At 46.0% G+C, this 45,041-nt stretch carries 38 protein-coding genes and 2 pseudogenes; 22 read left to right on the forward strand and 18 right to left on the reverse strand.

The window, feature by feature from the left end; translation table 11 throughout:
• Positions 1–107: 107 nt before the first annotated feature.
• From QZW82_RS27035 to QZW82_RS27045, 3 genes are all read right to left on the reverse strand, one after another.
• Positions 108–1,079, reverse strand: coding sequence for a PQQ-binding-like beta-propeller repeat protein (locus QZW82_RS27035; RefSeq protein WP_293155663.1), 972 nt, complete (start codon positions 1,077–1,079; stop codon positions 108–110).
• A gap of 365 nt (positions 1,080–1,444) precedes the next feature.
• Complete coding sequence (gene crtA / locus QZW82_RS27040; RefSeq protein WP_293155666.1) at positions 1,445–2,281, reverse strand: cyanoexosortase A; 837 nt, start codon at positions 2,279–2,281, stop codon at positions 1,445–1,447.
• Between the two features lie 160 nt (positions 2,282–2,441).
• The gene (locus QZW82_RS27045; protein ID WP_293155669.1) at positions 2,442–3,107 is read right to left on the reverse strand and encodes a PEP-CTERM sorting domain-containing protein; all 666 of its coding nucleotides are present in this window, start codon (positions 3,105–3,107) and stop codon (positions 2,442–2,444) included.
• Between the two features lie 549 nt (positions 3,108–3,656).
• Between QZW82_RS27045 and QZW82_RS27050 the strand changes: the two genes are divergently transcribed.
• From QZW82_RS27050 to QZW82_RS27085, 8 genes are all read left to right on the forward strand, one after another.
• Positions 3,657–5,771, forward strand: coding sequence for a thioredoxin domain-containing protein (locus tag QZW82_RS27050; protein ID WP_293155672.1), 2,115 nt, complete (start codon positions 3,657–3,659; stop codon positions 5,769–5,771).
• Positions 5,772–6,213: 442 nt separating this feature from the next.
• Complete coding sequence (locus tag QZW82_RS27055) at positions 6,214–7,410, forward strand: glycosyltransferase (RefSeq protein WP_293155675.1); 1,197 nt, start codon at positions 6,214–6,216, stop codon at positions 7,408–7,410.
• A 195-nt stretch (positions 7,411–7,605) separates the two neighbouring features.
• Positions 7,606–8,922: a glycosyltransferase gene (locus QZW82_RS27060; RefSeq protein WP_293155678.1), complete on the forward strand. Its 1,317-nt coding sequence runs from the start codon at positions 7,606–7,608 to the stop codon at positions 8,920–8,922.
• A 217-nt stretch (positions 8,923–9,139) separates the two neighbouring features.
• Positions 9,140–9,316: a hypothetical protein gene (locus QZW82_RS27065; RefSeq protein ID WP_293155681.1), complete on the forward strand. Its 177-nt coding sequence runs from the start codon at positions 9,140–9,142 to the stop codon at positions 9,314–9,316.
• Positions 9,307–10,551: a glycosyltransferase gene (locus QZW82_RS27070; protein ID WP_293155684.1), complete on the forward strand. Its 1,245-nt coding sequence runs from the start codon at positions 9,307–9,309 to the stop codon at positions 10,549–10,551. Before QZW82_RS27065 ends, QZW82_RS27070 begins: the two co-directional genes overlap by 10 nt.
• Positions 10,548–11,339 carry an ABC transporter permease gene (locus tag QZW82_RS27075; RefSeq protein ID WP_293155687.1) on the forward strand — a complete coding sequence of 264 codons (792 nt, stop codon included), beginning with the start codon at positions 10,548–10,550 and terminating at the stop codon, positions 11,337–11,339. Before QZW82_RS27070 ends, QZW82_RS27075 begins: the two co-directional genes overlap by 4 nt.
• Positions 11,340–13,412: a Wzt carbohydrate-binding domain-containing protein gene (locus QZW82_RS27080; protein ID WP_293155690.1), complete on the forward strand. Its 2,073-nt coding sequence runs from the start codon at positions 11,340–11,342 to the stop codon at positions 13,410–13,412. It begins immediately after the preceding gene.
• A gap of 129 nt (positions 13,413–13,541) precedes the next feature.
• On the forward strand, positions 13,542–16,013 hold the full coding sequence (locus QZW82_RS27085) for a sulfotransferase (RefSeq protein WP_293155693.1): 2,472 nt from the start codon (positions 13,542–13,544) through the stop codon (positions 16,011–16,013).
• Between the two features lie 529 nt (positions 16,014–16,542).
• On the opposite strand, the gene QZW82_RS27090 is transcribed toward QZW82_RS27085, so the two are convergent.
• Genes QZW82_RS27090 through QZW82_RS27100 form a run of 3 tightly spaced genes read right to left on the reverse strand, consistent with a single transcriptional unit; the run spans position 16,543 to position 18,459 of the window.
• Complete coding sequence (locus QZW82_RS27090) at positions 16,543–17,769, reverse strand: NAD(P)/FAD-dependent oxidoreductase (protein WP_293155696.1); 1,227 nt, start codon at positions 17,767–17,769, stop codon at positions 16,543–16,545.
• Between the two features lie 7 nt (positions 17,770–17,776).
• Entirely contained in the window at positions 17,777–18,145 is a 369-nt protein-coding gene (locus QZW82_RS27095) for an aspartyl protease (protein ID WP_293155699.1), read from the reverse strand.
• Complete coding sequence (locus tag QZW82_RS27100; RefSeq protein WP_293155702.1) at positions 18,142–18,459, reverse strand: hypothetical protein; 318 nt, start codon at positions 18,457–18,459, stop codon at positions 18,142–18,144. The genes QZW82_RS27095 and QZW82_RS27100 overlap by 4 nt, the downstream gene beginning before the upstream one ends.
• A gap of 262 nt (positions 18,460–18,721) precedes the next feature.
• Between QZW82_RS27100 and QZW82_RS27105 the strand changes: the two genes are divergently transcribed.
• Entirely contained in the window at positions 18,722–19,489 is a 768-nt protein-coding gene (locus QZW82_RS27105) for a calcium-binding protein (RefSeq protein WP_293155705.1), read from the forward strand.
• Positions 19,490–19,645: 156 nt separating this feature from the next.
• On the opposite strand, the gene dxs is transcribed toward QZW82_RS27105, so the two are convergent.
• The 3 genes from dxs to QZW82_RS27120 form a co-directional block, all read right to left on the reverse strand.
• Positions 19,646–21,553, reverse strand: coding sequence for a 1-deoxy-D-xylulose-5-phosphate synthase (dxs, locus tag QZW82_RS27110; protein ID WP_293155708.1), 1,908 nt, complete (start codon positions 21,551–21,553; stop codon positions 19,646–19,648).
• Positions 21,554–21,792: 239 nt separating this feature from the next.
• Complete coding sequence (locus QZW82_RS27115; protein ID WP_293155711.1) at positions 21,793–22,032, reverse strand: DUF4926 domain-containing protein; 240 nt, start codon at positions 22,030–22,032, stop codon at positions 21,793–21,795.
• A gap of 291 nt (positions 22,033–22,323) precedes the next feature.
• Positions 22,324–22,533, reverse strand: coding sequence for a hypothetical protein (locus tag QZW82_RS27120; protein WP_293155714.1), 210 nt, complete (start codon positions 22,531–22,533; stop codon positions 22,324–22,326).
• Between the two features lie 133 nt (positions 22,534–22,666).
• On the opposite strand from QZW82_RS27120, the gene QZW82_RS27125 reads away from it, so the two are divergent.
• From QZW82_RS27125 to QZW82_RS27145, 5 genes are all read left to right on the forward strand, one after another.
• Positions 22,667–22,879, forward strand: coding sequence for a helix-turn-helix transcriptional regulator (locus tag QZW82_RS27125; RefSeq protein WP_293155717.1), 213 nt, complete (start codon positions 22,667–22,669; stop codon positions 22,877–22,879).
• Between the two features lie 17 nt (positions 22,880–22,896).
• Positions 22,897–23,109 carry a helix-turn-helix transcriptional regulator gene (locus tag QZW82_RS27130; protein ID WP_293155770.1) on the forward strand — a complete coding sequence of 71 codons (213 nt, stop codon included), beginning with the start codon at positions 22,897–22,899 and terminating at the stop codon, positions 23,107–23,109.
• A 418-nt stretch (positions 23,110–23,527) separates the two neighbouring features.
• Positions 23,528–23,668 (forward strand): hypothetical protein, encoded by a 141-nt coding sequence (locus QZW82_RS27135; protein WP_293155720.1) that lies wholly within the window; start codon positions 23,528–23,530, stop codon positions 23,666–23,668.
• A gap of 212 nt (positions 23,669–23,880) precedes the next feature.
• Complete coding sequence (locus QZW82_RS27140) at positions 23,881–25,515, forward strand: MBL fold metallo-hydrolase (RefSeq protein ID WP_293155722.1); 1,635 nt, start codon at positions 23,881–23,883, stop codon at positions 25,513–25,515.
• Positions 25,505–25,786: a hypothetical protein gene (locus tag QZW82_RS27145; RefSeq protein ID WP_293155725.1), complete on the forward strand. Its 282-nt coding sequence runs from the start codon at positions 25,505–25,507 to the stop codon at positions 25,784–25,786. Before QZW82_RS27140 ends, QZW82_RS27145 begins: the two co-directional genes overlap by 11 nt.
• A gap of 7 nt (positions 25,787–25,793) precedes the next feature.
• On the opposite strand, the gene QZW82_RS27150 is transcribed toward QZW82_RS27145, so the two are convergent.
• Positions 25,794–26,105 (reverse strand): DUF6679 family protein, encoded by a 312-nt coding sequence (locus tag QZW82_RS27150; RefSeq protein WP_006633466.1) that lies wholly within the window; start codon positions 26,103–26,105, stop codon positions 25,794–25,796.
• A 966-nt stretch (positions 26,106–27,071) separates the two neighbouring features.
• Complete coding sequence (gene tatA, locus QZW82_RS27155; RefSeq protein WP_293155728.1) at positions 27,072–27,275, reverse strand: twin-arginine translocase TatA/TatE family subunit; 204 nt, start codon at positions 27,273–27,275, stop codon at positions 27,072–27,074.
• Between the two features lie 301 nt (positions 27,276–27,576).
• On the opposite strand from tatA, the gene QZW82_RS27160 reads away from it, so the two are divergent.
• Positions 27,577–28,314, forward strand: coding sequence for a phycocyanobilin:ferredoxin oxidoreductase (locus tag QZW82_RS27160; protein ID WP_293155731.1), 738 nt, complete (start codon positions 27,577–27,579; stop codon positions 28,312–28,314).
• 252 nt (positions 28,315–28,566) lie between these two features.
• On the opposite strand, the gene QZW82_RS27165 is transcribed toward QZW82_RS27160, so the two are convergent.
• A complete protein-coding gene (locus QZW82_RS27165; RefSeq protein ID WP_293155734.1) occupies positions 28,567–29,478 on the reverse strand; it encodes a hypothetical protein in 912 nt (303 codons plus the stop codon).
• Between the two features lie 529 nt (positions 29,479–30,007).
• Between QZW82_RS27165 and dnaX the strand changes: the two genes are divergently transcribed.
• The gene (gene dnaX, locus QZW82_RS27170; protein WP_293155737.1) at positions 30,008–32,866 is read left to right on the forward strand and encodes a DNA polymerase III subunit gamma/tau; all 2,859 of its coding nucleotides are present in this window, start codon (positions 30,008–30,010) and stop codon (positions 32,864–32,866) included.
• Between the two features lie 105 nt (positions 32,867–32,971).
• On the opposite strand, the gene QZW82_RS27175 is transcribed toward dnaX, so the two are convergent.
• Positions 32,972–33,730 carry a GNAT family N-acetyltransferase gene (locus tag QZW82_RS27175; RefSeq protein WP_293155741.1) on the reverse strand — a complete coding sequence of 253 codons (759 nt, stop codon included), beginning with the start codon at positions 33,728–33,730 and terminating at the stop codon, positions 32,972–32,974.
• A 97-nt stretch (positions 33,731–33,827) separates the two neighbouring features.
• Between QZW82_RS27175 and QZW82_RS27180 the strand changes: the two are divergent.
• A pseudogene (locus QZW82_RS27180) lies at positions 33,828–34,098 on the forward strand (RNA-guided endonuclease TnpB family protein); the annotation flags it as partial.
• Between the two features lie 129 nt (positions 34,099–34,227).
• Here QZW82_RS27180 and clpX read toward each other — a convergent pair.
• The 5 genes from clpX to QZW82_RS27205 all read right to left on the reverse strand — a co-directional run bounded on the left by clpX (position 34,228) and on the right by QZW82_RS27205 (position 39,699).
• A complete protein-coding gene (clpX, locus tag QZW82_RS27185; RefSeq protein WP_293155744.1) occupies positions 34,228–35,571 on the reverse strand; it encodes an ATP-dependent protease ATP-binding subunit ClpX in 1,344 nt (447 codons plus the stop codon).
• 9 nt (positions 35,572–35,580) lie between these two features.
• Entirely contained in the window at positions 35,581–36,270 is a 690-nt protein-coding gene (clpP, locus tag QZW82_RS27190) for an ATP-dependent Clp endopeptidase proteolytic subunit ClpP (RefSeq protein WP_293155747.1), read from the reverse strand.
• Between the two features lie 952 nt (positions 36,271–37,222).
• Entirely contained in the window at positions 37,223–38,644 is a 1,422-nt protein-coding gene (gene tig / locus QZW82_RS27195) for a trigger factor (protein WP_293155749.1), read from the reverse strand.
• Between the two features lie 372 nt (positions 38,645–39,016).
• Positions 39,017–39,289, reverse strand: a complete 273-nt coding sequence (locus QZW82_RS27200) for a hypothetical protein (RefSeq protein WP_293155752.1) — start codon at positions 39,287–39,289, stop codon at positions 39,017–39,019.
• A gap of 203 nt (positions 39,290–39,492) precedes the next feature.
• Entirely contained in the window at positions 39,493–39,699 is a 207-nt protein-coding gene (locus QZW82_RS27205; protein WP_293155754.1) for a hypothetical protein, read from the reverse strand.
• A 426-nt stretch (positions 39,700–40,125) separates the two neighbouring features.
• Between QZW82_RS27205 and QZW82_RS27210 the strand changes: the two genes are divergently transcribed.
• The 5 genes and pseudogenes from QZW82_RS27210 to QZW82_RS27230 form a co-directional block, all read left to right on the forward strand.
• On the forward strand, positions 40,126–41,172 hold the full coding sequence (locus QZW82_RS27210; protein ID WP_293155757.1) for an aspartate-semialdehyde dehydrogenase: 1,047 nt from the start codon (positions 40,126–40,128) through the stop codon (positions 41,170–41,172).
• A 239-nt stretch (positions 41,173–41,411) separates the two neighbouring features.
• Complete coding sequence (gene dapA, locus QZW82_RS27215) at positions 41,412–42,305, forward strand: 4-hydroxy-tetrahydrodipicolinate synthase (protein WP_293155761.1); 894 nt, start codon at positions 41,412–41,414, stop codon at positions 42,303–42,305.
• Between the two features lie 310 nt (positions 42,306–42,615).
• Positions 42,616–44,502, forward strand: coding sequence for a ribonuclease J (locus tag QZW82_RS27220; protein ID WP_293155764.1), 1,887 nt, complete (start codon positions 42,616–42,618; stop codon positions 44,500–44,502).
• Positions 44,503–44,636: 134 nt separating this feature from the next.
• Complete coding sequence (locus QZW82_RS27225) at positions 44,637–44,786, forward strand: hypothetical protein (protein ID WP_293155767.1); 150 nt, start codon at positions 44,637–44,639, stop codon at positions 44,784–44,786.
• Positions 44,787–44,953: 167 nt separating this feature from the next.
• Positions 44,954–45,041, forward strand: a pseudogene (locus QZW82_RS27230) (IS1 family transposase); the annotation flags it as partial.

Below are 45,041 nucleotides of genomic sequence, written 5' to 3' on the forward strand. Positions count from 1 at the left end.
TCCATTGAAAAACTAGAATCACTGTTACATAAACTTTTAAATGAAGGAGGACTAATTATGAAATGGAACCGAAAAATCAAAAATAAAGGTAACTTAGTTAATGCAGTTTAGATGTCGAACAGCTTATAGAAATCCCATACTATCTTTTTTGTTTTAATACTTATCCCATAAATATGTCCAGAACCCGCAGCTATAAACAGTCTATCTTTGAGCCGAGAAGGTGATGATTCTGCCACCAAGTTACCGCCGTGCTTGCTGATATCTCCTGGCGCATAAAGCTGCACTTCTGACAAGATCTGCGGTTGCTTAATTCCTTGTTTAACTTTCGCTTTGCTGACCGAACTATTGATAAAATAGCCGATCGCATTTTCCCCCGCATTGAACAACAGGCCATCGCCCAGATACAAAGCACTGCTATCGTTATCCTGACTGTAGCTCGGCGTTCTCCGGATGTCCAACTTCCACAGTTCCTTACCAGTTCTAAAAGATATTGCCCTAAAACTCGGGACAACATTTTTGCCACCACCGCCGCTGCGGCTGCCTTGCAAAATCACAATTCTGTTTTCAGCGTTGGCTGTTTTGTCGATATAAATTGTTGAACTTCCTTTAATTATATCATCAAATTCATAGCGCCAAACTTCCTTATTCGTCGCCATGTCTATTTTGTGCAAATAGTGGTCGAAAGAACCTATAATTAAATAAGTTTTATCCCGATCTCTGGTAATAGTTGGCTGTCCTGTCCAACCGGCACCACTCCAAACTTGAGATTGCCTTCCCAGAAAAGTCCGGCCGCTTCCTAGCTCAAACTTGTTGATTAACTTCAAGCCTTTGGGGACACCTCTACCGTAAAACCTGCGCTGGTCATTTCCTAAAAAAGTCGGCACGAATAATTCTACTTCGGGAATTACTTTTTTAGTCGGAACTTTCTTACTATTGCTGTTTAATGCCGCTTGGTTCGATGGTTCGGCTTGGTTTGAGGGTTCAGCTTGGCACTGTTTGAGAATAGCGGGAGGAAATGCGGCAGTCAGTAAAAATTTTCCGAGCCGTTGATTGAACGTTCTTCGAGATGATAAACTCATTGTAGCTCTCAATAATCAATCATCATATTAAAACACGATCGAGGCGGTCGGTCTGAATAAATTTAACGAGAGTGCGTCTAAATAAAATGTCTAAATAAATTTGTAAATATTGCCCCGTGTCTGCCATCCCGTCTTTCAGGCGCAGATGAGTGTTAAATAACGAATAATTAATAAGACATAACTTATTAATCAAAAAGTAAAGCTGGGATTTTTTTGCAAACATACATAAAATACTATCAAAATATAATCAAAATAAGAGCTTCAAAAAAAAATATATTAATTACCATAATTGGCTGTTGATAGATTCAAAAAAAATGAGGCATTCCTACTAATATTTTCGTGATATTATTTCACGTTTAAACTAATTAATTTGCCAAAAATTTACGAATTTTGCTATCTTTTTTCAAGAGAAATTGATAAAATATCCCAAACAAAATTACCGCAATCATCCCCACCACTAAAGAACCTTCACCATCATGCCAATATTTAAACAAATCTAGGCGCTTATGTGCAACTAACAATGCCATTGCAGCCACTCTAAAACCATTGACAATATAACCCAAAGCGATAGCTACACCTATTACCAAAGCTTTATTTTGTTTTGTAGGAAACATCACTAAACAAACTACAGATAAACCTAATAAGTAATTCATTGCCTCCATACCCGAACATCCCCCATATACAAAGACCCTTCCTGTCGGTAAAGCAACATAATTACCCTCACGCATTACATCAAAACCTAAATACCACAAAATAACATGAGCAAATTTAGTAGTAAGTGTGGCCATATTCTCCGATAAAGGTGATGTAATTACACTGGGAACTCCCTGGACAAATAGTATTAGCAATTCACGCCAATATTGTTTTAAATGTTTAAAACCTACCGCAATTAGGCTCAAACCTAAACCAGATAAAAAAGGTGCCAGTCTTAAAAAATAACTTGATTGACTGGAAACCATAGCACTTTTTAATAAAATAAAAGCTATTAATATGGTTCCAGCAACTATTGATATTGTGTCACTTTTTACCCCTCCTTGTTTTAGACTATCCTGCTTATCCCAAAGTAGGGAACCCACAGCCAACCAAAAAACTATACTCATATAAAAATGTGCTATATCCCCCATTTTCCAAAGGAGTGTCATGTTCAGTGTTATTAAACCTGTGGCAATAACGATTAGCAAAAAAAGTTTTCTTTTAAACATTTTGATATTAGTTATTAGTTAATAGATTAGATGGTGTGATTTAAATAATACCCAGATATTAGGAAAACTGGTTTCTTGATGAAACCAGATTTTTAGAGATATCTAGAAGTAATTATTTGGGGTCAACCCCTGATGCAAAACCCCTTAAAATGATGGCTGTCTATTCAGCTTTTTGAGCTTGAGCGCGTTGCTTTTTGAACATGGCGCCAAAACCAACTGCGGCTCCCGCAGCAAGCATGGTTAAAGGTTCGGGAGTATTTTCAGTGTTGGCACTGCTGCTGACGAAAGTATCGCTTGCACCATTGGGCAACGCTTGAACGTGCAAACCTAATTTTAAGGCACCGCTATTCAAGGCGGCAATTACATTATTATAATTACCACTAAAGCTCAATCCCAGAGCTTCGCCACCTTGGACGCCCCATTTATTACCAGCACCATTGTCACGTGAGAAGGCATAGTCTGTGGTGAAGCCATTACCACCTTGAGGGAGCTGATCGTTAGAAGCACCACCAGTAAAGGCTACGTCACCAGTGTTGCCAACGTTAGCTGTGGGAGCAGACAGATAGCCATTATCATCAAAGAAAACTTTACTAATAAACATAGTAGAGGCTGCGGCATTGCCCGAGTTGGCAATCTTAAAAAAAACTGATGATGCATTTCCTGTTACGTCAAAGGTAAAGCTATCTTTATAGGCGTCTCCCACTGTATCGCCACCCACGACATTACCAAAGGTGAAGGCGGAGGCAGGTGCAGCGGACAAAGCACTAAGAGCAGCGACACTGGCAACAGATACAATGGACTGAACAAATGTTAATGGAAATTTCATGATTAATACCTTATGTTTGCAAGTTTGCTGGACTTATGTTTGTTTCGTTCACATCTTCAATATAAGCCTAAAAACAGGTAGGCGCAATATGTTTTGATAAAGTTTTGATGAAGTTTTTGAGGAATGAAGATGCTCCTGGAATTTACCGAAATTTGTGAATTCATTGACCGTACTTAGGTGTTTTCTCTTACGCACGTAGATTTTGATTTTAGCAGCAGCAACGGCTGGAATCAGCGAAGAACACAGTGTAACCTATGTTGATTGAAGGCTATCCGACACGATCGACTCATTTTCAACCCAGATAACTTAAGCTATCAGACAATATCCTTGAGATAATACCGTTGCGGAAGTAAAAGTCGGTGAAACACAGATACCGAGATTGCTGCGCTGTTCGCTCCGGTCAGCAATGACACACAAAACTGTTAACCCAAGTATATTGAGTGATAATTTTAAAAGAGGGCGAATGAGAAGGATGCAACTACAACATCTGGCGCTAAACTGCTAGAGAAGTAACAAGCGCAGTCAGCACGAGTTAAATTATCTTTGATTATGGTCAACCGTCTTGCTCAATCCCAAAGCCTTTACCTGCGGAAACACGCCGAAAACCCGATCGACTGGTGGCCCTGGTGCGACGAAGCCTTAGAAACGGCCCTGCGCCAAAATAAACCGATTTTTTTGTCAATTGGCTACTCTAGTTGCCACTGGTGTACAGTGATGGAAGGAGAAGCATTTTCCGATCGCGCGATCGCCGAATACATGAATTCGCAGTTTGTACCGATAAAAGTCGATCGCGAAGAACGCCCGGACATCGACAGCATATATATGCAAGCTTTGCAAATGATGACCGGCCAAGGCGGTTGGCCGCTCAACGTTTTTCTCACTCCCGACGAGCGAGTTCCCTTCTACGGTGGCACTTATTTCCCCGTAACTCCGCGCTACGGACGCCCCGGATTTTTAGAAGTTTTGCAATCTATTCGCCGCTTTTACGACACAGAAAAGCGCAAATTGCAAGCCTTCAAAGGAGAAATTTTAGACAACCTCCACCAGTCGGCGCTGCTGTCAGTAGCAACCGCAGAATTAAATCGCGAAGTCTTCCAAAAAGGCTTAGAACTCAATACCGGAATTATTGCCGGCAGTAACCCCGGGCCCAGTTTTCCAATGATGCCCTATGCTGAGCTAGCACTGCGGGGAACGCGCTTTAATTTTGATGCAAAATACGATAGCAAACAAGTCTGCACTCAGCGCGGCTTAGACTTAGCCTTGGGCGGCATTTACGACCACGTAGGCGGGGGATTTCACCGCTATACGGTTGACGCGACTTGGACTGTGCCGCACTTTGAAAAAATGCTCTACGACAACGGTCAAATTGTAGAGTATTTAGCGAATTTGTGGAGCGCGGGAATTGAAGAACCGGCTTTTGAAGGTGCGATCGCGCGGACAGTAGAATGGTTGAAGAGAGAAATGACCGCGCCGAGCGGCTATTTCTACGCAGCACAGGATGCTGACAGTTTTACCGCCCCAACCTCCCCTTACCAAGGGGGGGCAACGGGGGGGTCTGAGCCGGAAGAAGGAGCGTTTTATGTTTGGACTTACACCGAACTACAAACCCTGTTAACTATCGAGGAATTTGCTGAAATTCAAGAAGCGTTTGATATTAGTCGCAGCGGCAATTTTGAAGGCAAAAATGTATTGCAGCGCCGACATCCGGGAAAACTCAATGCAACCGTAGAAACGGCATTAGCTAAACTTTTTGCTCTGCGCTACGGCAACTATCCAGATGCTGTGAAAACCTTTCCGCCCGCCCGCAACAATCAAGAAGCGAAAAACGACAGTTGGCCGGGGAGAATTCCCGCAGTTACTGACACTAAAATGATTGCGGCTTGGAATAGCTTAATGATTTCGGGTTTGGCGCGGGCGGCGGCTGTTTTTGGGAATTTTGAGTATTTGGAATTGGCTGTGAAAGCTGCTAATTTTATTTTAGACAATCAGTGGATTGACGGGCGGTTTCAGCGACTGAATTATGACGGACAATCTGCTGTGGCGGCGCAGTCAGAAGATTATGCTTTGTTTGTGAAAGCTTTGTTGGATTTGCATCAAGCGAGTTTGATGTTAGGAAACGGGGAATCTGTACAGCAATTGCCGAATTCTCAGTTTTGGCTGGAGAAAGCTGTGCGGGTGCAAGATGAGTTTGATGAGTTTTTGTGGAGCGTGGAATTGGGCGGGTATTACAATACTGCTAAGGATGCTAGCGGGGATTTGTTGGTGCGAGAACGCAGTTATACTGACAATGCTACTCCGGCGGCGAATGGAATTGCGATCGCCTCTTTGGTTCGTTTGGCGCTGTTGGATCAGAATTTAGAATATCTCGATCGCGCCGAACAAGCTTTGCAAGCTTTCAGCAGTATTGTCCGAGATAGTCCCCAAGCTTGTCCGAGTCTACTTTCGGCTTTGGATTGGTACCAGCATTCTACCCTAATTCGCACGTCGCCCGACCAGATTCCTGGATTGATTTCGCGGTATTATCCGACTGCTGTCTGTCAGATTGAGGCTGATTTACCTGAAGGTGTTATCGGGTTAGTTTGTGAGTGTTTGACTTGCAAAGAACCTGCGAAAAGCCAAGAGATGCTGTTAGCAGAAATTTTGCACAGTCAAACGCGAGTATAGAAGCAGAAGGACTGAAGTCCGAACTATCGAACCTGTATAGAAGCAGAAGGACTGAAGTCCTTACTACAAACCAGTTCGTAGTAAGGACTTTAGTCCTTTCAATGTTTGTTAGCCCTCGATAGCAGGGGCGATTAACACCTGCAATTGACATCAGCCCGGACGTGCGATCGCCTTCGAGGGTAAAAATTGTGTAGAATAAAAACTTGACATCAGCCGACGATCGAAAGTAAAAATAAATAACAGCAATCACCAAAATGAGGCTTTATGTTTGATTCGCGATCGGTGAGCGACAAGTATGACATTGATAAATTGCTATCTCCTACAACAATTTTGGCTAAAAGACATCCGGTAAAATACGGAGAATAGATGTTTTTTTTGAACCTTGTTCAGCAATCTAAAATTCACAATTCTGCAATCTAAAATCTAAAATCTAAAATCTAAAATGGCAACAGCTATTCTCGACCTGGAAATCTCCCAACTACCGCCAGAAATAGCGGTTGAGGAGCGTTACAGCAAAGCCTTGGTTTTAATTAGACTGCACGGAAAACCGATCGGTCAAGCGACTTTACCCGCAGTCGGAGGTCGCATTGAGGGTTCTCAATTGCGGGAAACACTGATGAATGCTGTGGGCGATCGCCTTTGGAAAGATTGGCTCTACGATACCCTGGAATGGGACGAACGCGGGCCGGTACAGGCAATGCCAACAGCCACTGTAGCGGTTTGCACGCGCGATCGCCCGGAAGATTTGCAGCGCTGTCTCGACGCGTTTATGCGGCTGCCCGACGACGGTCAGGAATACTTAGTAATTGACAACTGTCCCGCCACGGAGGCGAGCAGGGAACTGGTTGAAAACTATCCAAAAGTCCGCTATGTGCGCGAGGACGTACCGGGCTCCAGCGCTGCCCGCAACCGAGCTTTACGCGAAGCTAAACACGACTTTGTAGCGTTTACAGATGACGATGCCGTGCCAGATCCGAATTGGTTGCGATCGCTCTTGCAAAATTTTAGCGATCCGCGAGTTATGTGCGTCACGGGGCTGATTATGCCTTTAGAACTCGAAACCAAAGCACAAGAATGGTTCGAGCGCTACAGCCCCCACGGGCGGGGCTTCTATCGCCAAGTTTTTGATGGGGCACACTGCAACCCGCTGATTGTAGCTTCGGTGGGTGTGTCAGCGAGTATGGCTTTGCGGAAAAGCGCGATCGACTCGATAGGCCTGTTTGACGAAGCTTTGGGGGCGGGGACGCCGACTGTCGGGGGCGAAGACTGCGAACTGTTTGCCCGCATTTTGCGCGCTGGCTACCGCATCGTCTACGAACCGAGAGCCTTGAGTTGGCACCGCCACCGCCGCACCTGGGAAGAATTGGAAAAAACGCTGCACGGCTACGGCATCGGAGTCTATGCTTTTTGGACTCGGATGTTTTTTATCAACCGAGAATTTAGCGTACCTCTATTAGCTTGGGGATGGCTGCGGCACAAACAAATTCCTGAATTAGTTGCTTCTTTGCGCAAGCGACCCGAATCCGTTCCGAGCGATTTGCTGTTAGCTCAATTGCGCGGCTGTGCTAAGGGCCCGATGGCTTATTTTGCTTCTCGGAAGCAGTTTGAAAAAATCCCAGAAGAAGTCATTAGTCAGTAGTTAGTAGTCATTAGTTAATGTCAACTATAGCGGTTATCAGATGAGGTAAGTTGTTGGGCTTGGGCCCTGTGATTTTAGTGGAGAGGGCGGGCACGGGGGCGCCGCCCCTACAATAGGTCAACTATCATTAGTCACGAGTAAATCACAAATTACCAATTACCAATTACCAATTACCAATTACCAATCCAATCTAATATGAATAGAGAAAATCCAACTGTTAGTATAATTATTCCCAGTCACAATCGTAGTTCTTCGCTGCGGCGGGCTCTCGATGCTCTGCGATCGCAAACTTATCCGATCGACCTCATGGAAGTTACAGTCGTCGCAGATAACTGCATTGACGATACTTTGGCAATGCTACAAGACTACAAAGCTCCATTTAAACTGCACGCGATCGAGGTAAATTGCCGGAGTGCTTCAATTGCCCGCAATACAGGAGCATCGGCTGCTAGCGGACAATTGCTGCTGTTTCTGGATGACGATATCGAAGCCATGCCGCTACTGGTGGAAAGCCACGTTCGGACTCACCAAGAACGACCGGGCTCCGTGGTTATGGGCCCTTACCCGCCTAAGTTGCAAGGAAGCACTAGATATTTTGATGTGGAAGTGCGGGCTTGGTGGGAAGAAAAATTTTATCTGATGAGCCGCCACGATCGCCGATTCGAGTACGAAGATTTGGTTAGTGGGAATCTTTCTCTGGATGCACAACTGTTTGCTCGTCTAAATGGCTTCGATGCGGCTTTCGGGAACTGCGGCGGCGAAGATTACGAGTTTGGGGTGCGCTTGCTGAAAGCTGGTGTACCTTTTGTGATGGCGACTGAAGCTGTCGGCTATCATTACGAACACGAAACTAACAATCTCGATCGCTCTTTTCGCCGAGCTCGTCAAGAAGGGCGATCGGATGTTTTAATCGGTCAGCGACACCCGGAACTCAGACCCCTACTGCACATCAAAGACTACGAAATTCCTTATTCCTTGGCAGACAAAATTTTAACTAATGTCGCGTTTTCCTGGCCGGCGGCGGTGGATTTGCTGGCTGCGGGACTGAGAAAAGCTCTGGATGTTCTCGAAAACTTGGGGATGCGTACAACTTGGCGGTGGCTGCGCGGAAAATTGCGCGGTTATTGGTATTTTCGGGGGGTGATTGATGAGTTGAAAACTCGATCGGCAATTTCTAGTTTTATGCAGGGTGGGGCGGCCCGCGCCGATTTGAGCGATCGCGAAATAGAGATCGATTTGCAGCAAGGTTGGGAAGCAGCAGAAAGGTTGCTCGACGCTGAACGGCCCGATGGCATTTATCTCCGTTACGGTGAAATGCTTGTCGGTCACGTCACTCCCAAATTTGGTGTCGAGCCGCTGCGGGGCGTCCACCTGCGTTCAATTCTGGCTAATCTAGTGTCGGATCAATTGCTAATTGCGATCGCGGTTAACGGTATGCCCAAAACTGCTGAAACAAATCTCGAAAACCCTCTAATTGCTTTGGAAAAAAATTATGAGTTGGCAGTTGAATAATGCGTAATTGTTCATTGGTAATGGGGAATAAAAGGTTCCCAGGCACAGCGAAAGGAACCTAGATCCAGAGGCTCTGCCTCGGCACAGGATTATGAAGCAGAGCCTCCTAATCTCCGTTACCAGGCACAGCCTGGTAACGAGTAAATTCTTCCTTCTTCCTTCTTCTTACCAGAAAGAATTGGTTGAAATCCGGAACCGAGAGCGGGAGAAATTCAGATTGGACTATTCATTAATTCAATCCTCGGACTTAAGGATAGAGAGCGCTCTCTTTCGGTCAACTGTCAACTGTCAACTGTCAACTGTCAACTGTCAACTGTCAACTGTCAACTGTCAACTGTCAACTGTCAACTGTCAACTGTTGAACACTATTTTTAGGAGCAATTTATGGGAATAAAACTACTGAAAATCGAGTTTTTAGAACCGATAAATCCGATTCGCGGACTTGAGAAATACGAAAAAATCCGCCTCTTGGTATTCTATCGGGGAGTGCCTCTAAAATGGGTGGAAATATTAAACGATCCTTGGCAGGCAATTATTTCGGCAGAGCGGGTGCGATCGACAATTGTGGCACAAATAGGCAAGGAATTGGCAAAAGTAATTCTCCCAGAGCATTTGGGCTTGGAAAGAAAGCCAAATTATCCGCTGCCCCCAATTAGCGTGGTTATCTGCACGCGCGATCGCACAGACTTACTTAAAGGCGCTCTGGAAGCAATCCTTGCTGTGGACTATCCCGATCGCGAAATCATCGTTATAGACAACGCTCCTTCCAACACCAGCACCGCTGAATTCGTGGCGCGATTACCTGTACGCTACGTCAAGGAAGAACGGCCAGGATTGGATTGGGCGCGCAATCGCGGTATCGCTGAAGCCAGCCACGAGATTGTTGTTTTTACAGACGACGACGTGCGACCGGATGTCGGTTGGCTGCGAGGAATGGCTGCGGGTTTTGCTGACCCGGAAATTATGGCAGTTAGCGGTTTAGTGGCGCCAGCGGAACTCGAAACAGAGGCTCAAATTCAATTTGAATTCGACTATGGGGGAATGCTGCAATACACCCACTGTTTTAAAGTTGATGGTAGGCAGCTTTCGGCGAAGGGCTTGCTGTGGTCGAGCGCTTACGGAGTCGGCGCCAATATGGGTTTCCGGCGTCAAGTGTTCGCGGAAGTTGGGAATTTTGACCCAGCTTTGGATGTGGGGACTCCGACTCGGGGGGCTGGGGATATCGAGATGTTTCACCGGATTTTGGCGAAGGGATACTCGACTTTCTACGAACCCAGAGCTTTAGTGTGGCACGTACACAGGCGCAGCGGCGAGGCTTTGAGCCGGCAGCTAAGGGATAACGGACGCGGTTTTGGGGCTTATTTGTTGACGTGCGATCGCAACCGTACAGTCAGCCGCCTGGAAATTTTGCGTTTTGCTTGGTCTGAGTGGATTAGCGGGTGGATGCTGAAGCGTTTGAGGCATCCGGGCTGGTTTCCTCGCAAATTGATCGTGAGCGAGTTGATGGGAGCTCTGCAAAGTCCTTTTGCTTACAGGGAAGCGCAGTTGCAAGCCCAGCGGTTGGCCGCTCTCCCCGAGGAGGAATTGCAGGAAGTTGAACAGCCGATAATCGTTGGAGGTTTACAGTGATCAAAGCGGTAAAACTGGTAAATCGGCGCAAAATTGCTCATTTTTTCGATTTGCTGCGGGAGTTGGTCGATCGCGACATGAAACTACTCTACAAGCGATCGACCCTGGGGATTGCTTGGACTTTGATCAACCCGCTGTTGCAGTTGGCGGTTTTTTCCTTTGTATTTCGATCGGTAATTCCGGTAAATATTCCGCAGTTTTCTTCCTTTGCATTCAGCGGTTTGTTAATTTGGACTTGGACTCAGACAGCACTGTTTCAAGCAACCGGACTAATTACGGGAAATCTGGCTCTAATCAGACAGCCAAATTTTCCGACAGCTATTTTGCCTGTAGTGACAACTACCACCGGATTGATTCACTTTCTGCTGGCGCTGCCGGTGCTAATTATCTTTTTGGCAATGGACGGAATTCAGCCAACTTCAGCGCTGCTTTCCCTGCCACTTTTGATGATTATTCAATTCATTTTGACTGTGAGTTTAGCCTATCCCCTAGCAGCCATTAACGTTACGTTCCGAGACACCCAGCACACTTTGGGCGTGTTGTTGCAGATGCTTTTTTACCTAACTCCAATTTTCTACGACCTCAAAAGCGTACCCAAAGAATTTCAGCCTTTCTATCAGTTAAATCCGATGGTGCCGCTGATAGAAGCTTACCGGGCAATACTGCTCAAAGGCATCCAGCCGAACTGGCCAACCCTGCTAATTCTTAGCTTGGTTGTGGCTGCTCTTTTGCCGCTCGGACTAGGAATTTTTAGACGACAAAGCGATCGATTTGTGGAGGAATTGTAAATGCGTAACGCTATTGTAGTTAACGGTTTAGGTAAGCGTTTCAACCGCTACAGTGCCGATCGACCTCTGACAATTATGGAGGCTGCATTGTGGGGTTGGTGGCGGATGAAACCCCAGGCAAGTTTTTGGGCGCTGCGGGATGTCAGCTTTACAGTTGCGCCAGGGGAAATGCTGGGAATTCTCGGCAAAAATGGGGCGGGAAAATCCACGCTGCTGCAACTTGTTGGCGGTATCGGCCGCGCTGAGGAAGGCACGATTAAAGTTAACGGTAGAATTGGCGGTTTGTTAGATTTGGGTGCCGGTTTTCACTCGGATTTAACGGGCAGAGAAAATGTGTTTGTGGGCGCAGTGGTGGCCGGTTTGACTCGCCGGGAAGCGGCGCGCCGGTTTGACGAGATTGTTGAATTTGCGGAATTAGAACAGTTTATCGACAGCCCGCTGCGGACTTACAGCACGGGGATGCGAATGCGGTTGGCTTTTTCAGTGGCAATTCATACCAATCCGGAAGTCTTGTTAATTGATGAATATTTGTCGGTTGGAGACGTGGCTTTTCAAACTAAATGTTTGAAAAAGATAGATGAGTTTAAAAATCAAGGAGCAGCGATTGTTTTAATTTCTCACAGTGCGGCGCAAATTCAAAAAACTTGCGATCGGGGTATGTGGCTGCGGGATGGTAAAATCATGGCTTACGGAGAGACGGAAATCGTAGTCGGCCAGTATTTGTCGGAAATGCGATCGGAAACTGACAAGCGCACTCCCATGCGTCCTCCTCAAGTTACAAGTACGGGATCGGAATTGCGAGTTAATGAAAACCGTTTCGGTTCTTTGGACGTAGAAATTACGGATGTCAAAGTGTTGCCGGATGAAGAAATAGACAGCGGCGATACGATTACTATTGAAATTCATTATACGGTTCCGAAACCGATTGCTGCTGCTATTTTTGGGGTGACAATCAGTCGGGAAGACGGTCAAAGTTGTTTTGAGACTAATACTAATCAAATGGGGCGGTTGATACCGCTGGCGAAAGGTAAAGGCAAAATCCGGCTGCACGTAGACAGGCTGGATTTAGGAAACGGGCAGTATTACGTGAATCCTGGGGTTTACGAGAAGAATTGGGCCTACGCCTACGATTATCACTGGCACGTTTATCCGCTGTACGTGCGATCGACTGTACACCAAAAAACGATCCTTTGTCCGCCCTACCGCTGGGAGTTTGACGGCAAAATGGAGGTGCTGGATTTGCCAGAAACAACTGACAAAGTTCACGCTTTGAACAAAAATAATCCCAGCTACGCCAAGATTTCCACTCAGTTGAAAAATAAGCAGTCACCTGACTTTTTAATTCTGGGCGCTCAAAAGTGCAGCACCGAAGCTTTATACGGCTATCTAGAAAATCACTTGCAAAATATCAAAGAAGGTGCTAAGCAAGTACACTTTTTTGAATTGAATTTCGAGCGCGGTGTTGAGTGGTACAGCAAGCAGTTGACGCGGAGTGTCGCAGGTGACAAAGTGCTGCTGTGGGAGATGACTCCTTACTATATTTACCATCCGTTGGTGGCCGAGCGGGTTTACAAGTGTTTCCCGGATGTTAAGCTGATTGTGATGCTCCGCAACCCGGTACAAAGAGCGTGGATGCACTATCATTTAGAAGTGGCGATCGGCTGTGAAAAGCTGGATTTTGAAAAGGCGATCGCATCTGAACCAGACAGACTCAAAGGTGAGATCGAAAAAATCAAAGCCGATGAAGGTTATTACAGTTTCAACCACCAGCATTATTCCTACTTGTCGCGGGGAATCTATGTCGAACAACTCAAGAATTGGCTCGATTATTTCCCCAGGGAACAGTTGCTAATTCTCAAAAGCGAAGATTTTCAAAAAAATCCGGGAGATGTGTTTTCTCAGGTGTTAGAATTCTTGGATATCAAGGCTAGTGCTGTTAAAGAATATCATGCTAATAGTGCTGAGGATTACAGCAATATGCCTGCGGAAATAGAACAAGAATTAACAAATTATTTTAAGCATTACAATCAGGAGCTTTCTGACTTGTTGAAGGAAGATTTTAGTTGGAGTTAGGAAAAAAGTTTTTAACCACAGAGGGCGCAGAGAGCGCAGAGAGGAAGATGAATCATACCTCTTCTTTCTCTTCCTCTGTGTCCTCTGCGCTCTCTGCGGTTCACTTAAAAAAGATCGTAAAGTATAAAAATGAAACGAATATTTTTAGTAGGAGCTCCGAGAAGCGGTACGACAATTCTGCAAAGTTTATTAGCCGCCCATCCCGAAGTTATTTCTTTCCCTGAATCTAAGTTTTTTCACTATTTATTGTACGAGAAGTTTGTGGCAAAGTTGCCAAGTAGGATAGAAGCTTTTTTCAATGATGAGATTAATCGCCCTGAACTTTTGGAAGGTTTTGATGACAGTCAAAGTGTGGAAGCTAAAGTTAGTTGGTTTGTGAGAGTTTTGGATGGTTTGGCTGCGGAAGAAAACAAAAGCATTTGGTTGGAAAAAACGCCGGAACACATATATTTTATTGAGGATATAGAGCGCTTTTTGCCGGATGTTAAGTTTATACATATTTTGCGAAATAGTATGGATTGCATCGCTTCTATGTATGAAGCCACTCGAAATTTTAACGAATTGTGGGGTAGTGGTTGGGATTTAGAACGCTGTATCGAGCGATGGAAATATGCAGTATTAACTAGCCATAACTATCTGGATAAATCTAATCATATATTGGTTAGATATGAAGATTTTGTAGAAAACAAAAAATTAGTTTTAGAGGATATTTGTAATTTTATTGGAATTGAGTATGATGCTGAAATGCTGATTAATTATAAGGAAAAAGCAGCTAAGCTGAGTTTGAATTTACCTTGGCACCAAGGAATTGCCAGGGATATTCAAAGCACTAAGGTTCACAAATATCATCGAGTTTTTAAAGATAGTGAAATTAAAAATATTCTAACTCATATCGAGTGGGTAAATTCGAGAATTGCCTACAAGGTTACGGTGGAGGTGAGCGAATTAATTTCGGATATTAAGGTTCCACAAATATTCGATCGCCTGTGCTGTACAATCAAGTTAGCAGGTGTTGAACTCGAAGTTAGGGATTTGGAGCTTAATACTATACCAATCCTTTGGCTGCTCCTTCGACAATACAATAGCATGGCTGGGCTCTTATTTCTACGCAAGTCCCTTATTGAATTGCCCATCTGTGACGGGATTGTGACGGGTGCGGTGTTGGCAGATGCGATCGCAGCCCAGTTTGCTTGGCCAATACTTTCACGCTTCTTTCAACACAATCCAGAAACTCCCCAACTGGAATGGACGCTATTTTTACAAGAAATCTGGAATCGTCCGAATTGGGTTGAGGCTAATTTTTACAATCCCGAAACCGCCGATGAAGCAGTCACAATCACTCTCGATGGAGACTTGATTGCTGTGGAAGTTAGCGCAGAATTGCCTAACATCAAAGTTGAGCTTGCTGAAATTGACGTGCTGGTGACAGTAGGCGGTGTGGCGATCGCTATTGTAACCGTTACCGTGGAAAATAACTTTGTTTCTGCTCAAAAAGTGCGATCGACAATTACTCGACATATCGGTTTTGAGTTGTGCGTCGCCACCGTGCGAGAAGCTTTGTTGGGAAAACCATTAGATAATAAGCAATCGCTGCGCGAGCACTTAACCTCTGCTGCCCAACAAAGGTCGAATCTACCCGACTGGTTGAATGCAAAGGGTTCTAGGGGCATTTACCCCCAAGATGCGGTGATGTTTGGTAGGCGATACGGTGCCACAGGAACCAGTATCAGCCGTCGCGCCGCACTCCCTGCCCAGGCGCTGCGGGAATTAACGAAATCAGCAGCAATCGCAGGGGAAGTGATAATGCAAATTCCCCGAGAAAACGAGTTACCAAAGCAATTATTTTACGCACCCGAAATCATTTGGCAAAAATCGCCTCACCGACAAGTTTCTCACTCAGTGAAACCTCAAATATTTGACATTGATAGCATTACAGAAAAACTCTCGATTCTCGCCTACCGTCGCATTTCTCCCGATGCTATAAATGCAATTACTCCGCAGGTTTTTGAACAACAGTTGCAGTATCTGAAAGAAAATGGTTATTACAGTGCAACTTGGGAAGATTGGCAAAATGCAATACTAACTAAAACTCCTTTACCAGGTAAAGCTGTATTGATAACTTTTGACGGTGGCTATCTCGACTTTTTAACCTACGCTTTCCCTTTGCTAAAACGCCTTGACTTTACAGCCACTGTTTTTCTAGTAGCCGAGTCAATAGGAAAGACAAATAGTTGGGAAAAAGCCGAATTTGACCAAGTACAGTTAATGGAATGGCCGGAAATTAGACAATTGCGGGATGCAGGGATTGAATTTGGTTCCATGTCTGCCACTTATCAGCCTCTGACTTCATTGTCCCCCACAGAAATTGTGCGCGAAGCGGCGAAATCCCGCGCAACTTTGGAACGGGGATTAGGGAAAACTGTGAGAGTTTTTGCCTATCCCTACGGGAATGTCGATGAAATTGTAGCGCATTTAATCGGAGCAAGTGGGTATAGTTTCGGTGTATCATATAGATCGAGTACGAGCAATTTTTACGATTCTTTAATGTCGCTACCCCGCATTCAAGTAACAGCAGAAAATTTCTGGGAATTAGGTTTGTAGTGATGACTTTAGTCCGCAAGAAAACTGAAGTGCTCACTACAAATAATAGAAAAATTGGTTCGTAGTGAGGACTTTAGTCCGCATTCATCAAGGACTAAAGTCCTCACTCAGAAAAATTGGTTCGTAGTGAGGACTTTAGTCCGCATTCATCAAGGACTAAAGTCCTCACTCAGAAAAATTGGTTCGTAGTGAGGACTTTAGTCCGCATTTATCAAGGACTAAAGTCCTCACTCAGAAAAATTGGTTCGTAGTGAGGACTTTAGTCCGCATTTATCAAGGACTAAAGTCCTCACTCAGAAAAATTGGTTCGTAGTGAGGACTTTAGTCCGCATTCATCAAGGACTGAAGTCCTCACTACGAACCTAATTTATGATTGAAAAATTGGTTCGTAGTGAGGACTTTAGTCCGCATTTATCAAGGACTAAAGTCCTCACTCAGAAAAATTGGTTCGTAGTGAGGACTTTAGTCCGCATTCATCAAGGACTGAAGTCCTCACTACGAACCTAATTTATGATTGTTTAGATAATTGCTAGAAACTTTTTCTCAGCCGCTGCATCAATCCCTGAAATTTACGTCGCAAATAACCGCCAAATCCTCTGGAAATCTTCTCAAACTTATAATCAAATAAAATATCCATCACATCTTTAGTTTTCATGTACTTCAAATAAGAAATCATTTTATCCGTCAATTCATCATTCACATCATCAATATACTTTCTCACCGCCAACCTTTCCGAAATATTCCATTTCCGATGGAATTTGCGGTGCATTTGGGTCTCATAATCCCGAAAATCTGAGCTTTTCCCATCCAAATATTTTTCAATGTATTTCCCAGCTATTTCGGCGCCATCCATCCCGTGTCTGATACCCTCACCGCCCAGAAAATTTACTGTCGAGACAGTATCGCCGATCGCAATTATGTTATCCTTCCAATAAATATCCCGCAAACCAGGACTGTATTTCAGCGTCGAACCGTGCTTGTCAATAATTTTATAATTTTCCGACTTCAAATATTCATCAATCAGCAAATCAATATACTGTTTCAGCGGTGACAAATGCTTAACCGTTTTGGCATCTAAAAAAATGCGTCCCGCACCAACTTTCAGTCTATTTTGTTCCATGGGAAATATCCAAGAATAACCTTTCGGCATCCATTTATCACCCAAAAAGAAGATTAAATCATTGGCATATTTATTGTAAACTTCCGGTTCAACTTCAATTAAATATTCGATTCCGGTTCCCGACAAAAAATCAGGCTTATCATTTTCTTTGTCGTACATAATCGCCCTAGCAAAGCCAGTAGCATCAACCAAGACTTTCGTGGTAACTTTGATAAGTTTACTGTCAGATAACTGTTTAAATTCTACTGTGGTTTCGCCGTTGGCTTGGGAATGTCCGGTGTAGCGACAACCAAGCCAAACTTCACCGCCAAATCGCTCAACTTCGTCGGCTAAAAATGCTCTAAATTTAGCAAAGTTGAGCACAACTCCCAAACTTTCGGGAGATTCCCAAGTTTGACTAACTTTGCTAGTTTCAATAGTCAGTTTGTGCCAAAAACTGCCGATAACTGATTCGGGTAAATCGAATTGAGAGAGGGTTTCTAAAGGTGTGGCGGCGCTGGAAAAGTCATTTTTATTAAAATTGTCGTTTTGTTCTGCAAGCAAGACTTTGCGGCCGGATTTGGCTAGAATTCTTGCACAGTGGCCTCCTGCTGGGCCGGCTCCTACTATTACTATATCAAAATTTTTTAAATTCATCTTACTTTTAATTCGCTTCCAATGTCAAAATACCCGCCGAAATATCAACTATTAAACGCCGATTTTTCAGCCACTGGCGGCCGATTAAAATTTCCGGTACTCCCGCACCCACATGAACGGGAATGTCAAACTCTTGACCTTCAATACGCACTTTTCCTGCATAAATATCGAAATCAAATTCTCCCTTAGCTGTTTGCATTGTTTCTTTGTCTACATAAGTCCAATCAAGCCCTTCTAAATCCTGAATATCCATTGCTAACCAGCCAGAAAAACCTGTATCTAGCAGAGCATCAACAGGTAATTCTAAGCCGTTATCGGCAATCAATGAAATTTCAAAAAACAGCTCGTCATTATCGCCAAATATTCCTTCCATCATATCGTGCCACAAACTCCGGTTTCATTAATCCGAAATACGTGCGGGATAGCATTGGGATGTTTCTGACGACACATTTTTCCAGCAGCTAACGAATCTTGTTCGATAAAATGTTCTCCGCTGTCGGGTTCAACCGCCATGTACCAGTTGTAGTGGGTTTTAATCAATTCTGGTTTGAGGCGATCGAATATGGGTTGACACCGCTGGCGAAATGCGGCTCTTTCGGCGTACCATTGGGCTATTTCTTCTGGAGAAAGTATGCGTTTTGCGTGCAATCTTTTCCGGGGTACTCTGCGAGTTGGGTTGAGATAAGTCATTGTTGATTCTCCCTTATCGTGAAACTTTCATTCAATCATATCATAAACTGGTTAACTGGTTCCTAGGCTCTGCCTGGGAACCAATGTCTAGAGGCTCTGCCTCGTTTTGGAAGTGGGGAAAATTCGAGGCAGAGCCTCTGGAGCTCCGTTACCAGGCTCTGCCTGGTAACGATTGATATCGCACGATCTCAGTCACTCTTGACGCTTCTTGGAGTTCGATGTTAGGGTGTGTTTCGTAAATTACATTTTTCGGATATCAATCGTGGCAAACACTTTGAACTTAACTAACAATTCTGATAATTTTACTATTAATCCTGGTTTGATGGCTCAGTTTCCTGGAGGTATTTTAGGCTTAGATGGCGATGATACGATCGTGGGTTCTATTGGGAATGATATCGCCAATGGCAATGTTGGTAAAGATATTTTATTTGGCAGAGATGGCAATGACAACTTGGAAGGCGGTAAAGGCGCAGATGATTTATATGGTGAAGGTGGCAGAGACACTTTGATTGGTGGTTCTGATGATGATTATCTTGCCGGTGGTGACGGAGATGATATTTTGTATGGTGGCAGAGGTGATGATTTATTGGATGGAGGTGCGGGTAACGATACTCTGAGTGGCGATCGAGGTTACACTTATTACAAAGGCGGAACGGGTAGTGATGTGTTTGTGCTGAGAACGGATGTTGTTGCAGAAGATCCCAGGCGTAACTCTAACCGTAGTTTTAGTGGTTCGGCATGGGATGGTATTCTAGACTTTGAAAGGTCGATCGATCGCATTGGCTTGACTGGCGGTTTAACTGAGGCAAATATTACACTTATTCCCTTTTCTTTCGCGCTATCGGATGTTATTTTCATTTCAGGGAGGTTTCCTCGAGAAGGCAAAATTTCAGCCGCCGATACAGATGTAGATAAAAACGGCCGTTATGACGGTACTACGATTCAAATTGCTGCCACAGGTCAAGTTTTAGCTAGAGTGCTGAGTGTGACACCATCTGACTTGCAGGGGCGTTTTGTTACACTCTCATAAAGTGGGCATTTCTTAACTCGTTTAACTGGTTCCTAGGCTCTGCCTGGGAACCAATGTCTAGAGGCTCTGCCTCGTTTTGGAAGTAGGGAAAATTCGAGGCAGAGCCTCCGGATCAGCGTTCCCAGGCAGAGCCTAGGAACGAGTGAACGAGTGAAATTAGACGCTAACTGGTGACTGTTTGCGGCTGAATGTTGCTAAAATACGATCGCACATTTGCGACGGATTCAATCCCAAAGTGGCAAAGGATTGTTCCGGCGTTGCATGATCCACCAATGTATCGGGTACGCCCAGCCGCATCAGTGGTACGAGAATATTGTTATCCATCAAAGCTTCGGCTACTGCTGAACCAAAACCACCCATTAAACAACCTTCTTCCATCGTGACAACTTTGCCAATTCGCTGTGCCAAAGGCAAGATTAATTCAGTGTCTAAAGGCTTGACAAAACGTGCATTAATCACAGTTGCTTCAATGCCATGTTCGCTCAACATCTCGGCGGTTTGCATCGCCGGATAAACCATTGAACCGTAACCTAAGATTAGCACGTCATCGCCGTTGCGAAGGATTTCCGCTTTGCCGATCGGCAATTCTTCCCAACCTTCTTCCATCAGAGGCACGCCGTAACCGTTGCCGCGCGGGTAACGCATGGCGATCGGGCCTGTCGTGTGGTTGATGCCAGTGACTACCATCCGCTGCAATTCTGCCTCGTCTTTTGGCGCCATAATTGTCATATTTGGCAGACAGCGCAAGTATGAAATGTCGTACATTCCTTGGTGGGTTGGGCCGTCGGCGCCGACAATCCCGGCGCGATCCAAACAGAAGAACACTGGCAAGTTTTGGATGCAGACATCGTGAACTATTTGGTCGTATCCCCGCTGCAAAAATGTCGAGTAAATTGCGACAACCGGACGCATTCCTTCGCAGGCTAAACCTGCCGATAAAGTCACTGCGTGCTGTTCGGCAATCCCAACATCGATGTACTGTTTCGGTAGTTTTTCCTGAAGTTTGTCTAGGCAAGTTCCGGTTGCCATGGCAGCGGTGATGCCGACAATTTTGGGATTATTTTCTGCTAGCTTAACCAGGGCGTGGGCAAATACTTTTGCGTAGGCTGGTGGCTTGGGTTTGGTCGAGGGGATGCCTTTCCCCGTGGCTAAGTTAAAGGGATTTTGGGCGTGATATCCTACTTGGTCTTTTTCCGCGATCGCATATCCTTTGCCCTTCACCGTCACCACATGAACTAACACAGGGCCTTGGATGGTATGACCTTGTTTGAAAGTAGCAATTAACTCTTCCAAATTGTGTCCATCTACCGGGCCCATGTAGGTAAAGCCCAATTCTTCAATTACGGCTCCCACTTTCGATACGGCTAACCGTTTCATGCCTTCTTTGAGGCGTTCCATTTCTGGGGTAAAAGTTTCGCCAACAAAGGGAATTTGTTTGAATTGTTCCTCTAAGTTATCTTTGAGAAATTGCACCGGCTGCGAAAGTCGCATTTTGTTCAAATAGCGGGTAATTGCGCCGACATTGGGCGAGATTGACATCTCGTTGTCGTTGAGCACTACCATCACATTGGTTTTCGGCATATGGCCCGCGTGGTTGATCGCTTCTAGTGCCATGCCGCCAGTCAATGCGCCGTCGCCGATGACTGCTACAGTTTTAAAGTTTTCGCCCTTCAGGTCGCGCGCCATAGCCATTCCTAGAGCAGCGGAAATGCTCGTAGAAGCGTGACCAGCTCCAAAATGGTCAAATTTGCTCTCGCAGCGCTTGAGATAGCCTGCAACGCCGTCTTTTTGGCGCAGGGTGTGAAATTGGTTGTAGCGCCCGGTGATCAATTTGTGCGGATAAGCTTGATGGCCGACATCCCAGGTAACTTTGTCGCGATCGAGATCCAGGGTTTGGTAGAGTGCTAAGGTCAGTTCGACTACACCCAATCCTGGGCCGAGGTGTCCGCCGCTCGCTGCTACAGTTTCTAAATGCTTTTCTCGAATTTGTCGGGCAATTTGTTCGAGTTGATGAATCGACAGGCCGTGTAATTGGTTTGGATGAGTCAGTTCGCTGAGATGCATATTTTAAAATCCCGCTCCTAAGAATTAGGACGAATCCTTAACAGATAATAGTTTGAGCCTGCGGCGTTCGGTACGCGCAAACTTAGAATATTTTACCTGTTATTTGAGAAAAACTGTTAGGCGTAAGATTTTTATTATTTTTGACCTGGTAATTATAATAAGTAAATCGCAAACAGTCAATCTAAAAAATGCTTATCTTGTTAGTTGGCAACGGCTAATTATTAGCTGCACGGGGATTATTAGCGATTTAAAACTGGTTTTTGTAATGATGGCTGACTTTTTAACCATTGGGTTTCTGCAAGCGGACTGTGATGCAAAATCATTAACTGCGATTTTTTAAGGGATTCTAGCGCGTAGGTACAACCTTGCAAATCGCTAAACTCAACTTCAACAAATTCTGCATCGCATTCATCAACTACCGTTCCAACTTTACCTCGATATATTGTAATGCAATAATATCGAGCGGTTTGATTGTGCAATTAATTTTTAGATGCCTCTTTGGTCGATCGATCGCCTTTTAAGCGATCGCGAACAGGATTTACGCATTAAGACTCCTCGAAACCGGGTTTTTTACTTTATCTAGACGATCCAACGAAAAATTGTCGTAAAAAACCCGGTTTCTGACAAAAAGTACGATCGCAAACCAATGAAGACACCAAAGCCGATCGCCCTTCACAATTTATCGCTTGTCAATTGAAACACAAAAGGGCGATCGCACTTATCCGTTAAAACATTCGCTCTATCTGAGTCGATCCTCTTCGAGGGCTTCGCTAACGAACTTCTGGCAATTTCTCGGCCCCAGTCGTATCAAAGACGATCGCGTGTTTAGTCGCAGGTAACAACCGCCGTAAAATCTGGATGTATCCCTCTGCATCACCCCGCCGGTGGAATCGAGCAACCACCAATCGCTGCATATTTGGCAATTGCCGCACAATACACCAGGGATGAGAGTTTAATTTTGGCTTCGATGTTGGTATCATAGGAAAATCCTTCCCCGCCAAAAGCGGGGTGTGATAGAAAAAGCGATCGCCCTTAAGTTTTCGACGCTAAGAGGGCGGTCGTTTTGAATTATTTAGATGTTAAGGTTAAATCTAACCACTTGTCAAGGGCAAAATGGGGCGAGTTAGACTAAAAATTCGAGAGTTGGCAGAAGAAAAGGGCTGGACGCTCCAAGACGTGGCCGAGCGCTCTGGGGTCAATTACAATACGCTGAAAGGTTATGCTAGACGCGATGATGGGATGAGTATGGTTGATCTAAGCGCCGTTTGGAAAATCGCCCTGGCTTTTGATGTAATGATTGAAGATTTGGTCGAGTTTTTGGAATAGTAACGGCTATGGCGCTAATGGGATACGTGAGATTGCGGATTCGAGAACTAGCTGAGCAAAGAGGTTGGACGTTCAAAGAAGTTGCCGATCGATCCGAAGTCAATTACAACACCGTAAAAAGCTACGGGAGGCGCGATGCTTTGAACACGGCCGATATTTCTGCTGTCTACAAAATCGCCCGCGCTTTCGACGTGACAATGGAAGATTTAGTTGAGATTTTGGAAGATTGAGGGCTCAGAAATGGGGCGAGTCAGGCTGAAGATTCAAAAGTTGGCTCAAGAAAAGCGCCCGACACTGCAAGATGTGTCTCCTCGATCGGCACAAGGTTTGCTTAAAAAAATGTATCAAACTTTTACAAAGAAACCGATCGCACTCATAAAGCCACTATCTTCGTAACAAAAGCACTTTATCAGCATGAGTCTGGTTATCGAAGTTTGGATTATTCGACTCTACACCGCCCCCAACACCTGACAGATAAAGATTTGTAATGTTTTGTCAACATCTTTGGGCTGCTGAATTAAAATCTTCTCATAAAAAAGACGAGCTTTTAGCAGGCACAAATTATGAAAAAAGTTTAAAACTCAGCTTAAGAACTCGAGTTCGCTGCTCTGACAAAGTGCAATAACAATGTAACTAATGTAACTTTTGATGCAAGAACCACTAGCATTAACTTTGTTGAAGGCGACAGGTCAATTTCTGGCCGTGCCTTCAGAAAATCGCTTTCCTCGTCGATCGCATCAAATTTTAAATGCAATTACTTTGCTTGCACGACGGGAACCGCAGGTGTAAAGGAAAAATTTAAGTCCAAAGCTGACGCACCAGAACTTTGAGCGACGGTTTTTTGACCGACAACGAGGACAGAAACACAGTCTTTTCCTCCATCAAACCTGGTTTTTGCGTCCAACACTCAACTCGATCGAATGAATGCAGTCGCAGCCAACATTTAGTTAGATGTTGCGATACTGCAAGTTGCGCGCTTGTACAGGGAGCTAACGGCAGTGATGGATCTCGATTGTTTACCTTACGGCGCAGGCCACGCCCAGGAAGGGGTCTGTCTGCTAGTGCGAATGGGGCCGTACCGCATTTTACTCGACTGCGGTATAGAGGATGTCGCACCCCTGTCAGCGACAGTAGATCGATCGCCCCCAGCCGATTTCGTAGTGTGCACCCACGCCCACTCCGACCACGCCAGAGGTTTGCTAGCACTCCACCAGGCTTTCCCCCTGCTGCCAATTTACGCCAGCGAAGTCACAGCGCGACTGCTACCGCTTAACTGGCCGGCCCAGTCTCAGCAGCCAGAGTCCCGTTTCTGTGAAGCTCTACCCTGGCAGTCCCCGATCGAACTGCGCCGGGGACTGAGCGTGCAGTTGTTCCCGTCGGGCCATTTGCCCGGAGCGGCGACTGTACTCTTGACCTATGAAGCCCCCCATCGCACCTACACCCTGGTTTACACCGGTGACTTTTTTCTGTCCAATTGTCGTTTGGTGGAAGGTTTGCCGCTGGGAGAACTCCGGGGCATGAAGCCCGACGTGTTAATTGTGGAAGGTAGTTACGGCACGGCGCGCCACCCTCACCGCCGACAACTGGAAAATCAGTTAGCCGATCGCATCCACCGCGCGATCGCCGACGGATACTCGGTACTGCTACCGGCACCCGCCCTCGGTTTGGGTCAAGAACTGCTGATGCTGCTCCGCAGCCACCACTACTTCACCGGGCGCGACTTGGATATTTGGGTGGACGGCACTGTTGCCGACGGGTGCGACGCTTATCTGGAACTACTGCCCCATTTTCCCACCGCCGTTCAAAACTTTGCTCTCCACCAACCTTTGTTTTGGGACGAAAGGGTGAAACCCCGCGTGCGCCGGCTGTCTGCCGAACAGCGCTCCGAATTGGGGAAAACCCCGTGTATTTTAATTACTGACCAAATTGCTGATTTGGGTTTGTACGTTGCCGATCGCACAAATCCTTGGATTTTACTCGCACCTCAAAAACCCGGATATCCCGTCAGGGAATGGTTTGCCAACTGGCAGGAATCAGGAGTTCGGCTCATTGAAACTTACTTGCTAGCCGAACACTGCGACGGGCCGGGAACTACCCAGCTCATCCACAATTTGCGTCCGCAGCACGTAATTTTAGTGCACGGTTCCCCTGCATATTTGGCTGACTTAGCTAACTTGGACGAGCTGCGAAACCGCTACCAGTTGCACACTCCGGCGGTAGGGACTGTTGTCGAATTGCCGATCGGGGAAATGTTTTTGCAGCCCGCTATCCCCGAAACTAACTATGAGGGAGAACTCAGCGAATTGGGGACAGAGGTAGCAATTAGCTTGCCGAGTCCGATTACAGCCGATCCTCGGTGGGCAAATTTTGCCGATACAGGTTTGGTAGAAGCGCGCTGGCAAGGCGAAGAACTGGTACTGCGCGGCATCTCCCAGCGGGAACTGCTGTTTCAAGGCAACGCCGTTCAGGCAAACCTCGAATGCTGCGGCAATTGCCAGCACTACCGCGGCCAGCGCTGTTGGAACCAGTCCAGTGCTTTGTTTGGCTTTAAAGTCACTCCCGATGGTTTCTGTCCGGTGTTTGAAGCGATACCGGAGTCTGAATTTTTCCTAGATGAGGAATTAGATGCGGAATAAACCTATTGTTGTCATGGCGATCGACAGCTTAGGGCGCTTTCTGATGAGAGCGATCGCAGTATTTGTTGTTCGTTGGTTCTGCGTCTGTGACTGCTCTGGTGGCTCAGAGGCGAAAACGGGCGATCGAACTCAAATTTCCATCCAAATAGCTTATTTGGTGACAATCCAGCAGATTTTTCGGCAAAACCCGAGTTTTGCCCCATTCCTCGACAAAAAAGGGAGAAAAGTCGTTTTCTTTTCCCCCAACTATTCTTTGTGCCTCAAGCTCTAGATCAAAACTATTCTAAATTCGAGTCCGGGTAGTGATTGCGAATTTGCTCGGCTTCGGGACAATCGTCAGAAACTAGGGGTTCGCAGTTAGTTCTCGACACCGAAGCCAACTTCTGGGACACAGCTCCAATACTTTCTAGACGCACCATTTCTTCCCAGGAGCTAATTTCGTCTTCTTCGTCGGTTTCGTAGCGCAGCGTGACTAGATCCCCTTCAATATCTAGGATACGAGCGCGCTCTATCCAACGTTGCTGATCTCGAAGAAAAATAGAAACCTCACGACCATCACAACAGAGTTGATAGATTTTGCGCTGTAGCATTTGTCAGTTCTCCTGCGCAGTGTAACTTGCTTAAAATATGGCCTGTTTGCAGTAACGTACTTTGGGTTTTACATCGGAAGGGACAGCCCTATGGACTGGCCAGTTTGACGTTTTCCGAAACTTTGGCACCTATGGGGGTTACCATATTTGATTTTACCACCAAATCTATCTTGTGCGCCATTTATCTAATTGCAGATTTTGGGAGCAGCGGCATCCCTCGCGGGAGGCATTTACCACAATAGATTCGCAGCATCAGAACTTGATTCGGGCCAGCCACCTTCTAAGCGGACTGTACTTCGAGTCGTTCTCGATCGCTCCTCAATTTTTCCCAGAGACACTACGTAGATAGCGGCTTAATTCGCTTTGGGCGATCGCGCGGACATTGCGGAGGCTCTCATCCAGGACGATCGCAACGGCGATCGGCACCATTCCTGTGCTGACAACGGTAAAATCTCAAATGTACTCAGACCTTGACACCGAACCGACGCACTCCGATACGCCATCAAACTAGAACTCAAACTCCCTCCCTTGTGCCGTGGCGTTAGAAAATCTACAGGTTTGACTTAGGAGTATCGACGTTTCCGAGCTTTAGTAACAACGGTAAAAAAATACAACTGCCAGTTTCCCTGAAAAGGCGAAAATCAAGCTAGGGAAATTTCAGTATATCTCTTCCAACAAACAGTTAGGCAACCGACAATCAGAAATACAAGCCTCAAAAAATACCCCCAAATATTATCGAAGGCTCGCCCAAAAATAGGGAAAAATTGCCAAAAAATGACGAACTATCTGCAAAAAACTACAACAAAAATTAGCTATAAATACAGTCCAAATCAGGGTATTTTTGAAGGAGATCGAGCTGATTGCCAGCGCCTTATTATTGGGAAATATCGACACTGCCCAATAAAACATTCTCTACATATACGATGACAGAGCGTTGCTGCTTCTATTTGCAGGAAGTTCAGCAAATTACTTTCCTAGCGTTTGCTCTTCCTCCTTGTCCTTATCCTTGTCCTTCTGGGTAGATTCATCATCAGCTTGACCGACCCCTTCCTTAAAACTCCGCAGCGTTTTGCCCAAAGCATTTCCCAACTCAGGAATTTTCTTGGGGCCGAAAATTAGAATGGCGACTACCGCAACAATGCCCAATTCGGGCAATCCCAGACCAAACATACAAAATCTCCGCGCTTACCTACTTTGCTTTTTCCCTGCGAATTACCGCTAGTGCACTTATTTTAGCGGAGAGTTTCCGCAAATCTTACTCATTACTCGGGTTTTTATGGCAATTTATTGCTCTGTGCCACTGCGAATACCTAGACTAATGTCACAGGGCTTTCTATCTTGGGCAGATTTTTTTGTAAAACTTACTCGATCGCACGTCGAACTGCTGATATCCTTAAAAGTATCTACCTTGTTTACTGCATCCTGCAACCGTAGAATGAAGTTTTATTAAGCGATCGCCCGATAAATAAGAATGTTAGAAACATCCAAGCCTTCCCTGCGCGACCAACAGCACTACCTTATCCGCGAATTAGCCGATCGGATAGAATCAGTATGGCGTCGGTACCTCGACCTCGAACCCTACCACCTCCCCGCTGAGTTGGGATACGTGGAAGGGCGGCTGGAAGGAGAAAAACTGATCATAGAAAATCGCTGCTATCAAACTCCCCAATTCCGCAAAATACACCTGGAACTGGCTAAAGTCGGGCCGCTGCTGGATATCCTCCACTGCGTGATGTTTCCCAGACCGAATTATGCTTTGCCGATGTTCGGCACAGACATCGTAGCAGGCAAAGGTCAAATTAGCGCCGCGATCGCAGACCTTTCTCCCCTCAATCCCGATCGAACTTTGTCGGAAACCTACCGCACTCGACTGCAAACTTTGCCCGTCAACCAGTTTTCTTGTCCCCGCCAAATTCCCGAATGGGGCGATATTTTCTCAGAGTTTTGCCTGTTTGTGCGCCCCGATTCACAGGAAGAAGAAAGCCGATTTCTAGACATAGTTGAATCCTACGTCGAAATTCACTGCAAACTCGCAGTCGCTTCGGAACCAGTTTCTGTAGCCGAAGAAGCAAAAATTCTCGACGCTCAAATTTACTACTGCACCCAGCAGCAGCAAAACGACAAAACCCGCCGCGTACTCGAAAAAGCTTTCGGTCAAGATTGGGCAGAACATTACATGACCGAGGTGCTGTTTGATTACCCTAAATAGCTAAAATCTGTTTACAATACTTCATACTTGGTTGGCAACTCCCCGCTCTCTCAAAGACGGGGAAAAATTCTTGAACAATTCCCCAATTCCCCAATCCCCGAATCATCCAATCTCCTAATCTAAAATCTAAAATCTAACTTGTACCCGATTTTTCGCTCGAAATGCGATAGAAGACGGCCACCTCGCACAAGACACACAAACACCCGCTGCAACTGACCTTCTTTCAGCACAATTATTGTGATTTTGCTCAACTTATTTCCGAGATCCGGGACGTTTTGCTCCTACCTTCGCAGGGCTTTTTGTTCCACCTTTAGCTGCACTTTTAGAACTACTTTTAGCATTTTTTTGACCCTTAGCTCCTGCCAACTGGCTCTCATTTTCATTGGCCGGTCTGCCGGCAGGCGTTCTCGTAGTCCTAAAGGTAACATTCACCCCTTCATTCGACTGTTCCAACACCAACATCGGCGTCGGCTTCGCTTTTTGATCCCATTCAATGTGAACGATGCGACCTTGAATAGTCGGCTGCCAACTATCATGGTCATCTGAAGGACTCAGATAAGTTTCCAAACAATCAATAATTTGATTAATTGTCGCCGATGTTGCCTGAGTCGGCAGTTTCATCAGCTTAATTTGAATCCGAAACAGCACTCGCCTTTCTATTTTTACGGCTGGATCGCCAGTTTCGTATTCGATATCAAACATCGAATCTACTTGCCTGCCACTGCCAGCAGTCCCGTTTTTATCTCCTACTGCACTCTGAGTCGGGCGCAGGGCAATACTAATTTTGTCTTTGACTTTTACTTTAATCTGGTTGACAATGGCAAAGTGAAAGACTTCTTCCGCCATCCGCATTCTCAGGTAGTCTAAATTAAAGTCTCGCGAGTGAATGAGGTCGGGGTTTTTTTCCATCTTTGATATGGTTTCCAGAGCCATTTTGTATTTTTTCTGGAGTTCTCGATTTCTAAACTCTTCAAATTTGAGCTTCTTACTCAAATCATCTAGTCTTAGCTTGGTAAATACCGCTAAACCGAGCAGCAATAATAACAGTAATCCCGACGCTCCCATCAAGATTTGGTCGGGGGACGGAGATCCTGGTTTAGCCTGTTTAGGTTTGGGAGAGGCTACTGCCAACCTTGATTCTACAAGGATGATTTGGGTTGACATGGGCTTTTAAAGGGTAAATTTTGACGCTATATTTATACAGGATTCCAGAGTAGAGCTGGCAGTATAACTCGATAGACCAACATTGACATCATTCCACCACCATCTTGGTATAACTGGATTTCTACAACTCGAACAGGCACCCTCTAATTAATACTTTATCTTTAACTGCAAGCAGGTTTCCGAAATATCGGAAAATCCCGCGCTGGCACTGGCAAAAAGAAATGGTGAATAGTCTGTGATAGATTATACCAATATAGGTCAAAAAAAAAATTGTTCCGCAGCCTCCGTTTCTAGAAAAAGAAAAATAAGTACACATAAATCAATACTAACTCTCTCCAGCGATCGCCAAAAACACTTCTAGAGAACAACCGATCGAGAAGCGGACTCTCCTATCGGGTGCTAATTACTACTGTTCGATCGCTCCCGCCCTGCCAGCTCACCGGGCGGCTGGCTGTGAGAGTAGAGCGATCGTGCGATCGAACAACGTGTCCTTAGCTAAGATTACAGCTAATACCACAAATATTCGATCGTGACCTACGAACCCCTGCATCACAAGTATCGCCCTCAGACATTTGCCGAATTAGTCGGTCAAGAGGCGATCGCCCAAACCCTCACCAGCGCCATCCTGCAACAGCGCATAGCACCAGCATATCTATTCACCGGCCCCAGAGGCACCGGTAAAACCTCTAGTGCTAGAATTTTTGCCAAATCCCTCAACTGTATTTCTACTGGCGCCCCTACCCCGACACCCTGCGGCAAATGCAACGTTTGTCAAGAAATTGCCCGAGGTTCCACACTAGATGTCATCGAAATCGACGCCGCCAGCAACACCGGAGTAGACAACATCCGAGATTTGATCGAACGAGCTCAATTTGCCCCCGTACAATGTCGCTATAAAGTATATGTAATCGACGAATGTTTGAGCGGTGATTCTCAAGTACAAACTAGCGAAGGTATGATCCGGATCGACAATCCCAACATCAAAGGAAAACAAGTTCTCAGCTATAACGAAACTTCTGAAACTTGGGAATTTAAAAAAGTTTTGAGGTGGTTAGACCAAGGTAAAAAACAAACACTGTTGATTAAAACCGCCAACCGAGAAATTAGATGTACCAGCAATCATCCAATCAGGACAGAACAGGGATGGATACTAGCAAAAGACGTAAAAGAAGGAATGAAGATACTATCCCCTGTGAATGTGGGTGCGGCACCGTCATTTACAAATTTGGGACAGATGGACGCTTGCGGAGATTTGCCAGAAGACATCAATTTTACGGGAATACCTACGGACAAAAATCCTACGACATTGCCTCTATTCTCGAACAGGCTCAAGCCCTCCGACCTATCTGTCCGTGTGGCTGTGGAGAACAACTCGAAATACCAGACTTTTTACAAAAAAAAGGCAAAGGAATTAAGAGCATTCAGTCACATTGGCAGCGACATCCCTATAAAAAAGGACACGGACTTTGGGATGCAAGAACCGAAAAGTTCTTGGCAAATTCCGACCTTTACATACACATGGGCGCTGAAACCAGTAGAAAATGGGTGTCAAACTTTAAACAGTATGCAATCCCTACAATGGATTACAAGTTCGGAGATGGTCGAATCTGTAAAAGTCGGTGGAATCGAGAGGGTTTATGATATTGAAGTAGAAGATAATCACAACTTTGTGGCAAATGGACTCTGTACACATAACTGCCATATGTTAACTGTGGCCTCGTTCAATGCCCTATTAAAAACCTTAGAAGAACCACCCGATCGCGTTGTATTTGTCCTGGCCACCACCGACCCCCAAAGAGTATTGCCAACAATCATCTCTCGGTGCCAAAAATTTGACTTCCGCCGGATTCCCCTCGACTCAATGACTGCTCATTTACACAAAATTGCCCAATTAGAAAATATCAATATTGCCAGCGATGCAGTACAAATGGTTGCTCAAATCGCTCAAGGAGGGCTGCGAGATGCAGAAAGTTTGCTCGACCAACTCAGCTTATTTCCCGGTCAAATAACCGTCGAAAAAGTTTGGGATTTAGTCGGTGCCGTCCCAGAAAATGACTTAATGGAACTGCTAGAAGCTATTGATACGGATAACGCTACAGCATTAATAGACATGACCCGGCACCTCATGGATCGCGGACGGGAACCACTAATCGTGCTGCAAAGCCTCGCCAGCTTTTACCGAGATTTGCTCATAGCCAAATCAGCACCGAAACGGTCTGATTTAGTAGCTTTAACAGCCGGAACTTGGGAAAAACTTTGCACTTTTGCCCGCAATTGGGACGCCGAGTTAATTCTGGCAAGTCAGAAACACTTGCAAACCCACGAAGTACAAATTAAAAACACCACTCAGCCGCGACTGTGGCTGGAAGTCACGCTGTTGGGATTGTTGCCTTCAGCCATTAGAACTCAGCCACAACCAGCAGGTAAACAAGCGGAAATAGTTGCTTCCCCACAAATTCACCCCCCCCAGTCCAGGGCGGGCACGGGGGCACCGCCCCTACAATCGGGGGGGAGCCAGACAGCTCCTATTGAACAATCTTCTGTTCCCAATTCGCCGAATATTGCGCCAACTTCGCAACCTGTTGTCGATCGCACAGAAACCCCACCTTCCGCACCAATTCCCCCATCTATACCAACTGCTGAAACCAGTCAAGCCAATTATTCACCAACTAATTTAGGTAGCGAAATTGATTTAGAGAAAGTGTGGCAACAGGTACTCGATCGCGTGCGGCCCCACGGGACTCAATCGCTACTCCGGCAACACGGACAGCTAGTAATGTTTAGCAATGATACGGCTTATGTTAAGATTAGTTCGCAGCCGTTGCTCAATATGGTTAAAGACAAAGTACCTAATATTGAAGAAGCTTTTTTGCAAGTGTTTAACCGTCGAGTAGCAGTAAAAGTAGTTTTAACAAATCCCGCTGCAACTAATAGTTCCCGCACCCAAGATTTGCCCAATTCTAACGAACGTATTGCCGAAACTCCTCGGAATTATCCTGCTGCGATCGATGAGAGTCAACAGGTAGAACACCCGGGTAATTCTGAGATGGCAGATGATTTTTTGGGGGACGGAGGAGAAGAGCAAAAACACTCTTGGGCAGACGAAAATACTGCCACTAATGTGCAAAATGTTTCTGCACCTTTGCGGCAGGGCAACACTTCTACAGACTCTCAGAATGAGTTAAATGCTCAGGCTGTAGCGGTACGGGCTGATGCTCAAGCTGTCGCGAATATGAGCAGGCAATGGGCTGATATGTTTGACGGGCAAGTAGTCGATTTGTCGGATGACTTGGAGATTTGGGATTCGGAAACTTTTAGATGGGAATCTGAGCCGGATTTTCCTGAGTTATCTTCTGAGATTGATGAAGATGATTTCATCGATTGGTAATCGATTGATTTTGGGAGTTCAATCAAGATGTTTGTAGTGAGGACTTTAGTCCGCTAATTTAGATGCGGACTAAAGTCCTCACTACAAACCTATTTGACAGGCGTTTTACTTAAGCGGGAGCGAAATGTGGAGAATTTCGTCGATCGCCCAAAATCCCGCCTTCGTGTAAACTCGAAATTCCTGCTCGTGTAGCGTCATCAAAAAAGCCACCGTAACACCCGCTTCAAAAGCCTCTCGCACCAACCGCGCCGTCAAAGCCCCTGCGATACCCCGCCGCCGAAAAGCAGCCCGCACGCCAATTCCCGCGATTTCCGTCGTCTGGTTTTGTGGGGGAGTGCAGATTCCAGCGCCCGCAGGTTCGCCCGTGGCTGCGATGCGGGCGAGTACCGCAATCCCACCCGCCGCCAGAGTTTTCCGAAGACTGTCAACATCTTCAGGGCTGGGTGCAGCCGCTCCGTAAGCCTCGTTTTGCGCCGCCACAGTACCCAAAAGTTCCTCATCGGAAACTGGCAGAATTAGCTCGATTTCCGGCGGAATCGGCAGCAATTTCTCCGAGCCCGGAGTGCAAACCATCAGCGGTAAGCGTCCCTCAACGGTGAAACCAGCGGATATCAGGACTTCTTCGACAGCGGGCGCGAGTTTTGTGACATATTCTAAACGTGGCTGTCGATCGCGCGCAGAGTACGCAGCAATAAGTGCGTTAACATCGGCGAGGGAAGGTGTGGCGCCATCTTCGGGAATCGCATAATTGAGGTAAGGGTTGGTGCTGTGGGGGCTGAAGGTAGCGAGGAAAGGCCCGATATGCTGGGTGTCGCGCTGCTGGCTGGCTGCAAAGCGCAGGTATGATTGAATGCGAGATTCCATAACTGTTGATACAAAGTAAATGATTTTCTAGAAAATTCTTGAATAATTAGGTAAAAGCTGGTAGTGTAGATTGAGAAAAAAAAATGCTTTAGCGATTAAAACAGCTAAGACCATGGTCACTTAGAGTCATTATCATTTCCAGCAAATGTTGAAGCATCAAGCTGCTGTTAAATATGGCAGTTTTGTAGTAGGCATAACGGAAGAATACACATCAAAAACCCGTTCAAAGTGTGGACAGAAATTCAAATGGCGCTTTCAATATCTTGTTGAAAGCTTTGAGAGATACCTCCTTGACAGGAGAGCTTGCAGCTTTTTCTGTCTTGCCATACACGGTAGTATCAGGCTTAGTCCTGGATTTGCCGGGTTAAATGTATCTGGCTAAACTTAGGTAATATCATTTTCGCTGGAACTCTCACAGGTTCGTAGTGAGGACTTCAGTCCTTCTTCCTGAGGACTGAAGTCCTCACTACGAACCAATTGGCTAAAAACTTGAGCTTTTAAGCTGATTCGGGTTTTGGTAGCGAAGACGGAAGCACCAACAATTCGGCAGTCGATCGCTTCTCAACCATTTCCTTAGTTATCGTACACCGCGTCACATCCTTGCGCGACGGCAACTCGTACATCACATCTAACATTAATTCTTCGACAATTCCCCGCAGTGCCCGCGCTCCTGTTTTGCGGCGGTATGCCTCTTGCGCGATCGCCCGAATCGCATCCGTCTTAAACTCCAACTGTACATTATCCATTTTTAGCAGCTTTTGATACTGCTTCACCAAAGCATTGCGGGGCTCCGTCAAAATCGCCATCAGCGTTTCCTCATCCAGCGGCTCTAACACCGCCGCCACCGGCACCCGCCCGATAAACTCTGGAATCATCCCATATTTTACCAAATCGTCCGGTTCCAGTTGCTTGAGCACATCAGCGGCCCGCTTTTCCTTCGGCTGAGCTTCTCCCGGCTGAATAAAACCCATTGACTTTTTACCCGTTCTCTGCTCGATCACTTTTTCCAAACCGACAAAAGCGCCACCGCAAATAAACATAATATTGCTCGTATCAATTTGGATGCAATCTTGATACGGGTGCTTGCGGCCGCCTTGAGGTGGTACATTGGCGATCGTCCCCTCCAGCATTTTCAGCAAAGCCTGCTGCACTCCTTCCCCAGAGACATCCCGCGTAATCGAAGGATTTTCGCTCTTGCGGGCAATTTTGTCAATTTCATCAATATAAATAATTCCGCGCTGGGCCTCTTCCACGTCCATATCTGCCACTTGCAGCAGCCGCAGCAAAATATTTTCCACATCTTCCCCGACATAGCCCGCTTCCGTCAGCGTTGTCGCGTCAGCCACCGCAAACGGCACGTCCAGCATATCAGCCAAAGTCTGAGCCAGGAGAGTTTTGCCGCAGCCCGTCGGCCCAATTAACAAAATATTCGATTTTTGTAGTTCTACTTCTTCCGGCGGGTGCTTGCCGCTATTTTTGGCATGGATAAAGCTGAGGCGCTTGTAGTGGTTGTAAACTGCCACCGAGAGGACTTTTTTCGCCTCCTCTTGACCGATCGCATTTTCGTCGAGATAATTTTTAATTTCCCTCGGCTTGGGAATTTGGCTCATCGAGATACTTTTGCCCGAGGTAGCGCGGCGTTTTTGCGTTGTTTCCTGCTTCGGAACCGCCGCCGCTGCGGGCACAGCACTCGAATCAAACAACTCCTCATCTAAAATTTCATTGCACAAATCAACGCATTCATCGCAGATGTAAACCCCGGGGCCTGCGATTAACTTTCGCACTTGCTCTTGAGACTTGCCGCAAAACGAACATTTTAGATGGGAGTCGTACTTAGACATAACAGCCTCTTATTTCAGTGCAGTGACGTTTTCTCCCGCAGCCGGAAGGTTTTCTTTTGCGATAACTCGATCGACCAATCCGTAATCTTTGGCTTCATCGGCTGACATAAAAAAGTCGCGTTCTGTATCTGCCTCTAATTTGTCGATCGGTTGACCCGTATGGTGCGCTAACAATTGATTCAGCTTACGCTTATGATAAAGGATTTCTTTGGCTTGAATCTCAATATCTACTGCTTGACCTTGAGCGCCTCCGAGCGGCTGGTGGATCATAATCCGAGAGCTAGGAAGAGACATCCGTTTCCCGTGAGCTCCTGCTGTCAGCAGAAATGCGCCCATACTCGCAGCCAAACCGTAACAAATCGTCACCACATCCGGGCGAATTTGCTGCATTGTGTCATAAATTGCCATACCCGCCGTTACCGAGCCACCCGGGGAATTGATGTACATTTGGACATCTTTTTCTGGGTCTTCGGCATCTAGATACAATAGCTGAGCTACGATCGAGTCAGCCACTTCGTCGGTTACGGGAGTTCCTAAAAACACAATGCGCTCCCGCAGCAAGCGCGAGTAAATGTCAAATGCCCGCTCGCCCATCCCCGACTGTTCTAGTACCATCGGCACTACATTGCTGGGGCTAGAGCTGACATCAAAATCGTTGTAGCTTGTAATTAGGTAATTGGAAGATTGAGATACCACCATAAGACACCAGTCAAGGATTCTAGACAATTTGCTGCTGTTGAAAGCTTGAAATTAAGCCGCCAGCTTTTAACTATTATGCCTCTTCTGAACCGCTTCTAACAACCTACCTAAATCTACTGATATCGAACAGAATTAGTGCAAGTCCAAGTCTGCGGTGTAACTTCCTCAAGGTAAAAAGAAGCGCATTGCTGCTTGCTGATGGCTCCGCTTGCGCTCGCTCATCAGCCCTGACCACTTTTCCCCCGACGCGAGTTTAAGACCTTGAAGTATCACCTATTGAGTTGTAATTAATGATCGATTTGTGTCAGGTGTTTTATGGTTTTCACGCCATTTAAGCCTTAACAACCCGCATCTATCGAGCGTAGTCACATTTTACTACATCATGTCAATGCAAGTCTATCTCTTCAAGAGTGAGTATGTTTAAGTAGAAATAGGTAGTTTTTTTGAAACTATTTTTACCCCAGATGGGGGGAATGGGGAGTTAGGAGTGAGGGAGATTGATGGCTGTGCTCGGCGTAACGTTGGTAGAGTGAATGAGTTAAAAGACTTACTCACCAATCGTGGCTGTTTTTAGTGCGCGCCAACCGAAACCCGGTTTCTGTTGCAAAAACTTGTTTTGGGGGCGAGACACCTACATAAAAACGTTTCTAGCCCCTGCGCGCCAGCCCTGTTGCAGCAAGCATCAGGTGTGCCACATTCGTGTCAATTTAAGCTTAAGAGTTGATAAATATCGTTTACCCCCTAGGCTATATCCCCCTAAATCCCCCTTAATAAGGGGAGTAGGGGTTGACTTTGAGCGCTTCTTGTCCCCCCGACTATCATGGTGGCTAGGGGGGGAGCAGGGCCAGACCATGAAACAACAATCTATAACTGCGTTTGACGTGCTTTTTGGCACAAATCTGCGCGTTTCGCACCCTACGCTGGTAGTTTCTAGAAGCAAAACTAGAAGGTTTTACTCTTGGCCTACCACTTCCACGTCGATGGCGCTAGTGACTGCTTCATCAGACTCTTCGGCGTCTGATTCTTCTGCTTCTTCCTCTGCTGCTGGAGTCAAAGAGCCTTCAGGTACGAGTTCAATTGTCCCTTTTTCTTCCAACCATTTCAGGGTTTTTTGTTTTAGCAAGTCTTCTGCTACAAATTCCCGCAACTTTTCAGGGTCAAAATTCCCTTTGGGAAACTGCTTTCTGACTTTTGCTACTTCTGCTAATACTTCTGCTGGTTCAACAGATAAGGATTCCTGCTTGGCTACTTCTGCCAGAGCTAGAGTCTGTTTGAGCCTTTCTACTGCTTCCGGACGAGAGCGTTCCCGCATCGGGCCGATATTTTGTTCGGTAAACAGTTGGTTGATATCTATGCCATAATTTTTCAACTGCATGGCTTGTTGGTTGAGCAAATAATCGATTTCGCGATCGACCATAGTTGCGGGAATTTCCACATCTATTAGTTCAACCAGTGCTGCTGATATGGCTTTTTCCTTATTAGCTGATAACTTGTTTTCTTGCTCTGTTTTAAACCGAGTTTCGAGGGATTCGCGCAGTTCTGCTAAAGTTTCAAACTCGCTAACTTCTTGGGCGAAGTCATCGTCCAACTCCGGCAATTCTTTTTCCTTCAGTTCTTTCAGAGTAATCGTAAATACTGCTGGTTTTCCCGCCAATTCTTCACTGCTATATTCATCAGGGAACTGGACGGAAACTTCTCTAGTTTCTCCCGGATTCATCCCGATCATGCCTTGGATAAAGCCCGGTACAAACTGATTTTCCGACAATTCTACTTGAAAGTCTTCGGCATCGCCACCTGGAATTTCTGCGGGAGTTTCACCTTCGGCTGCTTCGGCAAATCTACCTGCGAAATCAACCAAAGCCATGTCTCCCAATTGAGCTGACCGGCCTTCTACGGGGATTAAAGTCGCTTTGTCCGATCGATATTTTGCCAGTACCTCATCTACCTGAGCCTCATCATACTTAACTTCTTCTGCTTGAAGCTGCAAGCCGGTGTACTGACCCATTTTTACTTCGGGTTCTACATCAACCTTAGCCGAAAAAGTCAGAGGCTGTTCTGGATCGAACTTTCCTAGCAATTCTTCAAACTCAGTGCGGAGTTCAAAACTGCCTATTGCCGGAATTTTTTCTTGTTCGAGAGCTTTTTGCAGTGAATCATTAATCAAATTTTCCAAAGCTGTAGCTTTCAAGCGAGTCTGGCCCAGGCGCTGTAGCAAAACTTGGCGGGGAACTTTGCCTTTGCGGAACCCAGGAATATTGACCTCGCGAGCGAATTGTTTAATTACCTGCTCGTAAGCTTGTTTTGATTTTTCTGATGGCACTTCGATTTCCAAACCAATTTGACTGGCTGGAAGTTTTTCCTGGGTTACTTTCATAAAAAACACTCGGTAAGTGGGAAACTCAGCGGCTTTAGCCCGCTCGTGGAAAACGACTCGGCGATTTCAATCGCCTTAAATCTTCCCATTACCGCCTTGGAGCTGTAAGGGTTCGGTGTACTTTTGTAATGTACTTTCGATGGGACAATTACCATTTCAAACCTCGCAGCCCTGTACGCATAATGGTCGCTCTTGTGGAGCCTCCCTTGCGGGGTAATGTTCGCTTCGCCAATGTTATAAGAGCTTGTTCGGCTAGTAGCACTGTTTCAGTGACTTTAAAACTGTTTAACCACTAGCGATAGAGCGGAAAACTAGCGTCGCATTCTCCGGTATCGTGACTCAAATAACGTAGTCAGTTAAGACTTAGGCCCGTCAGAATAGCTTGTGAAAGATTTCTCTTACAAGCTCAGTGGCGTTGATTCCCTGAGTTTCTGACCGGCTTTTGTGATATTTAACAATTTTGTTGACACTCTCCGGCGTTAACGCACGGGGATTCTTGGATCTTCGATCGACTTTAAGATTCCCCATCCACTGGCGAGCAGTGCTTAAACCTTTCAACCGTGCGATCGCACCAATTGACGAGCTTAACTTGGTGAAGCCCAGAGAGTCAATCTCCCCAAACGTACTAGGATACGAGCCTAGCATTCGGGCGTGCCCCGCCCTATGTGTTCGGTCAAATTATTAGGTTCTCTGGTGATGGGATGTTATTTTCTTTAATCCCTAGCTGTTTATAGAGTTTTTGCTGCTCTTTGTCCCTCGGTTTATGCTTAAAAGTGTGTCCTCAACTGTTTCACTCTTAGCATTGCGAGTTTCACCTTGACTATTTATATTGTACGCTGGGCTTATACCTAATTCGGAGCCAAGCCGTCCTCGGCTTCGCCGCGCGACGGGGTTTTAGACCCAAATTTTTGATAATTACCAACACCTCTACCTGATGAGACTGTAACTCGTTTCTGGCTAGTTTTTTCGCTCTTGCCAAATTGTTTTGGTTTGAGGATACTAGGTTTCGCTGGTAGGAATGTGGAGGTTAAGTCCACTAATTGCCGATGCACCATAGCATATATCGCCCTAGAATGTCAATCCGACCGGCATGAGCGGGCGATCGATTTTAATGGATGCGTTTGCTAAAATTCAGGTATCCCAAAACCAACTAGATGTGGATTGGGCGGGAGCAGATGGCAAAAGATGCTAAACTAAGATTGAGTACGATCGACCACCTCGGTTACTTGCACCCTTGCCATCTGCTCGCGCCCTGATGTGGCATAAAATTAATTGAGTTTAATTAACTATTGTGGATTTAAATTGTATATTTCCTAGACCGATCAAAAATCCTCTCCCCCTCTCGCCCTCTCGCCCTCTGGCCCTCTCGCCCTCAATCACCACAAACAATCTAGCTAGACGCACAAAATCTTATTCAGTATTGCAGTTATTTAAATTTTAGATTTCGATCGTTTAGACTCTAATTTGTGGAGGAAACTAATTTGTCTCAATCCTATCGAGTTGCCATTTTAGGAGCCACCGGCGCTGTCGGTGCCGAGTTACTAGAACTCCTGCACAGCCGGAGTTTTCCCATTTCAGACTTGAAGCTGCTGGCTTCGGAACGTTCAGCAGGCACAACTTTGCCCTTTGGCGGCGAGATGTTGCCGGTCGAAGCTGTATCGGAGCGATCGTTCGATAATGTAGATCTAGTTCTCGCCTCCGCCGGCGGTTCTATCTCTAAACTGTGGGCTCCGAAAGCAGTGGCAGCCGGGGCCGTGGTAATCGACAATTCCAGCGCTTTCCGTATGGATGCGACGGTACCTCTAGTTGTTCCCGAAGTCAATCCCCAAGCTGCGGCAACTCACCGAGGTATCATTGCTAATCCCAACTGCACCACGATTTTGATGGCAGTTGCCGTTTGGCCCCTGCACAAAGTTAAACCAGTCAAGCGCATAGTTGTAGCGACTTACCAGTCGGCCAGCGGCGCGGGCGCCAGGGCAATGGAGGAAATGAAAGATCAAGCCAGAGCAATTTTGGCAGGGGAAATTCCCCAAACCAATATTTTTCCCTACCCCTTGGCTTTTAACTTGTTTCCGCACAATACACCGATTAACGATTTAGGGTATTGTGAGGAAGAGATGAAAATGGTCAACGAAACTCGAAAGATTTTTGGTACGGACGAGATTAGAATTAGTGCGACTTGCGTGCGGGTTCCCGTACTCCGCGCCCATTCGGAGGCGATTAATCTGGAGTTTGCAGAGCCTTTTAGCCCGATCGACGCTAGGGAAATCTTAAAAGAGGCGATCGGCGTTAAGCTGGTAGAAGACTGGCAAGCTAATTATTTCCCGATGCCCGTCGAGGCCAGCGGTAAGGATGAAGTGCTAGTCGGCAGGATTCGCCAAGATATTTCTCACCCCTGCGGGTTGGAGATGTGGCTGAGCGGCGATCAAATTCGCAAAGGGGCTGCTTTAAATGCGGTGCAAATAGCTGAGTTGCTAGCAGACAAAGGTTTGCTGCAAATCCAACAAGCAGCGGCTATTTCTACTTAGGGCGACTGGGCCCAAAAAATAGATGCAAGTCCCCTACGTCAGGAGTGGAGATCTTAAAATTTTAGAGTCTAGTTGAAGAACCCAGATTCATCTGTGGAGTCAATTTAAAATCTAAAATTTAACATCTAAAATCGACTGAATCTGACAATAGGGCAATTGAAATGAAGATTTTAGATAAATCTTGCATCTGAAATCAAAAATTTAAAATCAAAAATCAACAGTCTAAAATCGGAGAAAGTGTGGTAAAGTTTGGACGGGTTCTGACTGCAATGATTACGCCGTTTAAGGAAGACGGCAGTGTTAACTATGCGGTAGCAGAACAATTGGCAATTCATTTAGCCGATCGCGGTACAGATAGCTTAGTGCTGTGCGGAACTACCGGCGAATCTCCCACTATGAGCTGGGATGAAGAGTACCAATTATTTCAGGTGGTACAAAAGGCAGTAGCCGGTAAAGCTTTGGTAATTGCAGGAGCAGGATCGAATTCGACCTCAGAAGCCATCGAAGCCACGCAAAAAGCAGCTAAACTCGGGTTAGACGGCTGTCTGCAGGTAGTTCCTTATTACAACAAGCCGCCGCAAGAAGGTTTGTACAATCATTTTCGGGCGATCGCGCAATCTTCTCCAGAATTGCCTATAATGTTATATAACATCCCCGGTCGCACTGGCCAGAATATGTTGCCCGAGACAGTAGCTCGATTGGCAGAAATCCCCAACATTGTGGCAGTCAAAGAAGCAAGTGGCAACCTAGATCAAGCAAGTCAAATTCGGTGCTTGACATCACCGGAATTTGCGATCTATTCTGGAGATGATTCCCTAACTTTGCCAATGTTGGCGGTAGGAGGATCTGGTGTAGTTAGCGTAGCCAGCCATCTGGTAGGAGAGCAACTGCAACAGATGATTAAAGCTTTCGAGGCCGGTCAAGTTCAAGTCGCTACCCAGATTCACTTGCAACTTTTTGACCTGTTTAAAGCTCTTTTTCTCACCACAAATCCCATTCCAGTTAAGGCAGCTCTTAAACTTCAAGGCTGGGATGTAGGCTCCACCCGTCCGCCCCTGTGCGCTCCGCCCGTTGAGGTAACTCAAAAGTTAAAGGACGTACTGAGTCAGCTAGCCGCAGTATCTGCTAGCTAGATAGGCGAGAACGAGTTTTCAGACAACTGAATATTAGTTGCGATCGGTCAGTAGTGCGAGCCTCAGAACTCGCGAAAGTCATCAGTCATTAGTCATAAACTGTTAGTAAGTAGCTGACAGTGAAGGACTAAAGACTGAGAATTAAAGACTCAAGACTGAAGACAACTGACTGTACGGGTTCGCAAAACCCGCAGGGGAGTTTTCCATCATAAATATGTGGAAAAAAATCGCCCTACTAACCAAAAGCCGAAAAAAGACGACAGACAAAAGACAACAGACTCATAACAAAAATAACTAACAAAGGATACGCATGATCAAAAATACAACTGCATCAGCTCTAAAAGTTATTCCCCTCGGCGGGCTGCACGAAATCGGTAAAAACACTTGTGTGTTCGAGTACGGCGACGAAATAATTCTTTTAGATGCAGGTTTAGCTTTCCCCACAGATGGAATGCACGGTGTAAATATTGTCCTCCCAGACATGACTTACCTGCGGGAAAACAGCCACAAAATTAAAGGTATGATCGTGACTCACGGTCACGAAGATCACATCGGTGGTATCCCCTATCACCTCAAAGAATTTGAAATTCCAGTCATCTACGGGCCGCGTTTGGCGATGGCTTTGCTCGCCGGAAAATTGGAAGAAGCCGGAGTGTCTCACCGCACAGAATTGCGGACAGTTAGACCGCGGGATACGGTCAGAATTGGCAAGAATTTCTTAGTCGAATACATTCGCAACACTCACTCGATGGCCGACAGTTTCACTGTGGCAATTCACACTCCCGTCGGAATTATTATTCACACTGGAGACTTTAAAATTGACCACACTCCCGTAGACGGCGAGCATTTTGATTTGCAAAAGCTGGCGGAGTACGGCGAAAGAGGCGTGCTGTGCTTGATCAGCGATTCTACTAACTCGGAAGTTCCTGGTTTTACCGCTTCAGAACGTTCTGTCGCTCCGAATTTAGACAGAATTATCGCTCAAGCAACGGGAAGAGTGATGATCACGACTTTTGCTTCGTCGGTACACCGATTGCAAATTGTTTTAGAATTGGCTAAGAAAAACAATCGGTATGTCGGAGTGGTTGGTCGCTCAATGCTGAACGTGATCGCTCACTGTCGCAATCTTGGCTACATCAAATGCGAAGATAGCCTGTTCAAACCGCTGAAAGAAATCCGCAATTTGCCAGATGACAAGGTTTTGATTTTGACTACGGGTTCCCAAGGCGAACCGATGGCGGCGATGACTCGCATTGCTAACGGCGAACATCACGAAGTGAAAATTAGAAAAGGCGATACAGTCATTTTCTCGGCTAATCCGATTCCTGGAAATACGATCGCAGTGGTAAATACGATCGATAAACTGATGATGCTGGGCGCAAACGTAGTTTACGGGCGCGACAAAGGAATTCACGTTTCCGGCCACGGCTGTCAAGAAGACCAAAAGTTAATGATTAACATGACTCGTCCCAAGTTCTTCTTACCTGTGCACGGCGAACACCGGATGCTGGTTCAGCATTCCAAGACTGCTCAAAGCATGGGCATTCCCGCCAGCAATATGGTGATTATCGACAATGGCGATGTCGTAGAGTTGACCGAAAATTCGATGCGAGTTAGCGGTAAAGTGCCTTCAGGAGTTGAATTAGTAGACTCTTCGCGATCGGGCGTAGTCAAAGCAAACGTCCTCAAGGAACGCCAGCAGTTAGCCGGAGATGGCGCTGTAACGGTAGCGGCAGCTTTGAACTGGGAAGGCAAGTTAGTCGCTAAGCCAGAAGTCCACTTAAAAGGTGTCGTGACATCCGCCGATCGCGCGGAAACGATCGGACTAATCAATCAAACCATTGAAACAGTTTTGAGCGATCGCTGGTCGGAATTTGTCCTACCTGCTACTGCTGAATCGCCAGTTAATGTTGACTGGGTAGGAGTTCAAACCCAAATCGAAAAAGCAATTGGGCGAGTGCTGCGCCGCCAACTGCAAAGCAATCCGATGCTGGTATTCCTGATGCAAATTCCTGAAGAAGCAGTGCGATCGGAATTTGTGCAAAGAGCTCAGCTTTCGATTGAAGCACCTAAGCTAGCATCATCATCATCACCATCATCACCATCATTGCCATCCCCAGTACCAGTCCCGGCTAATGCAGTAACAGGTCGTCGTCGTCCTCGGACTGCTGCAAAAGTAGCTTCCGTTGTCTCCTAGTATTAGTAATCCCTGGCGCAAAGCCAGGGATTTGTTTTTCAACGGCAGATAAGATCAAATCCGGTAGCATTGGAATTATGCAGTTTGTTTGCTACAAAAGGTGCGGGAAAAGGCACCGGATTCGGATTGGCGATATGCCTGGGCCACGCTACGCGATCGCCCGTCAGATTATTGTCGAAAAACATGAAAGTGCGATCGAGGTGGATTATCAGGTAGTTGACATCTCCCCATGCCTAAAGGCGAGGGGATTCACAAGACCACAATTTAAGTCTTATAGGTGCTGACAAATCACCTCTACCAACTCCACTTAGATCCAATCCAAGCATTGTTGCTACTTTACGACCAATATTTGCACACCCATTGCAGTCTGCATTAATTAGCCATCCCTTCGCAGTCCGATACAATCCACGTTGGCGTTGCTGAGTTAGAGTATGAATAGGAGGAATAATTTATGCAATGCCCTGAATGTAAATCAACCCATATCCGTAAAAACGGCAAGAAGAAAGGAAAACAAAATCACATTTGTGTCCAATGCAGTC

Origin of the sequence: Microcoleus sp. bin48.metabat.b7b8b9.023, assembly GCF_013299185.1 — a bacterium.
Lineage (GTDB): Bacteria > Cyanobacteriota > Cyanobacteriia > Cyanobacteriales > Microcoleaceae > Microcoleus.

Excerpts from the sequence above, each read along its gene's own strand:
- QZW82_RS27035 (WP_293155663.1), bottom strand. The coding sequence starts at position 1,079 with ATGAGTTTATCATCTCGAAGAACGTTCAATCAACGGCTCGGAAAATTT.
- crtA (WP_293155666.1), bottom strand. The coding sequence starts at position 2,281 with ATGTTTAAAAGAAAACTTTTTTTGCTAATCGTTATTGCCACAGGTTTA.
- QZW82_RS27045 (WP_293155669.1), bottom strand. The coding sequence starts at position 3,107 with ATGAAATTTCCATTAACATTTGTTCAGTCCATTGTATCTGTTGCCAGT.
- QZW82_RS27050 (WP_293155672.1), top strand. The coding sequence starts at position 3,657 with ATGGTCAACCGTCTTGCTCAATCCCAAAGCCTTTACCTGCGGAAACAC.
- QZW82_RS27055 (WP_293155675.1), top strand. The coding sequence starts at position 6,214 with ATGGCAACAGCTATTCTCGACCTGGAAATCTCCCAACTACCGCCAGAA.
- QZW82_RS27060 (WP_293155678.1), top strand. The coding sequence starts at position 7,606 with ATGAATAGAGAAAATCCAACTGTTAGTATAATTATTCCCAGTCACAAT.
- QZW82_RS27070 (WP_293155684.1), top strand. The coding sequence starts at position 9,307 with ATGGGAATAAAACTACTGAAAATCGAGTTTTTAGAACCGATAAATCCG.
- QZW82_RS27080 (WP_293155690.1), top strand. The coding sequence starts at position 11,340 with ATGCGTAACGCTATTGTAGTTAACGGTTTAGGTAAGCGTTTCAACCGC.
- QZW82_RS27085 (WP_293155693.1), top strand. The coding sequence starts at position 13,542 with ATGAAACGAATATTTTTAGTAGGAGCTCCGAGAAGCGGTACGACAATT.
- QZW82_RS27090 (WP_293155696.1), bottom strand. The coding sequence starts at position 17,769 with ATGAATTTAAAAAATTTTGATATAGTAATAGTAGGAGCCGGCCCAGCA.
- QZW82_RS27095 (WP_293155699.1), bottom strand. The coding sequence starts at position 18,145 with ATGATGGAAGGAATATTTGGCGATAATGACGAGCTGTTTTTTGAAATT.
- QZW82_RS27100 (WP_293155702.1), bottom strand. The coding sequence starts at position 18,459 with ATGACTTATCTCAACCCAACTCGCAGAGTACCCCGGAAAAGATTGCAC.
- dxs (WP_293155708.1), bottom strand. The coding sequence starts at position 21,553 with ATGCATCTCAGCGAACTGACTCATCCAAACCAATTACACGGCCTGTCG.
- QZW82_RS27120 (WP_293155714.1), bottom strand. The coding sequence starts at position 22,533 with ATGATACCAACATCGAAGCCAAAATTAAACTCTCATCCCTGGTGTATT.
- QZW82_RS27125 (WP_293155717.1), top strand. The coding sequence starts at position 22,667 with ATGGGGCGAGTTAGACTAAAAATTCGAGAGTTGGCAGAAGAAAAGGGC.
- QZW82_RS27130 (WP_293155770.1), top strand. The coding sequence starts at position 22,897 with ATGGGATACGTGAGATTGCGGATTCGAGAACTAGCTGAGCAAAGAGGT.
- QZW82_RS27135 (WP_293155720.1), top strand. The coding sequence starts at position 23,528 with ATGCAAGAACCACTAGCATTAACTTTGTTGAAGGCGACAGGTCAATTT.
- QZW82_RS27140 (WP_293155722.1), top strand. The coding sequence starts at position 23,881 with ATGGATCTCGATTGTTTACCTTACGGCGCAGGCCACGCCCAGGAAGGG.
- QZW82_RS27145 (WP_293155725.1), top strand. The coding sequence starts at position 25,505 with ATGCGGAATAAACCTATTGTTGTCATGGCGATCGACAGCTTAGGGCGC.
- QZW82_RS27150 (WP_006633466.1), bottom strand. The coding sequence starts at position 26,105 with ATGCTACAGCGCAAAATCTATCAACTCTGTTGTGATGGTCGTGAGGTT.
- tatA (WP_293155728.1), bottom strand. The coding sequence starts at position 27,275 with ATGTTTGGTCTGGGATTGCCCGAATTGGGCATTGTTGCGGTAGTCGCC.
- QZW82_RS27160 (WP_293155731.1), top strand. The coding sequence starts at position 27,577 with ATGTTAGAAACATCCAAGCCTTCCCTGCGCGACCAACAGCACTACCTT.
- QZW82_RS27165 (WP_293155734.1), bottom strand. The coding sequence starts at position 29,478 with ATGTCAACCCAAATCATCCTTGTAGAATCAAGGTTGGCAGTAGCCTCT.
- QZW82_RS27175 (WP_293155741.1), bottom strand. The coding sequence starts at position 33,730 with ATGGAATCTCGCATTCAATCATACCTGCGCTTTGCAGCCAGCCAGCAG.
- clpX (WP_293155744.1), bottom strand. The coding sequence starts at position 35,571 with ATGTCTAAGTACGACTCCCATCTAAAATGTTCGTTTTGCGGCAAGTCT.
- clpP (WP_293155747.1), bottom strand. The coding sequence starts at position 36,270 with ATGGTGGTATCTCAATCTTCCAATTACCTAATTACAAGCTACAACGAT.
- tig (WP_293155749.1), bottom strand. The coding sequence starts at position 38,644 with ATGAAAGTAACCCAGGAAAAACTTCCAGCCAGTCAAATTGGTTTGGAA.
- QZW82_RS27200 (WP_293155752.1), bottom strand. The coding sequence starts at position 39,289 with ATGCTAGGCTCGTATCCTAGTACGTTTGGGGAGATTGACTCTCTGGGC.
- QZW82_RS27205 (WP_293155754.1), bottom strand. The coding sequence starts at position 39,699 with ATGGTGCATCGGCAATTAGTGGACTTAACCTCCACATTCCTACCAGCG.
- QZW82_RS27220 (WP_293155764.1), top strand. The coding sequence starts at position 42,616 with ATGATCAAAAATACAACTGCATCAGCTCTAAAAGTTATTCCCCTCGGC.
- QZW82_RS27225 (WP_293155767.1), top strand. The coding sequence starts at position 44,637 with ATGCCTGGGCCACGCTACGCGATCGCCCGTCAGATTATTGTCGAAAAA.